Below are 57,671 nucleotides of genomic sequence, written 5' to 3'. Positions count from 1 at the left end.
TCTACTGGCGAGGTGATGGGTGTTGGAGAAACGTTCGCTGAAGCTTTTGCCAAGGCGGAGTTAGGTGCCAACAAGAACCCGCCACGTAAAGCTGGTCGAGCTCTGCTGTCTGTTCGCGATAGTGATAAGAAGCGGGTGGTTGATTTAGCGAAGCGCTTGGTTGAGTTGGGCTACGAATTGGATGCGACCCATGGTACTGCCGTGGTGCTTGGTGAAGCCGGTGTTAATCCTCGTTTAGTTAACAAGGTACACGAAGGCCGTCCTCACATCCTTGATCGTCTGAAGAACGGTGAGTACAGCTATATAGTTAACACCACTGAAGGTCGTCAGACAATTGTAGATTCAGTGCCTCTGCGTCGTGCAGCACTGCGTCAGCAAGTGAACTACACTACGACCCTTAATGGCGCGTTCGCGACCTGTATGGCGCACACCGTAGATGACAGAAGCTCTGTGATCTCAGTGCAAGAGTTACATAAGAAAGCAGCTAAGTAATGATCAAAATACCTATGACAACCGCTGGCGCAGATGCGCTGCGGAGTGAGCTTAACTACCTTAAGTCTGAGCGTCGTCCGAAAATCATTGCCGCTATTGCGGATGCTCGAGAGCATGGTGATTTGAAAGAAAACGCAGAGTACCACGCTGCTCGCGAGCAGCAGGGCTTCTGTGAAGGGCGCATTCAAGAGATTGAAGCGAAACTATCGAATGCCCAAATCATTGACGTGACTAAGGTGCCTAATAACGGCAAAGTAATCTTTGGCGCGACGGTTAAGGTTCTCAATATCGATTCGGATGTTGAATCGACTTACCGTATTGTTGGCGATGATGAGGCTGATATTAAGCAGAATCTGGTGAGTGTTAATTCACCCATTGCCAGAGCATTTATCGGTAAAGAAATCGATGATGTGGCTGAGGTTAAGACGCCAAATGGTGTCGTTGAGTACGAGATTGTTGAAATCGAGTATATCTAATCGAACGCTTGATAAAAAAGGCCGCTAATGCGGCCTTTTTTGATCGTTAGGTGCCTACTTTTTAGGTAGTTCGATTTTCTTATCATCGCTTGGACGATACAAAATCACTGTTTTACCGATTAACTGGACTTTGACTGCGTTTGTCTCGCGCACAATGGCATCGATCACAGCATTACGCATTTCGCGATCATCGCCAGGTAGCTTCACTTTGATTAATTCATGGTGGGCGAGTGCTATTTCTATCTCGGCCAATACACCTTCTGTTAATCCGTTAGCCCCAAGGAGCACGACTGGGCGCAATGAATGGGCCATCGATTTTAAAAATTGTTTTTGCTTGTTTGTTAGTTGCATGACCGCTCTTTTTTGTCGCTTTACTTGAATCCGCTATAGTTTACCTCCATTAACTAGATAACTACTAATTGTGATCACAGAATAGATGAGTAAAAAGAAGCGCTCAGCCAGCAGTAGCCGCTGGATCAAGGAGCATTTTGATGACAAATATGTCCAGGAGGCTCAGAAAAGGGGCCTGCGTAGTCGTGCTGTATTTAAGCTCGAAGAGCTACAGCAGCAAGATAAATTAATCCGTTCAGGGGACACCGTCGTAGATTTAGGTGCAGCACCTGGGGGCTGGTCACAATTGGCCGCCGAATTGGTGGGTGAATCAGGGCGAGTGATCGCCTGCGATATTTTACCCATGGACCCGATTGCTGGCGTGGCCTTTTTACAGGGTGATTTTCGTGAAGAGAACGTATTAACTGCGTTACTCGACTATGTGGGAGATGACAAAGTCGATCTTGTTTTGTCTGATATGGCGCCAAACATGAGTGGTCATGGCACCGTTGATCAGTCTCGGTCAATATATTTGATTGAGCTGGCTTTGGATATGTGTCATCAAGTGTTGGCCGCCAATGGCAGGTTTGTGGTGAAAGTTTTTCAAGGCGATGGCTTTGATAACTTTTTGCAAAATGTGCGGTCTGCATTTACAAGCGTTAAGATTAGAAAACCTGATTCCTCGCGGGCTCGCTCCCGGGAGGTTTACATCGTGGCTAGCGGTTACAAACTGTAGTACCCTAGCGTTTAGTTAAGTTATTGCGGCGAAGAGGCAGCACCCTTGAGCGATATGGCAAAAAATCTCATTCTTTGGCTAGTCATTGCAGTTGTTTTAATGTCTGTAGTGCAAGGTATTTCCACAAAAGATAGTGCTGGAAAGACCATCGATTACACCCAGTTCATTGAGCAGGTTAATAACGGCCAAGTTAGAGAAGTTAGGATCGATGGCAAGACAATTACTGGCCTGACCGGCGGTAACGAGTCGTTTGAGACTGTGCTTCCAATGTACGACGAAGCGCTCATGAATGAGCTGCTGAAAGCAAAGGTGAAAGTGGTTGGTACGCCAGAGGAGCAGCAAAGCTTCTTGGCGCAGATTTTCATCTCTTGGTTCCCCATGCTGCTGTTGATCGGTGTTTGGATCTTCTTCATGCGCCAAATGCAGGGCGGCGGTGGCAAAGGTGCCATGTCGTTTGGTAAGAGCAAAGCGCGGTTGATGAACGAAGACCAAGTCAAAGCGACTTTTTCTGATGTCGCGGGCTGCGACGAAGCGAAAGAAGAGGTCGGTGAATTAGTCGATTATCTTCGCGAACCTTCCAAGTTTCAGAAGCTCGGCGGCAAGATCCCGACAGGTGTGCTGTTGATTGGCCCTCCTGGTACAGGTAAGACGCTGTTAGCTAAAGCGATTGCCGGCGAAGCTAAAGTTCCTTTCTTCACCATTTCTGGCTCAGATTTCGTTGAGATGTTCGTTGGTGTTGGTGCATCCCGTGTTCGAGATATGTTCGAGCAAGCCAAGAAAGCGGCACCATGCATCATCTTTATCGATGAGATCGATGCGGTAGGTCGTCAGCGTGGCGCGGGTTTAGGCGGTGGTCATGATGAGCGTGAGCAGACATTGAACCAGATGTTGGTTGAGATGGATGGCTTTGAAGGGCATGAGGGCATTATTGTTATTGCTGCTACTAACCGTCCTGACGTTTTAGACCCTGCTTTACTGCGTCCTGGCCGTTTTGACCGCCAGGTAACCGTTGGTCTGCCGGACATCCGTGGTCGCGAGCAAATTCTTAAAGTACATATGCGCAAAGTGCCGCTTGCGGACGATGTGAAAGCTTCTGTCATCGCCCGTGGTACGCCAGGCTTCTCCGGTGCTGATCTAGCTAACTTGGTCAATGAAGCGGCTTTGTTCGCTGCTCGAGGTGACAAGCGCTTGGTCGCGATGGAAGAGTTCGAAAAGGCCAAGGATAAGATCCTGATGGGCACCGAACGTAAGTCCATGGTGATGAGTGAAGATGAGAAAACGATGACCGCTTATCATGAAGCGGGTCACGCGATTGTCGGTCGCTTAGTACCTGAGCATGATCCGGTTTACAAGGTCAGTATTATCCCTCGTGGTCGAGCGCTGGGTGTGACCATGTACCTGCCAGAGCAAGATCGTGTTAGTTACAGCAAGCAGCACTTAGAGAGTATGATCTCCAGCCTGTTTGGTGGACGTTTGGCGGAAGAGATAATTTTTGGTGCCGAGAAGGTGACAACCGGCGCATCAAATGACATCGAGCGAGCGACTGATTTAGCGCGCAAGATGGTGACCCAATGGGGCTTGTCTGAAAAGATGGGACCTTTGCTCTACGCCGAAGAAGAGGGCGAAGTGTTCTTGGGACGTAGTGTGGCGAAAGCTAAGCATATGTCTGATGAGACGGCACGTGCCATTGATGAAGAGATTAAGCGTGTTATCGATCGCAACTACACGCGTTCCCTGCAGATCCTTAATGATAATCTCGATATTTTGCACGCGATGAAAGATGCGTTGATGAAGTATGAGACTATCGATGCGAAGCAGATCGATGACCTGATGGCACGCGTTGACGTGCGTGAACCTGCGGATTGGGTTGATAGTGATAGCTCTGATGATTCTGATACAGGCAGTGCGTCAGCCAGTACCGATGAAGCGTCTGTGCCACCGTCTGTAACACCGGATGATGCGCCAGCGAAATAGTTTGTTTTGGTTTTAGAATAAAATCCGCCCTGTTGATACAGGGCGTTTTTACATTTAGCGAATAGAGTTGCAACTGTGTATCGGATTAAATTTTCAGATCGCTGCTTGGTATTAAAAGCGCCTCAGGTCATGGGAATACTTAATGTAACGCCCGACTCTTTTTCTGATGGCGGTAAGTATGGCCAGTTGGATGCGGCACTCAGGCAAGCTGAGGCGATGGTAGCTGCAGGCGCGACATTTATTGATATCGGAGGAGAGTCGACACGTCCGGGTGCCGACGCCGTCTCTGTGGACCAAGAGCTAGTTCGTGTGATCCCAGTGATTGAGGCTGTAAAGGCGAATTTGGATGTTTTGGTCTCGCTTGATACCAGTAAGGCTGAGGTGATAAGTCAAGGCATTTCAGCGGGTGCGGATCTGATCAACGATGTTCGCGCATTACAAGCCCCTGGCGCATTGCAGGCGGTTGCTGCAAGTCGCGTTCCTGTGTGTCTTATGCACATGCAAGGGGAGCCCCGTACAATGCAGGATACCCCGCAGTATGGGGACTTAATCTCTGATATCCGCCATTTTTTCGAAGACCGTATTGATGAATGCGTGAATGCAGGTATCGAGCGTAGTCGAATTCTTATCGATCCCGGGTTTGGTTTCGGAAAAAGTGGCGATCACAATTACCAGTTACTTAATCAGTTGGATCAGTTTCATGAACTTGATCGTCCACTATTGGTCGGATTATCTCGTAAGAGCATGATCGGCCAGGTGCTCAACAATGATATTTCTGAACGTGTGATTGGCAGTGTTGCCGGTGCTGTTATTGCGGCAATGAAAGGCTGTCACATCGTCAGAGTACATGATGTCAAAGAAACCGTTGAGGCTATGAATATAGTGCGAGCAACGCTACAGGAGAGTGTTTAGGTGAGCGAACGTAAATATTTTGGTACCGATGGCGTCCGAGGGCGAGTTGGAGAGTTTCCGATTACCCCTGAATTTTTCTTAAAATTGGGCTGGGCTGCAGGCCGTATTTTGGCGAAAGAGGGTAGCCGAACCGTCTTGATAGGTAAGGATACCCGTATCTCCAACTACATGTTGGAATCGGCTCTTGAGGCCGGATTGGCCGCTGCCGGGCTAAAGGCCGCGTTTACAGGTCCTATGCCAACCCCTGCGATTGCTTACCTAGCAAGAACATTCCGAGCCGAAGCGGGGATCGTGATCAGTGCATCCCATAACCCGTTTTATGATAACGGCATAAAGTTTTTCTCAGCAGATGGCACCAAGCTTGATGACGATCTTGAGTTAGCGATTGAAGCCGAACTGGATAAGCCGCTGACTTGCGTTGATTGTGAAAAATTAGGTAAAGCGATCCGTATTGATGATGCGGCAGGGCGCTATATCGAGTTTTGTAAAAGCAACTTCCCCTCAGGTATGTCTTTGGTTGGGATGAAGATTGTTGTCGATTGCGCGAATGGTGCTACTTACCATATTGCACCTGCTGTATTTTCCGAACTGGGCGCGGAAGTGATCCCAATTGGTATCTCTCCTGACGGTGTGAATATCAATGAGAAGTGTGGCGCCACGGCGATGGATGCGATCAGCAAGGCTGTGGTTGAACATCAGGCCGATCTGGGTATTGCATTTGATGGTGACGGTGACCGAGTGATGATGGTTGACCGGGATGGTGTTGTTGTCGACGGTGACGAGCTGGTTTATATCATTGCCAGAGATGAGCTGCGTAATGGTTCGCTGAAAGGTGGTGTGGTTGGCACCTTGATGAGTAACCTGGGGATGGAAGTTGCCTTACGCGAGCTCGGCATTCCTTTCGTACGCGCTAAAGTGGGTGACCGTTATGTGATGGAGGCGCTGCTTGAGAAGGGGTGGTCCATCGGCGGTGAAGGCTCTGGTCATATTATTAACTTAGCCCATACCAGCACGGGCGACGGTATTGTTGCCGCATTGCGTGTGTTAACGGCAATGCAAAACTCGCATCTTGAGCTGAAAGAGCTGCGCAAAGGGATGAAAAAATACCCGCAGTTACTCATCAATGTTCGCTATCCACAAGGTGCGGATCCGCTTGCTGCTGAAAGCGTTCAAAAGTCTGTGCAAGACGCTGAGAAGGCGTTAGCTGATAAAGGGCGTGTGTTACTTCGCAAGTCCGGCACGGAACCCTTGATCCGAGTGATGGTTGAAGGCGAAGATGCCGCGCTGGTTAAGCAATGTGCGCAGCAGATTGCTACTCAAGTAGAAGAGTCGGTTAAAGCCTGACCAGTTAAATGTAATTTTATTGCTACGGCTCTTGTAACAGAGGGCCGCATTAGTTAATATCTGCCCGCCTTGAAATGAGGTGGTTTGTTAGGAACGCAGCTAGGCTGCACTTCGGGAAGATTAGCATGTACGAGGTTTTATTAGTTCTGTATCTGTTGGTAGCACTTTCGCTTATCGGCTTGGTGTTGCTCCAGCGTGGTAAAGGTGCAGACATGGGTGCTTCATTTGGTGCTGGTGCTTCCGGTACTTTGTTTGGTGCATCTGGTTCAGGTAATTTTCTTACTCGTACCACGGCTGTCCTTGCAACCTCATTTTTTATCCTTAGCTTGTTGCTCGGCAACCTAACTGCAAATGCAGTTAAGCAAGAGGAAGATTGGAATAACCTTGGTGGTGAAGCGCCTGTGGTTGCAGAAGAGCTTGTTGCTCCTGCAGCACCCGCTGCACCTGAAGATGCCAAGGACGATATTCCAAACTAAAGCGTTTGCCGAGGTGGTGGAATTGGTAGACACGCTATCTTGAGGGGGTAGTGTCCTATGGACGTGCGGGTTCAAGTCCCGCTCTCGGCACCAATTTCAATAAAAGGCTGACAATTCGTCGGCCTTTTATTTACTTACTTGCCTATGGATAGGCAGCTGAATATAATTCAGACCTTGTTGGCGCGGGATGGAGCAGTCTGGTAGCTCGTCGGGCTCATAACCCGAAGGTCGTCGGTTCAAATCCGGCTCCCGCAACCACTTTACCTTTAACGAGGTAAGCGCCCACGGCGCACAGAGGGTATCGCTTTAAGCCCCGCAGCTAAGACACGGGGCTTTTTGTTATTTACTGCTCTGTTAGCTACCGCAGGTTGTATCAGCTAGGGGCGTTATGCCCTTTTTTTATTTGTGGAGAACTGATTTGGCGAAGCTCGAATCAAAATTGACCATCATGCTAGAGCCAGCTGTCGAAGCGACAGGGCTGGAGTTGCTGGGTCTGGAGCTTATCCGTGCTGGGCGTAGCTCTGTGCTGCGTCTCTATATCGATCATGAAGACGGCATCACCGTTGAACATTGTGCGGAAGTTAGCCGCCAAGTGAGCGCTGTACTTGATGTCGAAGATCCTATTGCGGGCGAATATAACTTGGAGGTTTCTTCTCCGGGTATGGCTCGTCCTTTGTTCAAGCGCGCCCATTATGAAGCAGTGGTTGGACAAAAAGTGAGTTTACAGACCGTGTTGCCTGTTAATGGGCGGCGAAAATTTACCGGCGATTTGCTGGCGGTAGAGGGTGATACCCTGACGTTGAAAGTAGATGGCGAAGAGGCTCTGATTGCGTTGAATAACGTACGAAAGGGCAACATTGTCCCTATCTTTGATTGATGGGACTTGGCGAAGCGAGGCATTCGAGATGAACAAAGAGATCTTGCTGGTCGTTGACGCAGTATCCAACGAAAAAGCAGTACCGCGGGAAAAGATCTTCGAGGCGCTAGAGATAGCACTGGCCACCGCAACAAAAAAGAAATATGAAGGTGATATAGAAGTACGTGTTGAGATCGACCGTAAGACGGGTCAATACGATACTTATCGCCGTTGGCTTGTAGTCGAACTTGAAGACAGCGGATTAGAAAATCCATACGCCGAGATCACGTTAGCTGCTGCGCAGGTGGATGAGCCGGAGATAACTCCTGGCGAATATGTTGAAGAGCAGATTGAGTCGGTTAAGTTTGACCGTATCACGACGCAAACTGCAAAGCAGGTTATCGTTCAGAAGGTACGTGAAGCAGAGCGTGCGCAGGTTGTTGAGCAATTTCAGGATCAGGAAGGTGAGTTAGTCACTGGAGTGGTCAAGAAAGTGAATCGCGATAGCGTGATTATTGATTTGGGTAGCAACGCAGAAGCTGTGTTGTATCGCGAAGAGATGTTGCCACGTGAGACGTTCCGTCCTGGCGATCGGGTAAGAGCCTTATTGTTCTCTGTTCGTCCTGAAGCCCGTGGTGCTCAGTTATTCTTAAGCCGCAGCCGCCCTGAAATGCTGATTGAACTGTTCCGCATTGAAGTGCCAGAGATCGGCGAGGAGATGATTGAAATCATGGCCGCCGCACGCGATCCTGGGTCACGAGCGAAGATATCGGTGAAAACCAATGACCGCCGCATCGATCCTGTGGGGGCGTGTGTTGGTATGCGTGGTAGTCGTGTCCAAGCGGTTTCTGGTGAGCTTGGCGGTGAGCGTGTTGATATTGTGCTGTGGGATGACAATGCCGCGCAGTACGTTATTAATGCCATGGCGCCTGCGGATGTTGCTTCCATCATAGTTGATGAAGACAAGCACACCATGGATGTCGCTGTGGAAGCTGATAATTTAGCCATGGCTATTGGTCGTAACGGTCAAAACATTCGTCTTGCCAGTCAATTGACTGAGTGGGAACTGAATGTGATGACGCAAGAAGATATGAATGCCAAGCATCAAGCGGAAGCTGCATCTGTTATTAAGGTGTTTGTTGATGGTTTGGGTATCGATGAAGAGTTTGCTGCCCTGTTGGCAGATGAAGGTTTCAGTACGCTGGAAGAGATTGCTTATGTTCCGGCCGCAGAGTTACTTGAAATCGAAGGGCTAGATGACGATCTGGTCGAAGAGCTGCGTACCCGTGCGAAAGATGCACTGACCACGCAAGCTCTGGCGGAAGAGGAAAGCCTCGAAGGGGCTGAGCCGGCAGAAGATCTGCTGAACCTCGAAGGTATGGAACAACACATGGCCTATGTACTCGCGAGCAAAGGCGTTTGTACCCTGGAAGATCTGGCTGAACAAGGCACTGATGATCTCCTCGATATAGATGGGTTAAATGCTAAGAGTGCTGGCGAGTTAATTATGGCCGCTAGAAATATCTGTTGGTTTGGTGAAGATGAAGCCAACTAAGCGGTGCAACGGAGGTAGTGAAGGTAATGGCAGAAGTCACAGTCAATAAACTTGCCAGTGAGATCAACACACCTGTTGACCGCTTGCTTCAGCAATTTGCTGATGCGGGCATGGTTAAATCAGAGAGTGATTCGGTAACTGAAGATGAGAAGCAGGCGCTGCTTTCTCATTTGCATAAGCAGCATGGCGGGGACGCTGGTGAGCCTAAGCGTATGACATTACGTCGTACGACTAAGTCAACCTTGAGCGTACCAAGCGGCGGTGCTGGCGGTAAAGCTAAGGCCGTTCAGGTTGAAGTGCGGAAGAAGCGCACGTATGTGAAGCGTAGTGCAGTTGAAGAACAAGCACGCCAGGAGGCTGAAGAGAAAGCCCGCCTGGAAGCTGAACAAGCGGCAGCGGCTGAAGCACAGCGTAAGGCAGAGGAAGAAGCCAAGCGTAAGGAAGAAGAGGCTGCACGCAAGGCTGAAGATGCCAAGCGCAAGGAAGAAGAAGCCAAGCGTAAGGCTGAAGATGCTAAGCGTCGCGCAGCTGAAGAAGCGAATAAGAGCCCTGAAGAGCGTGCAGCTGAAGAAGCCTCTCGTCAGGAAGAAGCTGCTTTGAAAGCTAAGCAGGACGAAGAGTTACGCCGTAAAGCCGAAGCAGAAGCGGACGCCAAAGCGGAAGAAGCCAAACGCCTTGCTGAAGAAAATTCAGAGCGCTGGAAGAAAGAAGAGGAAGCGCGTAAAGCAAAAGAGAAAGAAGATGTTCATCTTCACTCCAACCGCTATGCGCAGGAAGCCGAAGATAAGCAGGATGAGCAAGCAGAACAGCGCTCACGTCGTCGGAAAAAGAAAAAGGCGCAGCCGGCTGTTTCTCATAGAGGCCGTCGTGGCGGTCGCAATACACCTGCACCGACAGCCCTGCAACACGGCTTCACCAAGCCAGCGGCACCGGTAGAACGTGATGTTCGCATCGGTGAAGCGATTACCGTGGCTGAACTAGCCAATAAGATGGCTGTTAAAGGTGCTGAAGTCGTTAAGACTATGATGAAAATGGGCGCTATGGCGACTATTAATCAGGTTATCGACCAGGAAACTGCAGCCCTTGTCTGTGAAGAGATGGGTCACAAAGTTGTTCTAGTAAAAGAGAACGAACTGGAAGAGCAGGTAATGGCTGCAGCGACTTCTGACGCTGGTGAAGCGATTACGCGTGCGCCTGTTGTGACTATCATGGGTCACGTTGACCATGGTAAGACGTCGCTGTTGGATTACATCCGTAATGCCAAGGTTGCAGATGGTGAGGCTGGCGGTATTACCCAGCACATTGGTGCTTATCACGTCGAAACTGATAACGGTATGGTCACCTTCTTGGATACACCGGGCCACGCAGCGTTTACCTCTATGCGTGCTCGTGGTGCTAAGGCGACGGATATCGTTGTACTTGTTGTGGCTGCTGATGATGGCGTTATGCCGCAAACAAAAGAAGCTGTACAACACGCGCGTGCCGCAGATGTACCAATCGTTGTTGCGGTTAACAAGATTGATAAAGAAGAAGCGGATCCTGATCGTGTTAAGAACGAGCTAGCCCAGCTAGACGTTTTGCCTGAAGACTGGGGCGGCGATACACAGTTCGTTCATGTATCGGCGAAGTCTGGTGAAGGCATTGATGAACTGCTAGAAGCTATATTGCTGGTTTCCGAAGTTCTGGAGTTGAAAGCAAATCCGGAAGGTCTGGCAAGTGGTATCGTGATTGAATCACGCCTTGATAAAGGCCGTGGCCCTATCGCATCAGTATTGGTTCAGCAGGGTACGTTACGTCAAGGTGACATTATTCTGTGTGGTCTTGAGTATGGCCGTATCCGTGCGATGAAGGATGAGTTAGGTCGCAGCATTACCGATGCAGGTCCGTCGATCCCTGTTGAGATCCAGGGCTTGAGTGGTGTGCCATCAGCGGGCGATGAAGCCACGGCTGTTAAAGATGAGAAGAAAGCCCGTGAAGTGGCGCTTTATCGTCAAGGCAAGTTCCGTGATGTGAAACTAGCGCGTCAGCAGAAGGCTAAGCTTGAAAACATGTTCGCTAACATGGAAGAGGGTGAAGTTTCTGAACTTAATCTGGTGCTTAAGGCCGACGTTCAAGGTTCATTGGAAGCGATCAGCGAGTCACTAGCTAAGCTATCTACCGACGAAGTTAAAGTGAAGATTATTGGTAATGGCGTAGGTGGTATTACTGAGACTGACGTGACACTGGCTGCGGCTTCCAACGCTATTGTTGTTGGTTTTAACGTTCGTGCCGACGCTTCAGCCCGTAAAGTGGTTGATGCCGAGAACATTGACTTACGTTACTACAGCGTGATTTACGATGTGATTGATGAAGTACGCCAGGCGATGAGCGGTATGCTTAAGCCTGAGTACAAGCAGGAGATCATTGGTCTGGCTGAAGTTCGTGATGTGTTTAAGTCACCGAAGCTGGGTGCGATTGCTGGCTGTATGGTGACCGAAGGTATCATTAAGCGCAGCGCACCAATTCGAGTACTGCGTGAAAACGTGGTTATCTACGAAGGTGAGCTGGAATCACTGCGCCGCTTTAAAGACGATGTGAATGAAGTTCGTAACGGCGTAGAGTGTGGTATCGGCGTTAAAAACTATAATGACGTTAAAGTCGGTGACCAGATCGAAGTATTTGAAACGGTTGAGATTAAGCGTACGTTGTAATACTGCGCAAGGTCGTCACTGTCACTTTTAAAGTGTAATGAAATGGGTTGAGGGCGAAGGCTCTCAACCCATTTGTATTAAGAGGCAATTATAATATGGCAAATTCCAACCGCGTGTTTCGCGTTGGACAGCAGGTACAGCAAGCCATTGCAATGATCCTTCAACGCGAGATCCGCGATGATCGATTGGGTATGGTCACCGTGTCTGATGTCGAAATGTCCCGAGATCTGGCCTATGCCAAGGTGTTTGTCACCTTCCTGTTTGATGAACAGGAGAAGATTGATGGCGCAATGGCAGCGCTGGAAGATCATAAGAAAATGATACGCATGCTGCTAGGCAGTGCGGTGAAACTGCGTGTCACGCCTGAAGTTAAGTTTCAATTTGATAAGTCATTAGTGGAAGGGATGCGTCTCTCTAGTTTGGCTTCTCAAGCAGTAAAAAACGATGAACTTCGTCGTGGTGAAGATAAGAAAGACGAGAGCGAAGAGTAATGGCACGTCGTACCCGAGGCCGCGCTGTTGACGGCGTATTATTGCTGGATAAACCGTTAGGCCTCTCTTCCAATCATGCCTTACAGCGTGTTAAACGTATCTTTTTTGCTCAGAAAGCGGGGCATACCGGTGCGCTGGATCCGTTAGCTACCGGCATGCTACCTATTTGTCTCGGCGAAGCGACCAAGTTTAGTCAGTTCCTGCTCGATTCCGATAAACGTTACGTTGTGACGGCGAAGCTAGGGATCCGTACGACGACATCCGACGCGGATGGCGAAGTGGTTGCTGAGCGTGCGGTGGACGTATCTGAAGCTGAGCTCGTAAAAGCACTGGAACCCTTTCGTGGTGATATCAATCAGGTCCCTTCGATGTACTCGGCGCTCAAGCACGAAGGCAAACCGCTTTATTGGTATGCTCGCCAAGGTATCGAAATTGAACGTCCTGCCCGACCTATTACCATCTTTGAGCTCAAACTTCTTGCTTTTGAAGGTGATGAAGTATCACTGGAAGTGCATTGCTCAAAAGGGACCTACATCCGCAGTTTAGTGGATGACCTTGGTGAACTGCTGGGCTGTGGTGCTCACGTTGCTTCGTTACGCCGCACGGCCGTCAGAGATTACCCCTATGCCAATATGGTGACGCTGGAACAGCTGGAAGCGCTATTGGAACAGGCGCGTGAGCAGGAGGTTGAGCCTTCGACCCTGCTGGATCCGCTGTTGATGGCTGCGGATAGCCCTGTCGCTGATCTGCCGGAAGTCTCCTTGCTACCCGAAGTTGCAGGCTATTTGCTTAATGGTCAGCCGGTACAAGTACCCAAAGCCCCGGCTCATGGCTTGGTACGGGTCTTTGTTGGCGAAGAGCGGCGTTTTGTTGGCCTTGGTCAGATCGATGAAGACGGCCGAGTGGCACCTAAGCGATTAATTCAAAATCCTAACTGCTGAGCCCTTGCGTTCAGCCATGGGGGTCGTTAGAATACGCGCCCTCAGTTCCCCGCTGAATTAGTGATTGGGGGGAACGTTATTAAATTGGAGAATAGTGATGTCACTAAGTACTGAAGAAAAAGCAAGACTGGTTGCAGAATTTGGCCGTGGCGAAGGCGATACGGGTTCACCTGAAGTTCAGGTTGCTCTGCTGACTTTCGATATCAACCAGCTGCAGGGTCACTTCAAAGAACACATCCACGATCACCACAGCCGTCAAGGTTTGTTGCGTAAAGTAAGCCAGCGTCGTAAGTTACTGGATTACTTGAAGCGTAAGAGCAACGAACGTTACCTGGCGTTGATCGAAAAACTGGGTCTGCGTCGCTAAGACGTGTTACGACCGAGTTAAAAAAAGAGCCGATAAGGCTCTTTTTTTGTTTTTACGGTTAAATTTTTACTTTCCTGCAGTTATTCGGGTCATTTCACTAGGCAGAACAGCCGGATCCAGTATAATTACGCCCGCTATAAAACGGCATAAAGAAAAAATAGATTAAGGAATTACACAAGTGAATCCCATTATAAAAACATTTCAGTATGGTCAACATACTGTCACCCTGGAAACTGGCGTTATTGCACGTCAAGCATCAGCCGCTGTATTGGCTTCTATGGATGACACCACGGTTCTCGTGAGTGTGGTTGGTGTTAAAGATAGCGGCGAAGGTCGTGACTTCTTCCCGCTGACGGTGAACTATCAGGAGCGTACTTATGCTGCTGGTAAGATCCCTGGTGGTTTCTTCAAGCGCGAAGGTCGTCCTTCTGAAGGTGAAACACTGACAGCTCGCCTGATTGACCGTCCAATTCGTCCGCTTTTCCCTAAAGGCTTCATGAATGAAGTGCAGGTGATAGCGACAGTTATCTCGGTTAACCCAGAAGTTAACCCAGATGTTGTAGCTATGATCGGTACGTCTGCAGCCCTGTCTATCTCTGGTATCCCTTTCAATGGTCCTATCGGTTGTGCCCGCGTTGGTTACATCGATGGTGAGTTCGTATTGAATCCATTGGAGTCAGAGCTGGCTAATAGCAAATTGGACCTGGTTGTTGCCGGTACCGAAAGCGCTGTGCTGATGGTTGAATCAGAAGCCGACGTGCTTTCTGAAGAAGTGATGCTGGAAGCGGTTGTTTATGGCCATGACCAGATGCAGAACGTTGTTTCTGCAATCAATGAATTTAAAGCTGAAGTAGCCACCCCTGCTTGGGATTGGACTGCACCAGAAAAAGACGAAACCCTGTTCGGCAAACTGAAAACTTTGTCTGAAGCTGGTTTTGGTGATGCATATAAGATCACTGACAAGCTTGAGCGCCAAGTGGCTGCAAAAGCTGTTAAATCCGCGGCGTTAGCGGCCATTGTTGAAGAAGCGGGTGAAGACGCCATCGTTGATGAGCGCGCTGTTTCTGAACTACTGTACAAAATTGAAAAAGCGGTTGTACGTAACCGTATTATCGCTGGTGAGCCACGTATCGATGGCCGTGACCCAGAGATGGTTCGTGCCCTTAATGTCATGACTGGTGTGTTGCCACGTACTCACGGCTCTGCAGTATTCACCCGTGGTGAGACTCAGGCATTAGTGACGACTACGCTTGGTACCGCTCGTGATGCTCAGAATATCGATTCTTTGCTGGGTGAGCGTACGGACCGTTTCATGCTGCATTACAACTTCCCTCCATACTGTGTGGGCGAAGCTGGCTTTGTTGGCTCTCCTAAGCGCCGTGAAATTGGCCACGGCCGTTTGGCTAAGCGTGGTATCGCTGCGGTTATGCCTAACGAAGAAGAGTTCCCGTACACTGTGCGTGTGGTTTCTGAAATCACCGAGTCTAACGGCTCAAGCTCAATGGCTTCAGTTTGTGGTACTTCGTTGGCGCTGATGGATGCAGGTGTTCCTATCAAAGCCTCTGTTGCGGGTATCGCGATGGGCTTGGTGAAAGAAGGCGACGATTTCGTTGTTCTGTCTGACATCTTGGGTGATGAAGATCACCTTGGCGATATGGACTTCAAAGTGGCTGGTACCAACGGTGGTGTGACAGCACTGCAGATGGATATCAAGATCGAAGGTATCACTAAAGAGATCATGCAGATCGCTTTGAATCAGGCAAAAGGTGCTCGTTTGCACATCCTGTCTGTGATGGACGAAGCCATTGGCGGTCACCGTGATGATGTATCTGATTTTGCACCGCGAATCCACACTATCAAGATCGACCCGGAGAAGATCCGTGACGTAATTGGTAAGGGTGGTGCAGTTATCCGTGCTCTGACCGAAGAAACGGGTACCAGCATCGATATCACTGACGATGGCACTATCAAGATCGCTGCCACTGATGGTTTAGCGGCGAAAGAAGCTATCCGTCGTATCGAAGAGATCACTGCAGAAGTAGAAGTTAACCGCATCTACGAAGGTACTGTGGTACGTATCGTTGATTTTGGTGCTTTTGTGAGCGTTCTTCCGGGCAAAGAAGGTTTGGTCCATATTTCTCAAATCGCTGCTGAGCGTATTGAGAAAGTGGCTGATTATCTGGAAGTTGGTCAGAAAGTACCGGTTAAAGTGATCGAAATTGATCGTCAAGGCCGTGTACGTTTAAGTATCAAAGAAGCAGCGCCTGCTGCGGAACAGAAGCCAGCAGAAGATAAAGCTGACGCCTAAGTCGGTCTAACTGTTGAGAAAAAAGGGAGCGCATTGCGCTCCCTTTTTGTTTGCTTCCTGCTAGGATAGCGCAATGGGCTGCGGCCAAGGTTTGAAGCAAGGACAGATTTTGATGAATTATTCGCGGAAGTTACGCGTTGGCTGGTGTTTACTGATGGCTTTAGGTTTAAGTGCTTGTGCCAGTACACAGGCACCTGAGCCTGAAGGTCCAGCGTTGGTATTGGCTGAGCCAGAACAGCCGAAGGCAAGAGATCAGTTCACGGTAGCGAAGATTTCTCAGCTACTGGCGATGCCTGATCATGAAGATGACCAGCGAGCCTATCTGTTTTACCAACGTGGTGTTCATTACGATCGTTTAGGAATGCGCTGGTTGGCACAATTAGATTTTCAACGAGCACTCGATCTTCGCCCTGATATGGCGGAAGCCTACAACCGCCTTGGGATCTATTTTATCCAGACCCAGCAGTATGAAGATGCGTTCCAAGCATTCGATTCTGCGTTAGAGCTCGATCCAGAGCATGACTATGCCTTCCTTAATCGGGGGATAGCACTCTATTACGCCGGTCGAGATGACCTAGCGGTAGAAGATCTTGAGTCTTTCTTGCAGCGTGATACGTCGGATCCTTATCGTGCTATTTGGCTCTATTTAGCAGAGAGTCGTCTGTCACAGCCAGAAGCGCTGGCACGCCTACAGTTTAATCGTGCCAAGCTCGATGATAATCAGTGGTCGACGCAACTTACTAACTACCTATTGGGTACGATTGACGAAGCTGAGTTGTTGCAGCTTGCGCAACAAGACTGGGATGACAATAGCAGCATGAGCGAGCGGCTGTGCGAAGCATATTTTTATCTGGCGAAGAGTTATTTGGCGCAAGGTAAGGATACCCAAGCTTTGACGTTCTTGAAGCTCACCATTGCCACCAATATATATGAATACGTGGAGCACAGGTTTGCTCTGTTAGAGCTTGATCTACTGCAGCAACGTTGGAGTGAACAGCAGGGCTCTTGATGCGTCAGCTTTTTGTTTGGTTTCAAGCGGCAAGGCCTCGTACCTTGCCGGCTTCACTTGCTCCCTTAATCGTCGGTAATTGGTTGGCGTACCTTGAGGACCAACTGCAGAGCGGTTTATTGCTCGCCAGTTTACTTTGCGCCCTAGCCCTGCAAATTTTTGTCAACTACGCCAACGACTATTTTGATGCGCTTACCGGGGTTGATACCGATGCACGGGTGGGGCCTCAGCGTGCGACCCAGTCTGGTTTAGTCACCCATGGTCAGATGCGAGCGGCTATGGTGTTAAGTGCGTTGGCGGCAAGCCTTGCTGGACTCTATATCGTGGTGTTCGGCTCCCTTTGGTTGTTGCCCGTGGGGATCGCCAGTCTTATCGCTGCCTACCTGTACAGTGGTGGTCCGAGGCCCTTGGCCAGTTTAGGTCTGGGAGAGATCACGGTATTTCTGTTTTTCGGTGTGGTTGCGGTGGTCGGTAGTTACTTTATGCATACTCAGCTGATGTCGAAAGCCGCCTGGTTAGCCGCTGTGTTAGTGGGGCTTCCTGTCTGTGCCATTATGTTGGTGAACAATATCCGCGATATTTCGACAGATACGGCGGCAGGGAAAAAGACCTTGCCGGTGCGTATTGGCCGGCAAAACAGCGTTGTTTTGTATAGTGCAGCCTTGTTACTGCCATTAGCATTGACCATTAATCAGCTAAACGTCGTTGTTTGGTTGAGCTTGTGGATAGCGACGGTTTTTGTCGCCGTATGGCTGATTAGCCAGCTGCTGAAGCGTCAAGCTCAGGCACTTAATCCCTTATTGGGCTGGACCTCTTTCTATTCGCTCTGGCTCGCTGTACTCAGCTGTTTTTACTTTACTATTTAGTTTTTTACCCTGCAGCCTCAACATTTCGTCAATGCTGACGGACACCTTTCCGGCCCTTCTAGCTCAAATTATCTGGCCAGACCAGTTGCTAAATCTCCATTTGTTGTACATGGTTAATAAAACAACAAGCCTCACCAAAGGCCCTACGGAGAGAAGAAAATGCAGAAAATGATCACCCTCGGAGAGTTTATCGTTCAGAAGCAGGCCGATTTTCCAGAGGCGACCGGTGATCTCACCGGTCTGCTGAGTGCCATAAGGTTGGCGGCTAAAGTGGTCAATCGTGAGGTCAATAAAGCGGGATTGGCCGATATCACCGGCGCCGTGGGTGAGCAGAATATTCAGGGTGAAGAGCAGCAGAAACTCGATGTCTATGCCAATGAGAAATTCAAAGCGGCGCTAGAAGCGCGTGGCGAAGTGTGTGGTATGGCCTCAGAAGAGGAAGAGGATTATGTTGTTTTTGACTCTGAGGTAAATAACAACGCTAAGTATGTGGTGCTGACCGATCCGCTGGATGGATCTTCAAATATTGATGTTAACGTCTCTATCGGTACTATCTTCTCGATTTATAAAAGGGTGTCGCCGCGGGGCACGCCGGTGACACTGGAAGATTTTCTCCAGCCAGGTAATCAGCAAGTGGCCGCTGGTTATATCATCTATGGCTCTTCGACAGTTTTAGTGTATAGCACTGGCCATGGTGTCCATGGCTTTACCTATGATCCCTCGCTTGGCGTGTTTGCACTCTCCCATGAAAATATCTGCACACCGGAAGATGGCCTGATCTATTCGATTAACGAAGGCAACTACATCAAATTCCCCGATGGCGTGAAGATGTATATCAAGTATTGCCAAGCAGAAGATGAAGCGACACATCGTCCCTTTACTGCCCGTTATATTGGCTCTCTGGTGGCGGACTTCCACCGCAACCTGATGAAAGGAGGGATCTACCTATACCCCTCAACAATGAAAAATCCAAACGGTAAGCTGCGCTTATTGTATGAATGTAATCCGATTGCCTATCTCGTCGAGCAAGCTGGAGGCCGCGCTAGCGACGGCTATCAACGTATTCTTGATATTAAGCCGACGGAGCTGCATCAGCGTACGCCATTTTTTGTTGGTTCAACGAATATGGTGAAAACTGTCGAAGATCTGATCAAGGAGTTTGGCTAGTCGCAAAGGTCATCGATGAAGGAAAGGCGCCTAGCGCTCTCTTCCTTCGCGTTACTTAGGGCGCGTGTGGCTATAGCTATCACCTAAGCTGGCATATTCATTGGCTCCTAGGCGGGCGAGTGGATCTAGCTCCATCGCGTCTACTTTGAGCCGTCCTTTGTTATCTTCTTTGGCCACGGCGTCGTTGATATAGAGCTGTTCAACTTTGCCAAAAACCAGTTGTTGCGGTACATCGCCAATGGCTTGTATTTGGAACAATGAGCAGGCCATCGCCAGTTTGCATTGACTAATTCTTGGCAGGGGAAAATCAGTGAATGGCTCGGTGGCGAGCTGGCTGAGGTTGAGCTCAGATTCTCCGTGGGGCAGGGACTTTGCTGTTTCTGTGACCGTCGCCGCCATCTCGGCACCTGGAATATGCACAACAAACTGTTTGTTGCGTTGAATGTTGTGTAGCGTATCTTTATCGCTGCCATCGGGTTTTTTACCAACAGAAAACATTATTAGTGGTGGCGTGCTGCAGATGGCATTGAAATATGAAAAAGGGGCCAGGTTGTAGTTCTGTTCGCCGCTGTCAGTTAGCACCCAAGCGATAGGTCTGGGTACGATAGTCTGGGTCATAATGTGGTAGATCTCACTGCCACTGAGCTGAGAAAAGTCGATATTCACTGTCTACAATCCCCGTTAAATTTTTATTATTCCGCGTTCGCTTGAATGGCGATAACTTCGCTCACAACGCTACCGTCATTGAGCTGTGAGTTTATCTGCTGTCCAACCATCACCTGAGTGGTTGTTTTGATCACTTGCTGGCTTTGCTGGTCCCGGGTTATGGAGTAACCACGATTGAGAGTCGCTAGCGGGCTGACCAGCGACAGTTCTTGACACTGGTGCTGCCATTGGTTGCGTTGCATCTGCAAATGGCGCTGCATGTTGCTGGTGAGCTGCTGCGTTAGCTGTTGTTGTCTGGTTTTCAGGTGTTCGAGCCGATAGGCAGGATCCGAGCGTTGTAAGCGCTGGGCGAGTTGAGCATAGCGTTGCGATGCATGCGCTATGCCTTGGTTTCCCGTGTGCAGTAGGCGTCGGCTTAGCTCATCAAGACGCTGTGTCTGTTGTTGCAGACGACGATCGGGATGGTTGAGTTGCAGGTTACGCTGCAGTTGTTGCAGTTTGTTGCTATCCCGCAGTAGCAGACGACTAACAGCTTGTTTTAAGCGCAGCGACAGTTGTGACAACTGCTGCCGTTGGTGTTGTTGATCACCACTGACATATTCAGCTGCCGCTGAGGGGGTCGGGGCGCGCATATCTGCGACATAATCGGCAATGGTGGTATCAATCTCATGGCCGACCGCACTGATAATAGGCAGCTGGCTTTGATAAATGGCTCGAGCAACCACCTCTTCATTAAAGGCCCTGAGATCTTCCAGTGAACCGCCGCCCCGGCCGACAATGAGTAGGTCACACTCGTTACGTCGATTAGCGGTGAGAATCGCTTCAGCGATCTGTGCTGCCGCTGTGTCGCCCTGTACCTGAGTCGGGTAAAGTACCACCCGTATAGCCGGGTTACGCCGCTTCAGGACCGAAAGAATGTCATGGATGGCTGCACCGGTGGCAGAAGTAATCACCCCAACGCTAATAGGGTGCGCCGGGATCGCTTGTTTGTGCTCGGTTGAGAACAGCCCCTCTGCGGCGAGTGCCAGCTTCAGTTGGTCGAACTTTTGTTTTAGGACTCCTTCGCCAGCGTCCTCCATCTGCTCAATGATTAGCTGATAGTCGCCTCTGGGTTCATACAGGCTGACCTGGGCTCTGACTAACACCTGCAGGCCGCTCTTGGGTTTCAAGCTGACTAAGCGGTTCTTACCGCGAAACATGGCGCCTTTGACCTGAGACCGCTCATCTTTCAGGCTGAAGTACCAATGACCGGATGCAGCAGCGACAAAGTTTGATAACTCGCCCTGTAACCAGACCGTACCCAACCCCTCTTCCAGTAATTGGCGGGCACAGCGGTTGAGGGTGGAGACAGAGAATACTTTTTGATTGGACATCGGATTCTTATGATTGCGGAAAAGAACAGGTGGCAACAAAAGCTGACACGTAAGCTAGTTTATCAGCAAAACTGACCTATTATCATCTTGCGTTAGATCACAAAATAGTTTTACTCGATAGTTGCCTTAGGGTAGAATCCGGCCGCAACTTAATCAACCTCCTTCAACTGGTTTCAGGTATAGTTGCGATGCTAAGAATTGCCCAAGAAGCGCTCACATTTGACGATGTTTTACTCGTCCCTGCACATTCTACCGTGCTGCCTAATACGGCCACGCTCAATACCCAGCTGACTAGTACTATTAGTCTCAACGTGCCTATGGTCTCGGCGGCTATGGACACCGTGACTGAAGCCAATTTAGCAATTGCTTTGGCTCAGGAAGGGGGTATCGGTTTTATTCACAAAAACATGAGTATCGAAGCCCAGGCGGCGATGGTACGCAAAGTGAAGAAATTCGAAAGTGGTGTGGTTGCTGATCCTGTTACTGTGCACCCTGACTTGACTATCGGTGAGTTGAAAGAGCTTTCTGCTCAGCACGGCTTTAAAGGGTTCCCGGTCACTGACAGTGAAAACAATCTAGTCGGCATTGTTACCAGCCGAGATGTGCGTTTCGAGCCTGACATGGATAAAAAGGTCTCTGACGTGATGACTTCAAAAGAGCGTCTGGTGACCATCCATAAAGATGCGACAGCTGATGAAGTGCACCACATGATGCATGAGCATCGACTAGAAAAAATTCTCGTGGTTGATGATGCCTTCAAACTGAACGGTATGATCACAGTAAAAGACTTCAAAAAAGCGGAACGTAAGCCAAACGCCTGTAAAGATAGCGATGGAAGCTTGCGTGTTGGTGCCGCAGTAGGTGCCGGTGCGGGTAACGAAGAGCGCATTGAAGCCTTGTTTAACGCCGGTGTTGATGTGCTATTGATTGATTCTTCACATGGTCACTCAGAAGGTGTTTTGCAACGTATTCGCGAAACCCGTGCTAAATACCCTGATCTACAGATTGTAGGCGGTAACGTAGCAACAGCTGCAGGTGCTGTTGCACTGGCTGATGCCGGGGTGAGTGCTGTTAAAGTCGGGATCGGTCCCGGTTCTATCTGTACCACTCGGATCGTTACCGGTGTTGGCGTACCTCAGATCACCGCGGTTTCTGATGCCGTAGAAGCATTGAAAGATCGCAATATTCCAGTGATTGCCGACGGTGGTATCCGTTTCTCCGGAGACATTGCTAAGGCCTTAGCTGCTGGCGCTAGTTGTGTGATGGTTGGCTCTATGTTTGCTGGTACAGATGAAGCTCCTGGCGAAATTGAGCTGTACCAAGGGCGAGCGTTTAAGAGCTACCGTGGTATGGGGTCATTAGGTGCCATGTCGCAAACTCAAGGTTCATCAGATCGCTATTTCCAAACGGATAATGCGGCGGATAAATTGGTACCGGAAGGTATCGAAGGGCGCATACCTTACAAAGGTGCAGTAGCAAACATTATCCATCAGCAGATGGGTGGCCTGCGCAGCTGCATGGGCTTGACTGGCTGTGGCTCAATCGAGCTACTGCGCACGAAAGCTGAATTCGTGAAGATCACCAGTGCTGGTATGGGTGAATCTCATGTACATGATGTGACTATTACTAAAGAAGCACCCAACTACCGTATGGGTTAAACTTTAGCATTACTATTTTGTTGCTTGGGCTGACTCTGTGTCAGCCCATTTTCATTTTCCGAATAGCAGGAAAACCATGACTAAGAACATTCATGACCATCGTATATTGATCCTTGATTTTGGCTCACAGTACACCCAACTGATCGCCCGCCGTATCCGTGAGATTGGCGTATTCTGCGAACTTTGGTCTTGTGATGTCACGGAAGAGCAGATCCGCGAGTTCAATCCGCGGGGTATCATTCTGTCCGGTAGCCCAGAGAGTGTCGGCAATGATGTTGGTCTGAAAGCCCCTGATTATGTGTTTACCGCCGGTGTTCCTGTATTGGGGATCTGTTATGGCATGCAGACAATGACAGCGCAGTTAGGTGGCGAGGTGGTTGGCTCTGATCATCGCGAATTCGGTTACGCACAAGTGGAAGTGATTGCTGATAGCCAGTTACTGCACAATATCGAAGATCATGTCGGCGCGAACGGCAATGCCTTGTTAGATGTATGGATGAGCCACGGTGATAAAGTGGGGCAGCCACCTGCTGGTTTTAGCACCATCGCCCGTACGGATTCATGCCCCCATGCAGCAATCGCCAATGAAGAGAAAAAATTCTATGGCGTGCAGTTCCACCCTGAAGTCACCCACACTCGCCAAGGCCAGCGTATGCTGGAACACTTTGTGATCAACACTTGTGGTTGCGAGAAGTTGTGGACGCCGTCATCCATTATTGAAGACGCAGTGGCGCAGATTAAGCAGCAGGTGGGTAGCGATGAGGTGATCCTCGGTTTATCCGGCGGTGTTGATTCGTCAGTGACAGCAATGCTGTTGCACCGAGCTATCGGTAAGCAATTGACCTGTGTATTTGTCGACAATGGTTTGCTGCGCTTACATGAAGGCGAGCAGGTGATGGAGATGTTCGGTGACCATTTTGGTCTCAATATCATCAAGGTTGACGCCGAAGACCGCTTCCTCAATAACCTGGCTGGTATTGACGAGCCTGAGGCAAAACGTAAATCCATTGGCCATACTTTTATCGAAGTGTTTGATGAAGAAGCCAACAAACTGGCGAATGCTAAATGGCTCGCCCAGGGCACTATCTATCCTGATGTGATTGAATCAGCGGCGTCAAAAACGGGTAAGGCTCATGTGATTAAGTCTCACCATAACGTTGGCGGCTTGCCTGACGATATGGAGATGGGCTTAGTTGAACCTTTGCGTGAACTGTTTAAAGATGAAGTGCGCCGTATTGGCCTGGAATTAGGCCTGCCTTATGACATGCTTTATCGTCACCCATTCCCTGGGCCTGGTCTTGGCGTTCGGGTACTTGGTGAAGTGAAAAAAGAGTATTGTGACTTGCTGCGCCGCGCGGACGCTATCTTTATTGAAGAGCTTCACGCTGCTGATCTGTACCACAAAGTCAGTCAGGCATTTACCGTGTTCCTGCCTGTGCGCTCTGTGGGGGTGATGGGGGATGGTCGTAAATATGATTGGGTGGTATCACTGCGTGCGGTGGAAACCATCGACTTTATGACTGCGCATTGGGCACATTTGCCATACGACTTCCTGGGTAAGGTATCTAACCGCATTATCAATGAGATCGATGGTATCTCTCGTGTGGTATACGACATCTCCGGTAAGCCGCCTGCAACCATCGAGTGGGAATAGCTTTCCTGCGATGAGGTTGAATTAGCCGGCGGAAATGCCGGCTTTTTTATGACGATATGTTTGGCGTCAGTGATAGTTCATGCTTTGGAAATTTTTTTAATTATTGGCTTCGCTATTTATGTCAGAGCAACGAATGTCTGAAATCTCGAATGAGATCCACGAAAAATTCATGCGCCGCGCATTGGCACTTGCTGCCCATGCGGAAGCGTTGGGTGAAGTTCCTGTCGGTGCGGTTGTGGTTTATCGTGGGGAGGTGATCGCTGAGGGATGGAATCAACAGATCCTCAATAATGATCCGACAGCCCATGCTGAGGTTATGGCCTTACAAGCGGCGGGAAGGGCGATCGGTAACTATCGTCTGCTGGATACGCAATTGTACGTCACGCTTGAGCCGTGCGTGATGTGTGCTGGCGCGATGGTGCACGGCAGAGTTGGGCAGTTGATCTTTGGTGCGGCAGATCTGAAAACTGGTGCGGCCGGTTCGATTATGGATATTACTCGGCATGGCAACTTGAACCACCAAATTGAGGTGGTGGCAGGCGTTTTGGCTGGGGAATGCAGTGAACAGCTCAGCGGTTTTTTTCGTAAGCGCCGAGCGGCAAAAAGGGCGGAAAAATTGGCTCGCCAGCAACAATCGGCAGCCGACTAATTAGGTGTGAACGACATCCAGAATCTGGACGACCTGCGTTTGTAGATAGAACTTGCGTGATCTTGCCATCACTTTTTTATGGCTGCGCTTAGTGGCCAAATGGCGTCGGGTGCTCTGAGAGCTGAGGCGTTTTACTTGTTTCATGGTGGCACTCCTTAATAAGTGCTGAACAAGTGTCTAAACTAACAATCTTGTGTGACACTTTTATTAATCTGCTGTTTAGCGTTCAGGCACTGCTTTTAGCTGCTCTTCTGGTGCGCTCTTTTCTGCCACCTTGTTGTCTACAGCGTCACCATCATACTCCTTGATACCTGCGGTGAGTTGCTTAAATTTCTCTTTCTGTTGGGCTAGGCGATCTGCCGCTGCTTTTTTATCCTCGATATAAACCAAAGCGTCGTAGTAGCGGCGAATGTTATCCACATAAGCAACGGGCTCTTCTCCGCGGGCGTAGCCATAGCGGGTCTGCTTGTACCATTTTTTCTTCCGCAGTAGCGGTAGTGTGGTTTTAACGTCAGTCCAGCTATAGGGATCTTTGCCACGGGCACGAGTCAATTTAATCGCGTCGATGACATGCCCCATGCCCACATTGTAAGCAGCTAAGGCAAACCAAATTCGCTCGTGGGGGGCGATCTTTTCGGGCACCCGTTGTAATAGTTGTTCGAGATAGATAGCGCCGCCGCGGATACTGGATTCAGGGTCGAGACGATTTTCTATCTTCAATTGTTTGGCAGTGTTAAGGGTCAACATCATTAACCCACGAACACCGGTATGGGAGCGGGCATTGGGATTCCAATGGGATTCTTGATAGCTTTGCGCTGCCAGCAGACGCCAATCAAGTTCTGCCGCATATTGCTCAAACATCGGCTTAATTGACGGCAACTTGCGCTCTACTGCCCGCATAAATGCTCGGGTATCGACATAATCGAATTGTCCCACATGGCCGAAATATTTCTCTTCGAGCTGGGCGATCATGCCACTTGACTGCATCTCGCCGAAAAACTCAATTAACGCGGCTTGTAATGCATCATTATTGCCTTTTTGCATCAACCAGGCCACGGGCTGCTCTTTGACTACAGTAAAAGCGAGGGAGAGTTCGGTGTGATAGCGACGGAACAGATCCAGTTGGCTTGAGTCGACGATGGTAAAGTCGATATCGCCAGCCAACACTTTCTGCATTAACTCTTCACTGTCATGCTCTGTGGTGACTTCCCAATCAAGATTCGGATAATCGGTTTTAAACCTTTCGAGTGTTTCGGCATGGCTGGAGTTGGCGATGACGCGAATAACACCGTCTAATTGGCCAAGGTTGCGTGGGCGTTTACGCCCCTTTTTATAAACAACCTTTTGGCTGATCCATTGATAGGCGGGGGAGAAGCTATAAAACTCTCGTCGTTGATCTGTGACTGCCAAGCCTGCAGCGAGGATGTCGACACGGCCTGCATTCAATTGGGTGAACAGATCATCAATGGTATAGCTAGGTACCATCTTAAGTTCGACGCCAAGGTAATCGGCAAGTTGTTTTGCTAACTCGTAATCGATGCCTTCAGGGCCGTTCGGGCCAAACAGGTATGTGGTACTCGAATAAATCGTGCCCACACGTAACTCACCCCGATCCAAAATCTGTTGCAGGTGTGTTTTGTCTGGTTGCGTCGGATCGCAGCCTAATAACAGCAGCGATGTCAGAAATAGGCTAACTAGCAGGATCTGTCGTTTCCATCCGCGAAACAGACGACTGCTAACTGACGACTCCGAGCTTTTCTGACGAGTAATTTCCATACTTAACTTATACCAGATGAAAACGAATGCGCCCAGCTTCCTTCTAGCGCTTATCAACGGCCACACTTTTCACTATAATACGCCTCCTTAGTTCAACCCCCCTAACTTCGGCCAGGTGAGTAAGCGTATGCAAATCCTTCGTGGTGCCCCCGCGTTGTCAGACTTTCGTATCAACAAGTTATTGGATGCTTGTCGCAGCCAAAAACTCCCCGTAACAAGCATTTACGCTGAGTATATGCATTTTGCGGAGTTGACGTCGCCACTGTCAGAAGCCGAGCTGGCTAAGCTGGAAAAGCTTCTGACCTACGGCCCAACCATTGCTGAACACGCGCCGGAAGGTAAGCTGTTGTTGGTGACTCCTCGTCCCGGCACCATATCGCCTTGGTCGTCTAAAGCGACAGATATTGCTCAAAACTGTGGTCTGGATCAGATCGTGCGATTGGAACGTGGTATGGCTTACTACGTTGCTACCAGCGCCGAGTTGTCCGCTGCGCAGTGGCTAGAGGTTCAAGGCCTTATCTATGATCGTATGATGGAAGTTGTATTCGAACAACTTGACGATGCGACGGCTCTGTTCCGCCACGATCAGCCGGCACCATTGAATTCGGTGGATGTATTGAGCGGTGGTCGTGATGCGCTTGCTCAAGCCAATATCGCTATGGGCCTGGCATTGGCTGATGATGAAATTGATTATCTGGTTGAGAATTTTCAGGCTTTAGGGCGCAATCCAAACGATATTGAGCTTTATATGTTTGCTCAGGCGAACTCCGAGCACTGTCGTCACAAGATTTTTAATGCGGATTGGACCATTGATGGAGAAGCGCAGCCGAAGTCGCTTTTCAAGATGATCAAAAATACCTATGAGCAGCATAACGATTACGTGTTGTCTGCTTATAAAGATAACGCTGCAGTGTTTGCCGGCTCAAAAGCAGGCCGTTTCTTCCCTGATCCGGAAACTAAAGCTTACGCTTATCATGTCGAAGATATCCATATTCTTTGTAAAGTGGAAACCCATAACCACCCGACTGCTATCTCGCCATGGCCGGGTGCTTCGACCGGATCTGGCGGTGAAATTCGTGATGAAGGTGCGACCGGTATTGGCTCTAAACCGAAAGCTGGTTTAGTTGGCTTCTCCGTGTCAAACCTCCGGATCCCTGGTTATCAACAGCCATGGGAAACGGATTTTGGTAAGCCGGGACGTATTGTTTCTGCACTCGATATCATGTTGGAAGGTCCTCTGGGTGGCGCCGCTTTTAATAACGAGTTTGGTCGCCCGAACCTGCTAGGCTACTTCCGTACCTATGAAGAGCAGGTGGTAAGCCATAACGGAGAAGAGATCCGTGGTTACCATAAGCCGATTATGCTGGCCGGTGGTTTGGGTAATATTCGTGCTGACCATGTTGAGAAGAAAGAGATCCCGGTCGGCGCAAAGCTGATTGTTCTCGGTGGCCCAGCGATGAATATCGGCTTGGGTGGCGGTGCCGCTTCTTCTATGGCATCGGGACAATCTTCAGAAGATCTAGATTTTGCTTCTGTTCAGCGTGAAAACCCTGAGATGGAACGCCGGTGTCAGGAGGTGATCGATCGCTGCTGGCAGCTGGGTGATGAAAACCCTATCGTATTTATCCATGATGTGGGCGCGGGTGGTTTGTCTAACGCCCTGCCTGAACTGGTTAATGACGGTGAGCGTGGCGGTAAGTTCGAATTGCGCAGTGTACCCAACGATGAGCCCGGCATGAGCCCGCTTGAGATCTGGTGTAATGAATCGCAAGAACGTTATGTGATGGCGGTGCCTGCAGAAAAACTGGCGCAGTTTGATGCTATCTGTCAGCGTGAGCGAGCGCCTTATGCGGTGGTTGGTGAAGCCACTGAAAAGTTGCACCTGACCCTCAGCGATAGTCATTTTGGGAATAACCCTATTGATATGCCATTGAGCGTGTTATTGGGTAAAACACCTAAGATGCATCGTGATGTGCAACGTTTGCAAGCCAGTGGTCAGGCCTTGGCTTTGGATGGCGTTGACCCGCTGGATGCAGCAGAGCGTCTGCTGAACTTGCCAACGGTCGCCGAGAAAACCTTCCTTATCACTATTGGTGACCGTTCGGTGACAGGTCTTGTTGCCCGCGATCAGATGGTCGGCCCTTGGCAGATCCCTGTCGCAGATTGTGCGGTTACCGCCGCCAGTTTTGATACCTATGCCGGTGAAGCTATGTCGATCGGTGAGCGTACGCCGGTGGCACTGCTGAATTTCGCGGCATCGGCACGTTTGGCTGTGGCGGAATCACTGACGAATATTGCGGCAACGCAGATTGGCGATCTTAAACATATCAAACTGTCTGCCAACTGGATGTCAGCTGCAGGTCACCCAGGTGAAGATGCGGGCCTGTACGATGCGGTAAAAGCGATTGGTGAAGAGCTGTGTCCGACATTGGGGCTAACGATTCCGGTCGGTAAAGACTCCATGTCGATGAAGACTAAGTGGCAGCAGGACGGTGAAGAGCGTGCCGTGACTTCCCCGTTGAGCCTAGTGATCACCGCGTTTGGTCGGGTGGAAGATATCCGTTCAACAGTGACACCTGAACTGGTTACTGACGCAGGTGAGACCGATCTCTTACTGTTGGATCTGGGACTTGGTAAGAACCGCCTCGGTGGCTCTTGTCTGGCGCAGGTCTATAAACAACTGGGTGACGATACGCCTGATGTTGATGATGCTGAACTGTTGAAGGGCTTCTTCAATGCGATGCAGGCGCTGGTTGCTGACGGTCAGCTGCTGGCTTACCACGATCGCTCTGACGGTGGCCTATTTGTCACAGTGGCTGAGATGGCGTTTGCGGGACATTGTGGTGCTAACGTTGCGTTGGATGCGCTGGGCGGCAATGATCTGGCTGCCTTGTTCAGTGAAGAGCTGGGTGCGGTTATTCAAATTAAGCGTAGCGAACGCGACGCGGTGCTGGCGGTGTTTGCTGAACACGGCTTAGCGGCAGCAACCCACCTCATTGGTGAGGTGTCGGCAGAAGATAGTGTCAGCTTTAGCCGTGCGGGTGTTGAGGTGTTAAACAGTACTCGTACGCACCTGCGTACCGTGTGGGCTGAAACGACTCGTCGCATGCAAAAGCTGCGGGACAACCCAGCCTGTGCTGAGCAGGAGTTCCAAGCGAAGCAGGATGTAAAAGATCCTGGTTTGAACGTGTCATTACCCTATGATCCGAGCTTAGATGTTGCTGCGCCATATATCGCCACTGGCGTGAAGCCGAAAATGGCAATTTTACGTGAGCAAGGCGTTAACTCACAGTTAGAGATGGCGGCCGCGTTTGACCGTGCCGGCTTTGAAAGCATCGATATTCACATGAGCGATGTACTGGCTGGTCGGATTAAGCTTGAAGACTACAAAGGCTTGGTTGCTTGTGGTGGATTCTCGTATGGCGACGTTTTAGGCGCTGGCGAAGGTTGGGCAAAATCTATTCTATTTAACTCGCAGGCGAGAGAGATGTTTAGTCGCTTTTTCGCCCGCGACGATAGCTTTGCGCTAGGTGTGTGTAATGGCTGTCAGATGCTTTCGACCCTGAAAGAGCTGATCCCAGGCACTGACTTGTGGCCACGCTTTGTTCGCAATGAGTCGGAACGTTTTGAAGCCCGCTTTAGTTTGGTTGAAGTGCAGGACAGCCGTTCTGTGTTCTTCCAGGAGATGGGTGGCGCCCGTATGCCTATTGCTGTTTCCCACGGTGAAGGTCGTGCGGAATTTGCCGCTGCTGATGGGGCGCAGAAAGTCTTGGAAAGTGGCTTAGTGGCGGTACGTTATGTCGATAACTATGGTCAGTATACGACTCAGTATCCGGCTAACCCGAACGGCTCTGAAGGCGGTATTACCGGTTTAACCAGTAATGACGGTAAAGTCACTATCATGATGCCGCACCCTGAGCGTGTGTTCCGTACCGTGGCTAACTCCTGGCACCCAGATTCTTGGGGCGAGGACAGCGCCTGGATGCGTATGTTCCGCAACGCTCGTAAGTTTGTTGGTTAGTTTGCTGGCGTTAATGCTAAGTAAGAAGAAAGGGCCTTAGGGCCCTTTTTTATTGCCGGGGCTTTATTGATGTTATTCACTTAGATCGCCTTGGATATAAATACCATGGGGGTTTTGCCATCGAGATCGAGGAATATCTGATAGGTCCCAGGTGCGGGCGGCATGAACTCGAAATTTTCTTTGACTGCATCTGGTGTTGCTTTAACTACTCTGCCCATGGTGATGACCCGATCGGTGGGGTTGAGATAGCCAAAATTGCTACCGGGTGTGTAGTTCACATCAACCAGCTTAAAGTTGATTGGGAAGCTAGCGTTCTTAATCTCAATTTCTGTGCGATAAAGGTTTGCGCTGCCAACTTGCTGCATCTGGTACTCAGGTAGCGCTTGCCACCAGTTACAGTCACACCTGAGGTAGAGCGGTTCATCTGCATGAGTCGTATGGCTTAACAGGAAGAGGAGGAGTATGGCTAAATGTCGGTGCATAACGGCTATGTCATCAGGTTGTCTCCTAACAAGCATAGTCTTAAATGGGCGGATCAAAAAAGGCCAGCAATGGCTGACCTTTAAATAAATTGACTACATCAGTCGCTGGCTAAGTTTTGTAGCGCATGCAATGAGCTTTTTGCTCTTCTGACATACTCGATTGTTTCGAGCTTGTTTCGGTGATCTGCTCAAATACCACCATGTTGGCATCGGCAGCTTCGTTAATCATATTGACGTTGCGTGTCATCTCTTCAGTGGTACAACGTTGCTCCTCGGCAGCCACACTGATTTGATTAGACATATCAGCAATTTGCGTGACGATCGACTTGATGGTGCCCATGGCGCCGTCGGCGTCACTGACCTGAATAACATTCTCTTGCATGCGATCTGTGGCATCACGGACTGAGCCCGCAGCTTCACGGATACTGCTTTGCAGATTTTCGATGCGTTGGTTGATCTCTGAAGTGGACTCCGAGGTACGCTTGGCCAGGTTTCTGACCTCGTCGGCAACCACGGCGAAACCACGACCCTGTTCACCAGCGCGGGCAGCTTCAATGGCTGCGTTAAGTGCCAACAAGTTAGTTTGTTCAGCAATGCCGCGGATCACATCTAAGATCTGCCCAATTTGGTCACTGAAGTGCTCGACTTCTTGGATCTTATCGGCAGAACTTTGCAGTTGTTCAGACAGCTGGTTAGTGCTGGTAATGGTTGTCGTCATGATATCACTACCTTGATTGGCAGCGTCTTCTACTTGATGCACCTGCTCTGCGGTATCAGAGGCGTTCTTCGCTACTTCACTGAACGACGCTTCCATCTGTGTCATGGCTGTGGCTAATGCACCGATATTGTTTCGTTGATGCTCTAGGCTCGCATTGGCATCGTTACATGCGTGGCTATTATCGGCGGCGATCCTTGCTTGCTCGTCGGCTGAAACACTGAAACTGGCAAGGGTTTCCTGCATCTGGCTGGCTACCATATTTACATCATCAGCGATGGCACCAAATTCGTCTTTGTTGTTATAGCTGACGCGAGTAGTCATGTCGCCACTGGCGACGGCACGCAATGAGTGACTGACATCTTTCAGTGCTTTGCGCATCTGGCTACTCAGCCAAAGACCAAACAATATGGCAACAGTTACCGATGCGACCAAGATTATGATGACCAAACTCATACTGCTGCGGTAGGTCAACTTTGCGCTACTGGATGATTTCTCAACGGCAGCATCAGATGCTTGTATTAGTTGCTCGACCTGTTGCCGTGATTGTTGCTGGATATCTGCCAGTGCCGTTTTGAACTGTAGGTTTGCTTGTTGCAGTTTGAGTAGGTTGAGGTAGTTAGTAACCTTGCCGCCGCCAGCGAGAGTAAAGTCGAGCTTGATAGCCTCCCAGCGTCCAGTGAATTCATCGCGATAGCTGGTACGGCTATCTTCATACATCTCGAATTCATCGATGGTGTCTGACATTTTCCCATCAAGGTTGGGCAGCATGCCATCGACCAAGGCACCTGCTTCTTCTAACTGAGCCACGGATCCACTATTTAAACCGTCAAACAGTGTCGCTTCCAGTTTTTCAAATGGATTAAGAAACTCACTTAGGGTCCAGTTAACGTAATCATCACCAGTTGAGTTGGCGACTTTGGTCAGGTGTTGTTTGAGACGGGAAAACTCCAGTTGTAATTCTCGCACCTGGACGGATGCAGCCTCTTCGTCGTTTAGTTGTTGGCTATAGCCGTTAATCACATTTTCTGCTTGTTGTCCCATGTTGGGAAGCAAACCTGACAGCACCTCAACACTGGGCTTAGCATCTGCTGAAACCACTTCGTTGAGTTGCTCCAGTGATGCGTTCGCTTGCACCAAGGCATCGCGGTAGCTGGTGGCTAGTAGTTCTACCTGTGCAGGATCTCTTTCACTCAGGATACTGGTAATGCTCTGTGCCACCTCTTGTAATGAGATAAACAGGTTTTGGCTGGCTTTAAGTTGCGGCAATGCACGCTCTGAAACCTCTTCTGCTCCATTATTTAAGGAGTTAATAGAGATGAGCCCAAATATACCAGTGAGCAGGAGCATTAGGGTGAGTATGCCAATAAGTAGATATAAGCGTTGAAGGAACGAGAGACCTCCAAGCTTGAAGTTTATCTTACCTATTCCAGGGAACTTACTTCTTATCATTCGTTTATCGCCCGCGGAGTTAGCCGTCAAAATATATTCATAGTAAACGCTAGCATAAAAAACCTGTCCGTGGCGTCGCACACGGTCACACAACTAGGTTGGTGATGTGCTGCTGCATCTCCTATAGGAGTCTAGCTAAGTATCGACGTTTGCAAGAGAAACTTAAATCAGCTTGTACGATTAGGTTGCCAAAAATCGACATAGGTCATGCTATCTGGATCCCTGTGTCGCATCGCGTAAACTAGGCAGGGGTTTCTGTCACACTTCTTTGATATGTCGTTAGCCGTTGTTATACCAGATAGAGATGTCTCGCCACTGTTGGCAGCAATGAGATGCCAAGGCCCAGAGATTGATATTCAGTGTTGGCCAGCCATTACTGCACCCGAGGTCGTAAAGCTGGCCTTGGTATGGTCGGTGACCGAACAGATGGTTGCAGATTTTGAGAATCTGTCGGGGGTGATCGCCTTTGGCGCCGGAGTGGATCGTCTATTAGAGCTAAATGCTTTGCGCGATATACCCTTGGCGCGCATCGTTGACCCCAACCTGGCGAACGCTATGGCACGGTATGTGGTCGCTCATGTTTTGCGCCATCACTTGCGACTGGCAGATTTAATGGCACAACAGCAACGGCGGGAGTGGGCTCCTATCCGTGCAACGCCTAAATACAACGTCGTTGTGCTTGGGGCTGGGCAAATAGGCAGTGCGGTCGCTAGGGCGCTGGAGCAGCAAGGGTTTCATGTTGTGCGCTGGGTGCGAGAACCACGCGCTGACGATGACACGGCGATATGCGGTAAAAAACTTTTACATGCCGCTTTGGCAAGCGCGGACTATGTGATCAATACCTTGCCTTTAACCAGCGCGACTCGGGGTATTCTCAACGGGGAGCTGTTCGCTGAATGTCAGCGAAGTTGCTACTTGATTAATGTGGGGCGAGGGGAGCACTTGGTGGAGACTGATCTGTTGGCTGCACTCAGCGATGGTCAGCTCTCGGGGGCGACGTTGGATGTTTTTATGCAGGAGCCTTTACCTGCGCAACATCCCTTCTGGCAGCATAGAGACATTGTCGTGACACCCCATTGTGCGGCCTTGACCGATCAGCATGCTGTGGTTGCGCAAGTGATTGATAATTATCGCCGTGTTAGCCGCGGACTACCTATGCACCATTTGATCGATCGAAACCGGGGTTATTGAGTCGGCCGGGCGACCATTCGCCACTGTTTATATCTGTTATTGCGTTGGAGCTATTTTTGAAAAAACAAGTGACCACTTACTATCTGGAAATGACGACACCTGATGACCTTGTTGCCGCTGAGCCTGTAGCAGGTTTTTCTGTTCAGCGCTGTCAGCATATCGTGCCTGAGTTCAACCAATTCATGTTTCGTGCCGTGGGCGGTCCCTGGCGCTGGTATAGCCGTTTGGGGTGGGACTACGCTGCGTGGCTAAGCCACCTTACTGATGAACGTGTCACCACTTTCATGGCTACCTACGATGGTAGCTTGGCAGGTTACTTCGAACTGTTTACCCATCCAGATAACAGTGTCGAACTGCACTTCTTTGGTTTATTGCCCACGTTTTACGGCAAGGGGTTGGGTAGCCGTCTGCTTGTTGAGGCGATACAGAGTGCCTGGTCGTTAGCGCCAGAACGTGTTTGGGTTCATACCTGCAGTGAGGATCATAAGTATGCCCTTGCCAATTATGAACGCCGTGGCTTTCACTGCTTTAACCAGCAAACTGAATGGGAAGAGTTGCCTGAGGACGATAGTCCACAGTGGTTAACGGCTCCCTTTGTTTTTAGTCAACTAAACCGCCACAGAGGTTGAAGTTAGCCGCGGCGATGTTGAATGCGTTCTTTGGTCTCGAGCTTTTTTGTCGCGCCCTTTTTTAGCATCACGTAGACGGCGCCTAGTCCGCCGTGGTGGCGTTGACAAGTGTGAAATGCTTGTACTTCAGCTAATGCTTGCAGCCATTGATTAACGGCACTTTTAAGTAAGGCGGGGGGCTTGGAGTGACGACCAATACCATGGACTATGATGGCGCTTCGCACCTCCATTCGGCGGCAGTCATCAAGAAACCCTTTGACCGCTAGTCGCGCTTGCTCGACGGAGTGTTGGTGCAGGTCCAGTCTTGCTTCGATCTGATACCGTCCTTGGCGTAGCTTTTTAAAAACACCATGTTGTACACCTGGGCGCACAAAGCTCAGCTCATCGTCAGGCCCGATCAAATCGCGGATCTCTGTTGATAGCGGATCATCTGGCTGAGATAGGCTGGCCTGTGCGGCTTCCCGTTTGGCCTGTTTCTCTTGGTCTAATCCTGCACGTTTTGAGTGATGGGCAACCGTTTCTGTTCCGGCCAATTTTTTAACGTCCGCCATCTCGGCATCAAATAGTAGATACTCATCATCGCTCATTGGCGCACCTCTAACTCATTGCCACTGTTACCAGCGCTTGCTTGCCATTGTGGCTTAATAGCTGACAGCTTTTACTTGGTAACCAGCTTGGCGAAAGCTGTCCAAAATATTCTCCGGGCCAACTAAATGCGCAGCACCGACGACCACGAATAGCGTTTCTTTCTTCATCATTGGCTTCAGTTGTTGCAGCCAATTTTTATTCCGTTTTAATAGCAGATGTTCAACAAACAGTTTATCCGCCTGTGTGTCGTCTAGTTCTTCACTAAATATGGCGCTAAGTTCACTGCTGTTACCTTTTTCCCAAGCGGTCATCATGCGTTGGGTGTAGTCACTGCTGCTGTCTGCTTCGTCCAGTACTTGCTGCAACATACTGCTGCCTTCGCCGTCAGCTGCCAACATCGCATTAATCTGTTCGGCAAGGGTTTCTAAGCCGTAAATGGCTTTACCTGTTTTTATTGCCTGTTGACTAAAGTACTGGTCGACACCCCAATTTGGATCTAAACCCATGGTTAAATAATAGTGTTGGCCAATGAGCAGAGCGACGGCCCATGGACGTAACTGCTGAATGCTGTTTGCAGGCACGCCTAAGCGCTCGGCTGTTTTCATCGTTTGCCGGTATAGCGATGAGGGGATGTGGGTTTTTAGATCGCTGCCATCGAGGTACATCCCGTGCTGCATCATGAGTTGCATCATTTCCATTTGGATGGCGGATTCATCGGCCATGTCGATTTCCATCACCAGCCTTTGGCTCTGCTTGAAGCGTTGCTCGATGGCGCTAGGAAGTGGGTAGTAGCGGGCTTCGCCCATATGCACAGAACCAAAGAAATAGCTGGTATGCCCTTGTTTACTGACTTCAAAAAGTGCGGGGGAAATAGCGGCCATGACAGAGCAGGGCAGAAAGATGAATAATGCTAAAGCCGTGGCATAGAGTGCACGCATATTGAAGTCCATAGTCGGGTGGTAGAGGAGATAACTTTGCCCTGATGATGGGGGATATTGCAAATAGACTCGGTAAAAATGGCGCTCCCGACAGGATTCGAACCTGTGACCTGCCCCTTAGGAGGGGGCCGCGCTATCCAGCTGTGCCACGGGAGCGAATATTTTTACCGCCGACGAGGTCGGCGGTCAGCATTATACTGGTCTAACGCTGAAATTAAAGCGTACCGGTAAGTTCGACCAGATCATGGATCTGAACGCCGCTTAGTAGTGCCGGATCGGTCACTCGGGCAACGGCGCGGTTTTGATAGGATTCAGTGATCCGTAACTGGACGGTAGTGGGCAGGAGTCGTACGTGTTGTTGGTTGTCTTGCCCATCATGAGCAGCACGGTGCAGCAGGGTTAGTCGGTCACCAACACGGATGCCATTGCTGACTCCGATATCGACTTCAACTGCGTCGTTCCTTACATGGGTGATGCGCCCGCGTCCTGGAGTGCAGCTTAACGTCGTATCTATATCTGTGAGTAGCTGCGACATGACATCGGAGACGGCATTACCATAGGCTGATTCCCAAAACTGGCGAGAGCCTAAAGCCACCGCTTCTTCTGCTTTAAACTCCCACGGGGCTTTACTGCGATAACTTCTCTCCAGCGTCAGTTCGCCACTGATACCATCGATAAGATAAACCATCAGTTCGAAATTCCGCTCTGGCGGTGAGTAGAGCCACTGCTGCCATTTGCGAACCGGCAGGTCACCATTGAAGGAGAGATCTCTGATCTCTGCAAACAGTACTAACTGGGTATTGGTTTTCTCGGTCACGACCAGCGGTAGGAGTGGTGAAACCACGCTGCGGTTGTTGTAAAGGGAAGGGTTAAAGGTTGATATTTCATTTAACCAGCGCTTTGGATAACTGTGCAGACTCTCCGCTCTAAGATGGTCGTACAGCCATTGGCTGGTATGCAAACCGATCTCGTCAATGCTGCCAGTGCGCGCATTGATCCGATCGTTGACCTTAAATCGTGTCAACAGCAGTGACTTTCTTGATCTGCCATTCTGGCATTGTAACTGCTGTGGAAAGAGATCAGCATGGATCGTAATAAACAGCGTGTCTCCGCTACGACGCTCCGAAAGCACGCGCACATCTCGCACGGTTCCGGCTGTGCGGATCTCAAATTGGTCGTTAACGATTTTGCCGGCGGCAACTTCTTGCAGGCTTGTGACCGTTCCTCCGGCAAGAACTAGTGCATTTTGGATCGCTTGCTGTGTTGCTCGCTCTCTGGCACTGGCGACATCGCCTGAATAGATAGCTGCGCGGCCTTCTGCTTCATACCAAATCCCCAGGCTCGGGGCGCTAAAAAGCAACAGGAGGCAGGCTAGCAGTTTGTTTCTCATCATTTGCTCCAGTCTGTTGAGGCGGCAGGCGTTAGTGACTAACGCGGTGTCAAATCAATGACTATCTTTTAATGGTGTAAGGTGCTCGCAAAAATTAGGCCAGTTAGTCGTGCGGGACTAAATTTATGAGCCTATGGCACAGCATTTGCTTTGTTTTAGGTGAGAACAATCCTTTGACGTGGGGTAGAGAAGCCGATGGGCCTTTTAAGAATTTTCCAAAGCATCCTCTTGGTGATGGCCATAAGCCTGGGATTGGCCGCGTGCTCGACCAGCGAAGAGGAGGCTGTTTATATTCCTGAGTCAGCTCCACCGATACAGACCGCAGACCTTGCTACGCATGTGAAACAGATGGCGCTGCAGCTGATTGGTTCAAGCCGTTATGTGTCAGCAAAGACCCCGATTGCTGTGACCAGTTTTGTCGATATCGGTACGCTGGAAAGTACAGATATATATGGCAATCAGATATCTGAATTGGTGATGGTTGAACTGCAGCAAATGGGTTGGACCTTAATCGATTTCAAGTTTACTGGAGACATTGATGTGACACCCCAAGGGGATTTCACATTAAGTCGAGATTACCTGCGGTTACAGCATCGCCATCCTATTGAATATATTTTGACTGGCACTTTAGTGCGCGGTAGCAATGGTATGCAGGTCACAGCAAGGATCGTCGGCGTTGAGTCACGGGCAATAGTGGCAACTGCGGCGACATTTTTGCCGCTGTCACTGTTTGTGGAGCAAGCTGGTATGCCTGCCGCGGGAGGCTACGTTGCTCGTGAACCGCAATCAGGAATGATTATTCGTAAAGGTGGCTAGTGGAGACAGGCTAGAGCTAGCTCGACCAGACACTCAAGCCTTTAGTTCGGTTGCCGATACTAAGGGTAATCGCATTTTATAAGAGGTCAGTATGCGTTTTGCATCCTATGGTTATCTACCGCTTCTCGTCGCTATGCTCTCTGCATGCGCGACGGAGACACCACAAATGTCTGCTGAGGAGCCTCGGATGCCAATTGAGCCGGTGGCGACCCATGCGCTGTCTGATGAGGCTTGGGCAAGCAAAAGTCGTTCAGTCATGATCAGTAGTCATGTTGAGGCGATGGCTGAAGAGCTTGTTGGCACGATGTCGCAACGTTGCTTCAAAATGATGGCTGTCGCTTCTTTTGTCGATATCGAAACGTTAAATGTCAGCTCTCCGTTGGGCACAGCATTAGCGGAAAGTTTTATTACTCAAATGCAACAGCAGGGCTGTAAAGTCGTCGACTTTAAGCTGCGAAATGACATCCTGGTGACCTCGACAGGAGATTTTGTTTTTAGTCGTAACTTCAACCAACTGAAAGGTGACCTGCCCATAGTGCAAGTGCTTAGCGGAACGCTGCAGCCGATGTCTAAGGGGGTGCAGGTTAATGTGCGACTGGTGGATATTGCCAGCAAAATTGTGGTCGGGTCTGCTCAGGGATTTATCCCCAATGAGCTGCTCGCCGAGATCACGCCGAGTAGTATGCGGGACGGTGTGCAATTGATGAAACAAGGGTGATGACAGAGGCAGTTATGATGAATATTCAGATATCAGTGATGTTGTTTTTGTCCTTGGTGCTTTCTGGCTGCAGTCAGATGTTTGACAAGCATGTGGAGTGGGAATCTGTGCCCCCAGATCACTATCCAGTTTTGCATGCCGTTGGCTATGCCCCGATCAGCTCGCAGCCTGGCTTGGATGAAAATACACGAATGTTGCAAGCGATAAGGGCGTCTAAATTGGATGCTTACCGTGAACTTGCTGAACAGATTTATGGCCAACAAGTGACTGCTGGCAGCAGCATGGGAGGCAGTGAGCTGTCGGAAGATCGTCTGCAAGTAGCTGTTAGTGGTGTTGTGCGCGGAGCTAGGGTTATCAGAACGTACCCATTAGGCGATCTCTATGCTACGGAGCTGGAATTGGACATGGCTGATGTACAGCGTGTCTATCAATCACTTAATCCGCCCCGTCGAATTCACGACGTTCAGTACTATTAGTCTTATCCGTGAAATCGTATCAAGTTTATTTTTTCTTGAGCGGGTATGAAAAATTACCCGCTTCAAAAATCCTGCACTAACCTTTAGATAACTGTTAACTGAACTGGCAGGCTGCTGTAACGCTATCCAGTTTCATCGTCGCGAGGATGACAGCAATGATGAAGCGCCCTGTATATGAATTACTTCCCTATCTTTATTTGTCAGCTGGGTTTATCGGTATCGCCAGTTTTGAGCTTGGTTGGGGGCAAGTGTTTGCCATTTTGTTATTTCTTGGTGGTGCTGATATTTGGATCTTGCGGTCTAATTATCGGCGGAAAGATAATGGCAAGAATCAACGCAGAGTCCATGATCGGATTCGACCGTTTTGGCTCTATGAGGCGTTACCCTTTTTAATTGTGTGTATTAGTGGTGTGGTACTTGCCGCGACCCGCGATTCAGCATTAAGTTGGTTGTTAGTGGCGCCAGTGGGTTACGCATTTTGGCGTGTTGAACAGCGAGTTGAATACCGACAACACGGCTGGATGCAGCTAACGGACAGTCATTCGACTAAATAATCTTGCTAGGCGGCAGGGCGATAAAGTTAAACTTTAAAGCCATGCCCCAGTTTGCCACCGGATTTTGCCTGACCTGTTTGGTCGTAGGTTACCCCTGCTTTTTCATTTCTAACACCTGCCAGCATGCTCTGTAATCGCGCTAATCCTGCCATACTCATTTTTAACGCTTGACCGTTAATCTCATTGAGTTGCTTGCAGGTTTCTAACATCAGTTCGATCTGTTGCCGAGCCTCATTGTGGTTGGCGTTCTCTTTGCTGGCGAGTAAAGGGGCTAGTTGCGCATCGGCTTGTTGCAATGCGGTCAAGTGATGGGTTTTCTGTTGCGAGATGTCGTTGATTTTCTCTATATCGCGGTGCTTTAGAGCCTCAAGCTCCTCTTTTAGCAGCCGTTGCAACGCCTCAAGCTGCTGAACCTGATGATCCAGCAGTTGTTTGATAGGGTCCTGGTTTTCCAAGCGCTTTACTCCTGATTGGTATCTAATTTATACCAAACAGCTCAGACTCCAGTTTTGTCATCGCTTTCGCCAGCTTGTCAGGATCTACTTTGTAGTTCCCCTCACTGATCGCCTTACGCAGTTCCGCGACTTTCTCCTGACTAACAGAAGGTGCTTTAGCCATCGCCTTTTGCGTTTGCGCCAGTTGCTGCGCCTGCGGTGTTATTGAAACCGAATCCTGTGCCTGTTTGGCACTTTGTTCAGGTGCTTTTGCCTGTGTTGTGGCCTGCTGCTGGACGTTTTGCTGTCTCGCTTGCTTATTGGCCACCACATCCTGTGGTCTCCCAGGCACAATCTTATTCAGATCAACCGCCATTTGTGCTTCCTCGTGGGATAAAATCTCGCTATCCCTTTATCGGCAACCACCTGACAAACTTTAATACTAATTTGGTATTTTTTTGTTAGATAGCGACAGTCACTACTCCGACTGCAGACACCTGTGCCTCAAGGGTGTTTCCTGACCGACTGTTTTTAATTCTCACTCGTTCGCCGAGACTGGCATCGCTTAACGCTATACCGTCAGCTCGAATATGAAAAACATCGGACTTCACCACGATTGTAACTGTTTCTCCTTTGCATACAACACAGAGCTGTTGCTCCAAGATGGGAGAGTTGACACGTACCTGACGTTTAAGCTTGGCACCGATCACAGATTCCATCTCAGAAACGACGCTGCCTCTCGTTAACATGTTTTCTTGATAAACTATTTTCAAATGCTGCCGATTAAGCACTGTGCCTTTCGCTAGGCCTATTTTGGCGACGACGACTTGGCGCATCTCTTTAATTTTTACTGGCAGATAGATCCGCCAGGGAGATGAGCCTTTGCAATGCAATTGTACGGTGACATTCCGACTGAGGCGCTGTTTTCCGGGGATCGCCGCTTCGATATCTGAATCGCATAGTGTGTATCGTGAGCGTGCATCTATTTTATTCGCGGTGATATCCCGCTTGATGTTGTCGTCGGGAAACTGAGCTGCAATAAAGGTTTCAGCTAAGTTTTGTAGGCGCTGGTGAGACTCCCATTGTTCATTGGCATGCACAAACTGTGAACTTGTGACAATAAAAAATATTAGAGTTTTAGTTAATCTGTTCATAGGTTTACTATGCTATGTATTGTGTCAGATGAATGAAGGCGTTCCGTCCGTCAAACATCAGTCACGCAAATTTATAAAAGGAGCGCTGCAATAAGCGTGCCTTTAAATGATGGAGTAAGCTATGGCGGGTATTCTAGACACGGTCAATCAGAGGACTCAGTTGGTTGGCCAAAACAGGCTGGAATTGCTGCTTTTTAAACTGACAGGGCGTCAGCGTTTTGGCATTAATGTGTTCAAGGTCAAGGAGGTGCTGCAGTGCCCGCCATTGACTAGCATTCCCCGTTTACACCCCTTTGTTCGAGGCCTTGCTCACATTCGCGGTAAAACCATCTCCGTGATCGATTTAGGCCAAGCGATTGGCGGACGCCCAATTCAGGATCTGTCGAAGTGCTTTATTATCATTGCTGAGTATAATCGCTCGATTCAGGGCTTCTTGGTCGAGTCAGTAGAACGGATCGTCAATATCAACTGGGAAGCGATCTTACCTCCGCCGAAAGGGGCCGGACGTTATAGTTATCTCACAGCTGTGACGGAAATAGAGAACGAACTGGTTGAGATACTTGACGTTGAGAAAATTCTCGATGAAATAGCGCCGACAGATACCGAGGTCAGCGGTGATCTGATTGATCGCACGTTAGCCGATACAATTGCTGGCCGTGCCGTTTTGATTGCTGATGACTCCAGTGTTGCGAGAAATCAGATCAATAGAGCCCTCAGCTCGTTGGGGTTGACCACCAAGCTGGTAAAAGACGGCAAAGAAGCCTTAGATCTTTTGAAAGAAGAGGCTGAATCCGTTGACGATATTAGAGAAAAATATGCTTTGTTGATTTCAGATGTTGAGATGCCCGAAATGGATGGGTATACCTTAACCGCTGAAATTAGAAATAATCCCAAGTTGCAGGGGTTATATGTCATCCTTCATACCTCTTTGAGTGGGGTATTTAATGAAGCCATGGTGAAGAAGGTCGGTGCAGATGACTTTATTCCAAAGTTCAATCCGGATGAACTGGCTGGTGCGGTTACTCAAGCGATAGAGAAGAGTAATAAATAATCATGATAGCTTTCGAGTAGACGGTGTAGACGTGCCACATAAAACAATAGCTGAATCCGAATATAATGAATTTCGGAACTTTTTAGAGCAACAGTGCGGTATCGTACTGGGCGAAAACAAGCAGTATTTGGTAAAAAGCCGCTTGTCACCTTTGATGAATAAGTTCGGTTTGGCATCGATGTCTGAGTTGATCCGTCGCTCGATGCAGCCTAGAGAGCGAGAGCTGCGCGCATCAGTGATTGACGCGATGACAACCAACGAAACCTTGTGGTTTAGAGATACCTATCCTTTTGAACTGTTGAAGAATCGTATTCTGCCTGAATATGCTCGTCATCGTGGCCCCGTCAAAATTTGGTCGGCGGCAAGTTCTTCGGGTCAGGAGCCATACTCTATTGCTATGAGTTTGTTGGAATACCAGCAAAATAAGCCGGGGGCATTACCGGGTGGTGGAAAGATACTTGGGACAGACATATCCAATAGCATGTTGGAGCAGTGTAAGCTCGCCGAATATGACTCTTTGGCGTTGGCTCGCGGTTTGTCTCCAGAAAGAAAGCGTATGTTCTTTGAAGCATCAGGCGACAAAATGCGCTTGAATGCGAAAGTGCGAGGCTTGGTCAGTTTCCGTCACTGTAATTTATTGGATAGTTACGCCTTGTTAGGGCGTTTTGATCTGATTTTTTGTCGTAACGTACTGATTTACTTCTCTCCTGAAGTGAAATCTAAGATATTGAAGCAGTTTGCTGGCGCATTGAACCCGGGAGGACACCTGTTTCTTGGCGCGTCAGAGTCGATCACTGGGCTCAGTGATGATTTTGAGATGATCCGTTGTAATCCGGGGATCGTGTATAAAGTGAAGAAGTAGCCTGGTTACTCCCTCAATCTGCTTATCTTAAAAATGCGCCATGGTTGGCGCATTTTTTGTCTGTCCTATTTGTATTGCTTCTTTTGCCTTTCGTGTAAGCGCCAAAAATTCTTTGGCATGACTATTGCTTTTACAATTTCAGTGGAGGAATCGTTATGGCTATTAGTTTTGATCGCGCATTGGGAATTCATCAGCACACTGTCGGTATCCGTACCCAGCGGGCTGAAGTCTTGGCTAGTAATATCGCCAATGCTGATACCCCTCAATACAAAGCGCAGGATATCGATTTTAAGCAGGCATTAGCTAATGCGCAGACGCGGCAGGGCTTTGCCATGGCAAGTACTAATGAGCGGCATTTTAATGTCAATTTGCCGCCGACCGGCGAGCTTAAGTATCGCGTGCCCAATCAACCTGATACGGGCGACGGAAATACGGTTGATATGCAGGTAGAGCGGAATAACTACCTGCAAAATGCCTTGGAGCATCAAGCCTCGCTGACCTTCTTAGGCAGTAAGTTCCGCGGTCTTACTTCAGCAATTAAAGGAGAATAGGCATGAGTCTGTTTAACGTTCTAGATGTCGCAGGTTCAGGAATGAGTGCTCAGTCTATCCGTCTGAACACCACCGCGAGTAACCTCGCTAACGCTGACAGTGTGTCGAGCAGTATTGATACCACTTACCGTGCGCGACATCCGGTATTTGCAGCGCAGTTTGACAGCGCCATGCGCGACCAGAGTGCTGTTCCGGTTGAGGTGAAAGGGATCGTCGAAAGTGATAAGCCACTGATTCGACAATATGATCCTGAGCACCCGATGGCGGATGAACAGGGGTATATCTTTAAGCCTAACGTTAATACCGTTGAAGAGATGGCGGACATGATGTCGGCTTCTCGAAGTTATCAAACCAATGTTCAGATCGCTGATGCGGCAAAGCAGATGCTTAATCGTACGCTTCAGCTCGGCAAGTAAGTCGGGTAAGGAGAGCTAATTGTGAGTGAGATAAGCGGAAGCAGCAATTATATCGATCAGTTGAGTTGGCAAGAGCCGCAAACGGAAATCAGTGATCAACCGAAAGACACCATGTTGTCGCAGGAAGATTTCTTTCAGCTTTTGACCCAGCAGCTGGCGTATCAAGATCCGTTTAAACCGGTTGAGAACGCTGAGATGGTGGCGCAGATGAGCTCGTTTACAACGGCGGAAGGCATCGGTCAACTAAATGAACAGATGACAGGTTTGAACTCCATTATGAGTTCGAGCCAAGCACTACAAGCTTCATCTTTGGTGGGCCAAAAGGTATTGGTACCGACAGGCTATAGCCATAAGACGGATACCACAGGCATTGATGGTGTCGTGAGTTTATCTGCGCCAACAAATAACGTCACCGTTCGCATCGAAGACACCACAGGGCAGGTGGTGCATTCCATTACGATGGGGGCAAAGGAGGCTGGAAATGCCCGCTTTGAATGGGACGGTACAGATGCAAGCGGCAATCAGTTGCCGCAGGGTAATTATGTAGTGAAGGCATACGCTCTTCAGGGAGATAGCAGCGTCGAACTGCCAATCTCTACTTACGCCAAGGTTGATAGCGTCAGTATTAGTGGCGCCAACGGTGTGGCATTAAATCTGCAAGGTATACAGGGTGGATTCCGCTTAAGTGACGTTCTTGAAGTTGCTAAAGGCTAAAACAGGCCAAGCGAACACCAGATAAATGGGAGTATGAAGTTATGTCTTTTAATATTGCGTTGAGTGGGATTAACGCCGCTCAGAAAGATATTGATGTTACCGCCAACAATATCTCAAACGTAAACACCTTCGGCTTTAAAGAGTCGCGAGCTGAATTCGCCGACGTTTATAGTTCTAGTGTGTTTAGTAACTCGAAAACAACGGTTGGCCAGGGTGTCACTACTGCAGATGTGGCGCAGCAGTTTAGCCAGGGCTCATTCCTGTTCTCGAATAACTCCCTGGATTTGGCGATCGATGGCAGTGGTTTCTTTGCTACCTCAGCCAACGCGGAAGATCTTGACGTTAACTTGACTCGTGCTGGCGCATTTAAGCTGGATGAGAATAGCTTTATGGTTAACTCTGCAGGGCAATTTTTACGCGTGTTTCCGGTAAACCCGGACGGTACCGTTTCTTCGGTGGCGTTAGCTTCGACTATTCCGCTGCAGATCCCATCCTCAGCAGGGCAGCCGCAACCAACAGCTAATGTCGATATTGGCTTGAACTTGCCCGCGGGTGAAACGGCTTTAGATCCGGCAAACTTTGACCCGACGGACAACACCACATATAACGCTGCCACATCACTGACTATCTACGATTCCCTTGGGCAGAGCTACGTAGCAACCACCTATTACGTAAAGGATACTAACGTAGCGAATCAGTGGGCGATGTTTACCACGATGACAGATCCCAACGGCTCGCAGCCTGTCGATATTGTTGCACCGCCACCGCCGCAAACTCAGCCTACCGGTGCTAATGGTCAAACCGGTATGTATATGAACTTTAATGCCGATGGCACCGTGGCTTCGGTTAACGGTGGTAACCCTGTGGTTACTGAACCCTTGGGGGTTGCTCCTCCGGGTGGTGCGGGCTTGGATATGGGCGGTGCCGATGTGAACCAGACGGTTACCTTCAATTTCAACAACCCGACTCAGTTTGCTTCCGCTTTCGAAGTTCAACAACTGGCGCAAGACGGCGTGACAGTGGGGCGTTTGACCTCTGTTGATATTGGTAGCAGCGGGTTAGTCAACGCTACTTACAGTAACGGTACAACACAGCCATTAGGTAAAGTGGCGTTGGTGAAAGTGGCGAATGAACAAGGTTTGGCGCCTGTCGGAAACACGGCGTGGACGGCTAATCAATCGTCTGGTGATCCGATTGCAGGTGAAGCCGATCAGGGGTCATACGGGCGAATACTGTCGGGTACATTGGAACAATCAAATGTAAACCTGACCACTGAGCTTGTTGATCTGATCACAGGTCAACGTAACTTCCAGGCTAACTCTCGTTCTCTGGAAGTGAACAACACGATCACCCAGACTATCCTGCAGATCCGATAACGCAACGATAGTTCGTCAATGCCGCCCGCTCCGAGGCGGCATTTTTTTGCCACTTTTTCATTCCCTTCCTTTTGTTATCAGTTGGTTACCCATTTGGCATAGTCATTGCAATATCGTTGTTAGACATGTTTTTTTGACACCGAGGTCCCCATGGATCGTTTTATGTATCTGGCTATGAGTGGCGCCAAGCAGAACTTTCACAGTATTGGCGTGCATGCCAACAATTTGGCGAATGCAAATACCACAGGTTTTAAGGCCGACCTAGAACAGTCCCGTGCCATGCAGGCGTTTGGTGAAGGTTTACCTACGCGTGTGTTTGCGATGACGGAAAATCCTGCGTCAAGTTTGCGTGGCGGTGCTTTGGTGACCACAGGCCGTTCTTTAGATGTGGCGGTAAAAGGTGACGGCTGGTTAGCCGTGGCTGATGGTCAGGGTCAAGAAGCCTATACCCGTGCTGGCGATCTTGTTGTTTCGCCGGAGGGGTTGTTAACCAACGGTTCTGGCAGGGCGATCCTAGGGGATGATGGCGCACCGATAGTGGTGCCTCAGCCGTACGCCAAAATAGAGATCGGCGGTGACGGTACTATTTCTGTTTTACCCACTGGTGCGCCGCCTACTGCGGTTGCAGCGGTCGGGCGCATTAAGTTAGTCCAGCCTGATAAGCAGGCGTTGGACAAAGGGCTTGATGGCCTCTTTCGCCTGAAAGGGGATGCTGCTGCGCTTGGCGATACATTAGCGCCGGCCAATGCTGACATCACATTGATGAGTGGCGTATTAGAAGGCAGTAATGTGAGCGCAGTAAGTGAAATGACCAGCATGCTTAGCTTGCAGCGTCAGTTCGAAATGCAAATCAAAATGATGCGGACAGCAGAAGATATCGATAAATCTTCTGATCAACTGTTGCGCCTCGGCTAATCACTGAACAGTAAGGAGTTAGCATCATGAATCCAGCACTTTGGATCAGTAAAACCGGTCTTGATGCCCAGCAGACCGATATTTCAGTGATATCGAACAACCTGGCAAATGCCAGTACGGTGGGGTTCAAGAAGAGTCGCGCCGTGTTCGAAGATCTCTTGTACCAGACGATTAATCAACCGGGTGGTTTGTCATCCGCGAATACTGAGTTGCCTACCGGCTTGATGCTAGGTGCCGGCGCCAAAGTGACGGCGACACAAAAGACCTTTACGCAAGGTAACTTGCTCAGCACTGATAATTCGATGGACTGGACGATTCAAGGGCGAGGCTTCTTTCAGATCCTATTGCCTGACGGCAATATTGCTTATACCCGTAATGGTCAGTTTACCCTCAACGAAGATGGGCAGATGGTGACTAACGGCGCAGGTTACGAGCTACAACCAGCGATCAACCTGCCACCCGATGCGCAGTCGATGACAGTTTCTGTTGATGGTGAAGTGTCTGTCAGACAACCTGGCAACACCGATAACGTCGTTGTAGGCAACGTTACCATCGTTGATTTTGTCAATCCCAGTGGCTTAGAGCCTATCGGTGAAAATCTCTATTTGGAAACCGGCTCCAGTGGCGCAGCCACCGAAGGTACACCGAGCTTGGACGGCCTAGGTTCTATTCGCCAAGGGGTACTGGAAACTTCCAACGTGAATGTCACCGAAGAGCTAGTTAATTTGATCGAAAGTCAGCGGGTCTACGAGATGAATGCAAAAGTGATCTCGGCCGTTGATCAGATGATGTCATACATCAATCAACAACTTTAGTAACCTGGTGTAGAGCGATGAAAAAACTAATTCCATTATCGGCGCTGTTACTGTCTGCTTGTTCCAGCGTATATCAGGTGCAACCTGATGACCCCTATTACGCGCCGCTGATCCCCGAGATGCCGGAAGAGGGCAACATGGTGCTCACCGGGTCAATGTTTCAGGATGTGACGGCACAGAACCTTTATTCCGATATTAAGGCACGCCGTGTTGGCGATGTGATCACGGTGAATTTAGTTGAGAACACCACGGCGAATAAAGGTGCCAAGAACGAGTTGGATAAGTCCTCGTCGGTGGGCTTGCAAACGCCGGTATTGATGGGAAGCCCGTTCACCATCAATGGTAACGAGCTTAACGCCAGCATTGAAGGTGATAACGAGTTTGAAGGGGAGTCAAAGGTTCGCCAAAACAACTCACTGTTTGGTGCTATTTCGGTCAGTGTTGTACAAGTGTTGTCTAACGGCCATCTGGTGGTACGTGGTGAAAAATGGATCACCATTAACCAAGGTGATGAATATATCCGTTTAACCGGGATTATCCGGCCTGAAGACGTGACCGGCGATAATAACGTTGACTCTACCCGTGTGGCTAATGCACGCATTCAATACAGCGGTACCGGCTCTACCCATGACACGCAAACTCCTGGTTGGTTGACTGGCTTCTTCAATAGTCCAATTTGGCCTTTCTAAGGCAGCAGGTAATAGCTATGTGGACGCGACTGATTTTATTGACTGTTTCATTTCTTGTTTGTGGTGTGACGAGCGCCGAACGGATTAAAGATGTCACGACGATCCAAGGGGTTAGGAACAACCAACTGGTTGGTTACGGCCTAGTGGTTGGTTTGACAGGCACCGGCGAACAAGCGCGATACACTGAACAGAGCTTTTCGACTTTGTTATCCAATTTTGGCATTAACCTGCCTCCCGGCACGCGCCCAAAGATTAAAAATGTCGCCGCTGTCGCTATCCATGCAGACCTTCCTGCTTTTACCAAGCCGGGGCAAACCATTGATATTACAGTGAGTTCAATCGGTAGTGCTGAAAGCCTCCGTGGTGGCACCTTGCTACAAACTTTCCTAAAAGGGGTTGATGGTAAAATTTATGCTGTTGCCCAAGGCAACCTCGTGGTCGGTGGTTTTGGTTTTTCCGGTGAGGATGGTTCAAAAGTAATCAGTAATACACCGACCGTCGGACGCATCGCCAACGGAGCGATTGTCGAGCGTGAAGTTCCCAGTATGTTTAGCCAGGGCGATTACCTGACATTTAATTTGAACAATCCCGACTTCTCTACAGCCAAGCGCCTGTCTGATGTGATCAATGATTTAGTTGGCCCTGATACGGCGCGCGCTATCGATGCAACCAGTGTACGGGTTACCGCGCCACGGGATGTTTCTCAGCGTGTCGCGTACTTGGCAACGCTGGAAAACCTTGATTTCGAGCCTGCCGATGAGTCTGCCAAAGTGATCGTCAACTCCCGTACCGGCACTATTGTTATTGGCAAGGATGTGCGCTTACTGCCTGCGGCAATTACTCACGGCGGCATGACCGTTACTATCGCCGAAGGGCAAGATGTCAGCCAACCGGGCGCCTTTTCGGGCGGTGATACCGTGGTAACGCAGGAAAGCTTAATTGATGTTGCTATCGATGATGCGCGTATGTTTGTGTTCAATCCTGGTACCACCCTTGACGATTTAGTGCGGGCTATTAACGCGGTCGGTGCTGCTCCTGCCGACGTCATGGCGATCTTAGAAGCGCTGAAGCAAGCGGGTGCGCTTCGTGGCCAGTTGATCATTATCTAAAGGTGCTGAGATGATCGATGCCGACAGATTTGCCCAAAGCCGCCAGGTTCATGACATCCAAGGTCTTGATAGGCTGCGTCAAAGTGCTCAGCAGAATGAAGAGGAAGCACTGCATGAAGTGGCAAAGCAATTTGAAGGCATGTTCGTACAGATGCTTATCAAGGGGATGCGTCAGGCGACCGAAGCGTTTGAGTTAGACAGCCCATTTAGTAGTAATTACACCAAATTTTATGAACAGATGGGCGATCAACAGATGGCCCAGGATCTGACACAGAGCGGCAGCTTCGGTTTGGCCGAATTGATGGTTCAACAGTTACGACCCGACGGCGATACCGTGCGCCCGGCATCAACGTTGCGAACCGACGGCAGCGATCAACTGTTTCCCCAAACACAAGATGTATCTCCAAGTCTGGATCCAATTACAGAGAGTCAGTCTGGCGTGGCCTCCGGCAATAGTTTGCCGCTGGCGCCCTATTTACGTTCCGATACACATCAGAAATTGATGGCGGAACAGCAAGCGGCTAGTCAACAAAACCCGCTTGATGCAATTAAGGCAAAACTGGCGGCCAGTTCGGTGGCTATTACTGGGGCTGAGCCGATAACCCAGAGTGACAAATCAGATCCAAACGCTCTCGACAATTCAAATGATGTGGCTGATCCCAAAGGCTTTTTACAAAGTGTCGACTTTTCGTCGCCGCAAGCTTTTGTTGATTCAGTGATGCCATACGCCAAAAAAGCGGCGGATGCGTTGGGTACATCACCTGCCGTGTTAATCGCGCAAGCGGCACTGGAGACCGGCTGGGGGCAAAAGGCTATCCGCCGTGGTGACGGTAGTAGCAGTAATAATCTATTCAATATTAAGGCCGATCAGCGTTGGCAAGGAGACATTGTCAGCGTTAATACCCTTGAATATGAACAAGATCTGCCAGTACAACGTCGCGCGGCCTTTCGTGCCTATGACTCTGTTGCTGAAAGTTTCAATGATTTTGTTGATTTTCTTAAAAAATCCTCACGTTATCAACCTGCTATTGCTGAAGCGAAAGATTCGGCAAACTTCTTGCATAATCTTCAACAAGCTGGATATGCGACGGATCCCCGTTATGCGGATAAGGTCCTGAACGTACTAAAGCAAGTTAATTCTCTGCTTTAACCAAACGGTTTTTTGAAGGAGCGCCATTATGGCTGTCGATCTCTATCAGTTGGGCGTCAGCGGTTTGCTTTCGTCACAGAAGCAACTGTCGACAACCGGTCACAACATTGCCAACGTCAATACGGAAGGGTACTCGCGCCAGCGTGTTATCCAGGATGCGGCTCCTGCGTTGTGGGAGGGGGGCAGCTATTTCGGTACCGGTACTCAGGTTATTGATGTGCAGCGCTCGTTTAACAAGTTTGCCTATCAAGAGTTGGTATTTAACCAGGCACGCCTTTCTGGCGATGAAACCCGTGGTCAAAAGATGAGCGAGTTGGATGAGTTGCTCTCTCGGGTCGGTGCTGGTGTAGGTACTTCCTTAAATGAGCTCTTCTCTGCGGTTAACAGTGTGGTTGATACACCGAATGATATTGGTGTACGTAATGTGATGCTCTCTAATGCTGATACTGTGGCTTTTAACTTCAACTCCATTCGCGCCACGCTGGAAAACCAGTTGCAGGGGATAAACGAAGACATTGAAGTGGTTGCAGACCGTATCAGTGAAATTGGCGCCCAGATCGCTGTACTTAACCAAGATATTATCTCTGCTGAAGCTAACGGTATTAACAACTCTCCCAATGATCTGCTCGACAAGCGCGATGGCCTGGTCAAAGAGCTGGCGGAATACACGACAACCTCAACGGTCGACAATGGTGATGGCTCAATCACCGTTTTTATCGGCAATGGCCAGACATTGGTGACTCAGGTTAACTCGTTTGAAATCAGTGTCAGAACGGGTAATCCTGATCCGCAACAGACGCAGTTGGTGCTGACGAACAATGGCAGCGGAACGGTTCCATTAGACGGCGCACGTATGGGTGGACAGATCGGCGCTATGTTCACCTACCGCGATAACGACCTGCGTAATGCAATAAATGAATTGGGTCTGACCGCCATGGCGGTTGCTGACAGCTTCAATCAGCAGCAGGCACAAGGTTTGGATCTGGATGGCAATATAGGTAACGACCTTTACCGCGATATTAACGATATTGAAGTGGCGCGTTTGCGCATGAAGTACGACAGCAGCAACGCGGGTAACATGGTCGGTAACGTCACCATCAATGATATGAATATGGTGACAGGTGATGACTATGAGGTGGCATATGATCTTGGCACCAATAGTTACACCATCACCAATACCAATACGGGCAGTAACCAAACAGTGGTTAGAGGGGCTGCACCGTTTTCCTTTAGTTTTGAAGGCATCGATTTTAATGAAGAATCTGGTGCGCCAGCTGACGGCGACACCTTTCTTCTGCAGCCTACCGCCAGCGGCGCTGCGGATATCCGGCTGGAGATTGATCAACCAGAACGGATTGCAGCCTCCTCTATAGCTGAAGTCACGGCAAATGAGAAAAATGTCGGTACTGGCTCTGTCAGTATCACCAATACCACGGGGATCGATAATTTTAACGTTGGCGGGTTAGCATTTCCTTATGAGGTGCGTTTTGTAAACGCAGTTCCCGTCCCTGGTGGTACGCAGTACGACGTCGAGATTTATGATAACTCGGGTGCATTGTTTAGCGCATTGCCTGGTGCTTATGATACGACGGCGCAGCCGACAACGATTAATGTTCCCCTCGCGCCGGGTCAAAGCTTTGATATCGAAATTGAAGGTGATCCGGTTGGCCAGCCACCTAACGCCCCCGATACCTTCGCTGTTGAGTATGTCTTTGGCTCAGGTAACAACAAAAACGCTTTGGCGATGGCTGATCTGCAAACAGCAAAAGTGGCGAAAAATGGTCGTTCGACCATGTTCGATAACTTCCAGAGTTTAGTGACCGAAGTGGGCGCTGCCACCCAAACCGCAGAGATTAACTACAACACATCGCTTGCCTTATATACCCAGGCAGAAGAGCGGATGCAGTCTATCTCTGGCGTGAATCTCGATGAAGAAGCGTCAAACCTACTGCGATTTCAACAGAGCTATAACGCAGCAGCCCGGATCATTACGGTAGCAGGTGAGTTGTTTGACACCCTGTTAGCCTCGGCGCGTTAAGGAGCTAATCATGCGTGTCTCAACGTTTCTCTTTTACCAGACCAATACCGTTAACATCACCACTAAGCAGTGGGATGTAAACGAATCTATCCTGCACCTCTCTTCGGGTAAGCGGGTGATTAACGCCTCTGATGATGCGGTGGCAGCAAACTCTATTTTGAATTTTAAACAGTCAATTACCACGACCGAGCAGTATCAGCGCAATGTGGATTTTGCCAATAACCGGATCAGTGCGGAAGAGACTTCGCTTAAAGCGACAGAAGATATCTTACTGCGGATCAAAGATTTGACGCTGCAGGGTAACAACGGTGCATATACCCAGGAAAACCGCATAGCGATCGCTGAAGAACTTGAAGCGCGATTCGACGAACTACTGGCTTTGGCTAATACCAGAGATGAGGGCGGTAATTACGTTTTTGCCGGCTACCAAACAGAGAATCAGCCGTTTAATAAGCAACCTGACGGCACCGTGATCTATCAGGGTGATGACGGTCAGCGACTCACCAGTGTCGGTGATGGGGTAAAGGTGGCGACCAGTGATTCGGGTCAGCAGATTTTCCAACAGGCACCTAACAGTACCGGCGATTTCCGCCCTGATTATCGTGATGCGACAGGCTTGGTCACCAACACCGGTGGCGTGACAGTCAAAAATGCGTCGGTTGTTGATCGTGGGGTGTATGACACAACGGCATTTCCGCCACCCTATACAGTGAACTTTGTTGACTCAGATGGTGATGGTGAGCCAGAAATCGAAGTATTGGATTCCACACTACCGGTGCCTAATCCTGTACCTGTGTTTGATTCAACGGGGACGCAGGTTTATCCGCCACCACCGGCACCAGCTCCTGCCCCCGCATTTGTGCCCGGAGAAAAATATACCTTTAACGGTGTTGAAATGCAGATCGATGGCGAACCCAATGTGGGTGACTCGCTGACGCTGAACGCCGATGAAGAGGTCGGCATGTTTGAAACGCTCAGAGATGTTATTGAGTGGCTTAAGGTACCGAATGAAGACGGTATTAATCCTGATGACATCAGTAAACAGCAGCGCCAGATTGATATTGGTCACTTGATCGACGACATCGATAGTATCGCAATCCATGTTTCTAGCCGTCGCGGCACCATCGGTGCGCGCTTAAATACGGTCGCAACCCAGGAGAACGTGAATGCGGAATATATCTTGACCTTAGAGACGGCTAAGTCGCCTTTGGAAGATTTGGACTACACCACGGCAATCACTGAATTTGAGCGGCAAAAAGTTGCCCTGCAGGCGGCACAAACCGCCTTTACTCAGGTGCAGAATTTGTCACTGTTTAATTTAATCTAATAAAACATGCCTAAGGTTATGAATTTTAAGGTTTATTAAACTTGGCACACTAAATGCTTTAATAACCTTGACTGAAAAACAGGCAAATTTTTGACAGGCAGACGGATTACTTTAATTGCACCGGATGCTTGAACTAGTTGGAGGCTAAAGATGGCACTTTCAGTACAAACAAATGTTTCATCACTGAACGCGCAGCGTAACTTATCCAAGTCTTCCGACGCACTGGGGACTAACTTCCAGCGGCTCTCCTCTGGTTTGAGAATCAACAGTGCGAAGGATGATGCGGCAGGCTTACAGATTTCAAACCGGTTGACCTCACAGATCAGCGGATTGAATGTAGCGGTTCGTAATGCAAACGATGGCATATCCATGTCACAAACCGCTGAGGGCGCATTGCAGGAAAGTACAAATATCTTGCAACGTATGCGTGACTTGGCAATTCAATCAGCGAACGGTACTTTTTCCGATTCTGATCGGGCAGCACTGCAAGATGAGGTGTCTCAATTACAGGCTGAATTAGATCGTATCGCGGAAACGACGACCTTCGGCGACCGCCCCTTGCTTGATGGCAGCTTTGGTACAGAAAGCTTCCAGGTGGGTGCGCAAGCATTTGAGACCGTAAGTGTTTCGATTAACTCGTTCTTTACTGATGATATGGGGACTCAAAACTATGCGCTGCAAAAGGCAGAAGTTGGTGGGTCCTTTACCTCGATAGGGGCTTCAGTCGGCACAGCGAGTATTGTTAGTGGCTCAGGAACAACCATCGGCTTGGGTGGTATTGGTATTAATACTGCGGCGACGCTGAACCATTCCCTTGGGGATACCGGTTTAACTAACAGTAATAACACGTTGAGCATCGCTGGTCCGTTAGGTGATGGTGTTATTAATGTTAATAAAAATGACAGTGCTTATGATCTGCAACGCAGCATTCAGCAAAATACCTCTAAAACAGGTGTAGATGCAGATGCTAGAACGGTCGTAGCGTTGGATCTGTTTACCGCATCATCAGCGACGTTGACAAACTCAAGCGGTACGATTGATACCGTCGGTGGAGCGCTGTCTGCTACGACTACGGTGACATTTAGTCTGCGTGGTATGAATGATGATCCGACAGCTCAACCACCTACGATTAAAGTGGACTTAGAAAATACAGAAGATCTGTCTTCACTGGCCAATGCTATTAATGCGGTAGCCAATGAAACTGGTATTGGTGCGTCTGTAGCGCCTGATGGTCGTCTGTTATTGGTATCTGAACGAGGTGATACCGTTCAAATTGACGATCTTCAACTTTCCGGAGCTGGATCCACTGTCGGTATCAATGCGGCAACTTATGAGTATGAAGGGGATCTAACTGACAATAGTAATATCCTCTCGTACGGTGAGATTGTGGCAAGAACGGATACGACGATTGGTGGTGCTACGACTGCAACTGACAGTGCTGTTGACTTCGTTGGTACGGTGCGCCTGACTTCTAATGGCGACTACGCCATTGCTGCAAATACTGAAGTTGGCGCTAGTAGCCTTACGTCGGGTATTTTACAGGACGGAGCATTAGGTGGGGCGGATGAGCTAAGTGCGTTAGAAGGCGTTGACACGATCAATGTTTCCACTGCCATTGGTGCACAGGTTGCTATTGATGTGATTGATGGCGCACTTGCTTACATAGATAGTCAGCGTGCGAGTTTGGGTGCGGTACAAAACCGTTTATCAAGTACCATCTCTAACCTAACCAACATTTCTGAAAATGCTTCAGCATCGCGATCTGGTATTCGCGATACCGACTTTGCATTAGAGACATCAGAATTGTCTAAGAACCAGGTACTTCAGCAGGCCGGTACGTCAGTATTGGCTCAGGCTAACCAGGTGCCACAGGCGGCGCTATCGCTCTTGGGTGGTTAATTCGCGACCTTACTGAGGTTAAAAAGGGACGGCATGCCGTCCCTTTTTTTGTGCGTGGTCAATTTATAAACAGCTCGAAAGCGTCTATACTCCAGTCATAAATGTGACGGAGATCTCTCTATGCAAATCGATTCAGGCGCGGTGGCGTCATTTTCCAGTTTTGAGCCTAACCGGGTGCAACAACCTTCTGTTCCTGATCGCCAGCAGATAGCAAGCCAAGAGCCTGGAGTGGCTGAAAACGTGCAAGAGAGTAGGGATACTGCAAGGCAAGTTGCGGTTGGTGTGGCCGAAGTTAATACGCAGCAGCAAACCATAGATACTTATGTCAATGCCTCAACAAGTAGCAGTGATGATGGTGGCTCATCGGTTACGGCGGCAGATGTGCGTGATGCACAGCAAGCGGCAACTGAACGCAGGGCGACAATTGAAGTACTT

55 protein-coding genes and 3 tRNA genes (2 of these 58 cut by a window edge) are annotated in these 57,671 nt (G+C 49.4%); 44 read left to right on the top strand and 14 right to left on the bottom strand.

The annotated features are described in order from the left end of the window. Both carB and greA read left to right on the top strand, forming a co-directional pair. A protein-coding gene (carB, locus tag DU002_RS17935; RefSeq protein ID WP_114339825.1) for a carbamoyl-phosphate synthase large subunit crosses the window boundary here: on the top strand, positions 1–492 show its final stretch. 2,733 nt of this gene lie to the left of the window's left edge; only the last 492 of its 3,225 coding nucleotides appear in the window; the start codon falls outside the window, past its left edge; the stop codon is at positions 490–492. Further along, positions 492–968: a transcription elongation factor GreA gene (gene greA / locus DU002_RS17930; protein ID WP_114339824.1), complete on the top strand. Its 477-nt coding sequence runs from the start codon at positions 492–494 to the stop codon at positions 966–968. The genes carB and greA overlap by 1 nt, the downstream gene beginning before the upstream one ends. A 54-nt stretch (positions 969–1,022) precedes the next feature. Here greA and yhbY read toward each other — a convergent pair whose 3' ends face one another. Continuing rightward, positions 1,023–1,319 carry a ribosome assembly RNA-binding protein YhbY gene (yhbY, locus tag DU002_RS17925; protein ID WP_114339823.1) on the bottom strand — a complete coding sequence of 99 codons (297 nt, stop codon included), beginning with the start codon at positions 1,317–1,319 and terminating at the stop codon, positions 1,023–1,025. Between the two features lie 85 nt (positions 1,320–1,404). On the opposite strand from yhbY, the gene rlmE reads away from it, so the two are divergent. From rlmE to fbp, 17 genes are all read left to right on the top strand, one after another. Next, on the top strand, positions 1,405–2,034 hold the full coding sequence (rlmE, locus tag DU002_RS17920) for a 23S rRNA (uridine(2552)-2'-O)-methyltransferase RlmE (RefSeq protein WP_114339822.1): 630 nt from the start codon (positions 1,405–1,407) through the stop codon (positions 2,032–2,034). 45 nt (positions 2,035–2,079) lie between these two features. Then, entirely contained in the window at positions 2,080–4,008 is a 1,929-nt protein-coding gene (gene ftsH / locus DU002_RS17915; protein WP_114339821.1) for an ATP-dependent zinc metalloprotease FtsH, read from the top strand. A 75-nt stretch (positions 4,009–4,083) separates the two neighbouring features. Continuing rightward, positions 4,084–4,920, top strand: a complete 837-nt coding sequence (gene folP, locus DU002_RS17910) for a dihydropteroate synthase (protein WP_407642961.1) — start codon at positions 4,084–4,086, stop codon at positions 4,918–4,920. Then, entirely contained in the window at positions 4,921–6,264 is a 1,344-nt protein-coding gene (glmM, locus tag DU002_RS17905; RefSeq protein ID WP_114339820.1) for a phosphoglucosamine mutase, read from the top strand. Positions 6,265–6,389: 125 nt separating this feature from the next. After that, positions 6,390–6,740, top strand: a complete 351-nt coding sequence (gene secG, locus DU002_RS17900; RefSeq protein WP_114339819.1) for a preprotein translocase subunit SecG — start codon at positions 6,390–6,392, stop codon at positions 6,738–6,740. A gap of 7 nt (positions 6,741–6,747) precedes the next feature. Further along, positions 6,748–6,833 (top strand) — tRNA-Leu (locus tag DU002_RS17895). Positions 6,834–6,921: 88 nt separating this feature from the next. Continuing rightward, positions 6,922–6,998: transfer RNA gene (locus DU002_RS17890), tRNA-Met, on the top strand. Positions 6,999–7,158: 160 nt separating this feature from the next. Further along, positions 7,159–7,617 carry a ribosome maturation factor RimP gene (gene rimP, locus DU002_RS17885; protein WP_114339842.1) on the top strand — a complete coding sequence of 153 codons (459 nt, stop codon included), beginning with the start codon at positions 7,159–7,161 and terminating at the stop codon, positions 7,615–7,617. Between the two features lie 28 nt (positions 7,618–7,645). Continuing rightward, entirely contained in the window at positions 7,646–9,151 is a 1,506-nt protein-coding gene (gene nusA, locus DU002_RS17880; protein WP_114339818.1) for a transcription termination factor NusA, read from the top strand. Between the two features lie 26 nt (positions 9,152–9,177). Beyond that, entirely contained in the window at positions 9,178–11,841 is a 2,664-nt protein-coding gene (gene infB / locus DU002_RS17875) for a translation initiation factor IF-2 (protein WP_114339817.1), read from the top strand. 95 nt (positions 11,842–11,936) lie between these two features. Further along, positions 11,937–12,332: a 30S ribosome-binding factor RbfA gene (gene rbfA, locus DU002_RS17870; protein ID WP_114339816.1), complete on the top strand. Its 396-nt coding sequence runs from the start codon at positions 11,937–11,939 to the stop codon at positions 12,330–12,332. After that, a complete protein-coding gene (gene truB, locus DU002_RS17865; protein WP_114339815.1) occupies positions 12,332–13,273 on the top strand; it encodes a tRNA pseudouridine(55) synthase TruB in 942 nt (313 codons plus the stop codon). Before rbfA ends, truB begins: the two co-directional genes overlap by 1 nt. 97 nt (positions 13,274–13,370) lie before the next feature. Continuing rightward, positions 13,371–13,640 (top strand): 30S ribosomal protein S15, encoded by a 270-nt coding sequence (gene rpsO, locus DU002_RS17860; RefSeq protein ID WP_114339814.1) that lies wholly within the window; start codon positions 13,371–13,373, stop codon positions 13,638–13,640. A 178-nt stretch (positions 13,641–13,818) separates the two neighbouring features. Then, positions 13,819–15,948: a polyribonucleotide nucleotidyltransferase gene (gene pnp, locus DU002_RS17855; RefSeq protein ID WP_114339813.1), complete on the top strand. Its 2,130-nt coding sequence runs from the start codon at positions 13,819–13,821 to the stop codon at positions 15,946–15,948. A gap of 112 nt (positions 15,949–16,060) precedes the next feature. Continuing rightward, a complete protein-coding gene (nlpI, locus tag DU002_RS17850; RefSeq protein ID WP_158538135.1) occupies positions 16,061–16,957 on the top strand; it encodes a lipoprotein NlpI in 897 nt (298 codons plus the stop codon). Next, positions 16,957–17,823 (top strand): 1,4-dihydroxy-2-naphthoate polyprenyltransferase, encoded by an 867-nt coding sequence (locus DU002_RS17845; RefSeq protein WP_114339811.1) that lies wholly within the window; start codon positions 16,957–16,959, stop codon positions 17,821–17,823. The genes nlpI and DU002_RS17845 overlap by 1 nt, the downstream gene beginning before the upstream one ends. 168 nt (positions 17,824–17,991) lie before the next feature. Beyond that, entirely contained in the window at positions 17,992–18,990 is a 999-nt protein-coding gene (fbp, locus tag DU002_RS17840) for a class 1 fructose-bisphosphatase (RefSeq protein WP_199405276.1), read from the top strand. 51 nt (positions 18,991–19,041) lie between these two features. Here the strand turns inward: fbp and DU002_RS17835 are convergent, their stop codons facing one another. Together DU002_RS17835 and xseA are read right to left on the bottom strand one after the other, a co-directional pair. Continuing rightward, positions 19,042–19,656, bottom strand: coding sequence for a flavin reductase family protein (locus DU002_RS17835; RefSeq protein WP_114339809.1), 615 nt, complete (start codon positions 19,654–19,656; stop codon positions 19,042–19,044). A 26-nt stretch (positions 19,657–19,682) separates the two neighbouring features. Then, on the bottom strand, positions 19,683–21,029 hold the full coding sequence (gene xseA / locus DU002_RS17830; RefSeq protein WP_114339808.1) for an exodeoxyribonuclease VII large subunit: 1,347 nt from the start codon (positions 21,027–21,029) through the stop codon (positions 19,683–19,685). A 188-nt stretch (positions 21,030–21,217) separates the two neighbouring features. Here xseA and guaB point away from each other — a divergent pair, with 188 nt between their 5' ends. From guaB to tadA, 3 genes are all read left to right on the top strand, one after another. Then, entirely contained in the window at positions 21,218–22,687 is a 1,470-nt protein-coding gene (gene guaB / locus DU002_RS17825; protein ID WP_114339807.1) for an IMP dehydrogenase, read from the top strand. 76 nt (positions 22,688–22,763) lie between these two features. Beyond that, positions 22,764–24,341, top strand: coding sequence for a glutamine-hydrolyzing GMP synthase (guaA, locus tag DU002_RS17820; protein WP_114339806.1), 1,578 nt, complete (start codon positions 22,764–22,766; stop codon positions 24,339–24,341). A gap of 133 nt (positions 24,342–24,474) precedes the next feature. Beyond that, positions 24,475–24,990 (top strand): tRNA adenosine(34) deaminase TadA, encoded by a 516-nt coding sequence (gene tadA / locus DU002_RS17815; RefSeq protein ID WP_114339805.1) that lies wholly within the window; start codon positions 24,475–24,477, stop codon positions 24,988–24,990. Here the strand turns inward: tadA and DU002_RS19400 are convergent, their stop codons facing one another. Both DU002_RS19400 and mltF read right to left on the bottom strand, forming a co-directional pair. Beyond that, on the bottom strand, positions 24,991–25,134 hold the full coding sequence (locus tag DU002_RS19400; protein ID WP_158538133.1) for a hypothetical protein: 144 nt from the start codon (positions 25,132–25,134) through the stop codon (positions 24,991–24,993). Between the two features lie 75 nt (positions 25,135–25,209). Then, complete coding sequence (gene mltF, locus DU002_RS17810) at positions 25,210–26,766, bottom strand: membrane-bound lytic murein transglycosylase MltF (RefSeq protein ID WP_114339804.1); 1,557 nt, start codon at positions 26,764–26,766, stop codon at positions 25,210–25,212. Between the two features lie 127 nt (positions 26,767–26,893). Between mltF and purL the strand changes: the two genes are divergently transcribed. Continuing rightward, entirely contained in the window at positions 26,894–30,787 is a 3,894-nt protein-coding gene (gene purL / locus DU002_RS17805) for a phosphoribosylformylglycinamidine synthase (RefSeq protein WP_114339803.1), read from the top strand. Between the two features lie 80 nt (positions 30,788–30,867). Here the strand turns inward: purL and DU002_RS17800 are convergent, their stop codons facing one another. Both DU002_RS17800 and DU002_RS17795 read right to left on the bottom strand, forming a co-directional pair. Continuing rightward, a complete protein-coding gene (locus DU002_RS17800) occupies positions 30,868–31,269 on the bottom strand; it encodes a hypothetical protein (RefSeq protein ID WP_114339802.1) in 402 nt (133 codons plus the stop codon). Positions 31,270–31,378: 109 nt separating this feature from the next. After that, positions 31,379–33,436 (bottom strand): methyl-accepting chemotaxis protein, encoded by a 2,058-nt coding sequence (locus DU002_RS17795; RefSeq protein WP_114339801.1) that lies wholly within the window; start codon positions 33,434–33,436, stop codon positions 31,379–31,381. Positions 33,437–33,709: 273 nt separating this feature from the next. Here DU002_RS17795 and DU002_RS17790 point away from each other — a divergent pair, with 273 nt between their 5' ends. Both DU002_RS17790 and DU002_RS17785 read left to right on the top strand, forming a co-directional pair. Further along, on the top strand, positions 33,710–34,627 hold the full coding sequence (locus DU002_RS17790) for a 2-hydroxyacid dehydrogenase (RefSeq protein WP_114339800.1): 918 nt from the start codon (positions 33,710–33,712) through the stop codon (positions 34,625–34,627). A gap of 56 nt (positions 34,628–34,683) precedes the next feature. Further along, on the top strand, positions 34,684–35,256 hold the full coding sequence (locus DU002_RS17785) for a GNAT family N-acetyltransferase (protein WP_130567904.1): 573 nt from the start codon (positions 34,684–34,686) through the stop codon (positions 35,254–35,256). 2 nt (positions 35,257–35,258) lie between these two features. Here the strand turns inward: DU002_RS17785 and smrA are convergent, their stop codons facing one another. The 4 genes from smrA to DU002_RS17765 all read right to left on the bottom strand — a co-directional run bounded on the left by smrA (position 35,259) and on the right by DU002_RS17765 (position 38,175). Beyond that, complete coding sequence (smrA, locus tag DU002_RS17780; protein WP_114339798.1) at positions 35,259–35,843, bottom strand: DNA endonuclease SmrA; 585 nt, start codon at positions 35,841–35,843, stop codon at positions 35,259–35,261. A gap of 54 nt (positions 35,844–35,897) precedes the next feature. Then, on the bottom strand, positions 35,898–36,782 hold the full coding sequence (locus DU002_RS17775; protein WP_158538131.1) for a TraB/GumN family protein: 885 nt from the start codon (positions 36,780–36,782) through the stop codon (positions 35,898–35,900). A 79-nt stretch (positions 36,783–36,861) separates the two neighbouring features. Continuing rightward, positions 36,862–36,938 (bottom strand) — tRNA-Arg (locus tag DU002_RS17770). A gap of 58 nt (positions 36,939–36,996) precedes the next feature. Next, positions 36,997–38,175 carry a flagellar assembly protein T N-terminal domain-containing protein gene (locus DU002_RS17765; RefSeq protein ID WP_114339796.1) on the bottom strand — a complete coding sequence of 393 codons (1,179 nt, stop codon included), beginning with the start codon at positions 38,173–38,175 and terminating at the stop codon, positions 36,997–36,999. Positions 38,176–38,406: 231 nt separating this feature from the next. Between DU002_RS17765 and DU002_RS17760 the strand changes: the two genes are divergently transcribed. From DU002_RS17760 to DU002_RS17745, 4 genes are all read left to right on the top strand, one after another. Then, on the top strand, positions 38,407–38,988 hold the full coding sequence (locus DU002_RS17760; RefSeq protein WP_114339795.1) for a FlgO family outer membrane protein: 582 nt from the start codon (positions 38,407–38,409) through the stop codon (positions 38,986–38,988). Between the two features lie 166 nt (positions 38,989–39,154). Beyond that, entirely contained in the window at positions 39,155–39,706 is a 552-nt protein-coding gene (locus DU002_RS17755) for a FlgO family outer membrane protein (RefSeq protein WP_114339794.1), read from the top strand. A 17-nt stretch (positions 39,707–39,723) separates the two neighbouring features. Then, a complete protein-coding gene (locus DU002_RS17750) occupies positions 39,724–40,182 on the top strand; it encodes an LPP20 family lipoprotein (RefSeq protein ID WP_114339841.1) in 459 nt (152 codons plus the stop codon). Positions 40,183–40,337: 155 nt separating this feature from the next. Further along, complete coding sequence (locus DU002_RS17745) at positions 40,338–40,736, top strand: hypothetical protein (RefSeq protein ID WP_114339793.1); 399 nt, start codon at positions 40,338–40,340, stop codon at positions 40,734–40,736. Between the two features lie 26 nt (positions 40,737–40,762). Here the strand turns inward: DU002_RS17745 and flgN are convergent, their stop codons facing one another. From flgN to flgA, 3 genes are all read right to left on the bottom strand, one after another. Further along, on the bottom strand, positions 40,763–41,191 hold the full coding sequence (gene flgN / locus DU002_RS17740) for a flagellar protein FlgN (protein WP_158538129.1): 429 nt from the start codon (positions 41,189–41,191) through the stop codon (positions 40,763–40,765). 22 nt (positions 41,192–41,213) lie between these two features. Next, positions 41,214–41,546 carry a flagellar biosynthesis anti-sigma factor FlgM gene (flgM, locus tag DU002_RS17735; RefSeq protein WP_114339791.1) on the bottom strand — a complete coding sequence of 111 codons (333 nt, stop codon included), beginning with the start codon at positions 41,544–41,546 and terminating at the stop codon, positions 41,214–41,216. A gap of 85 nt (positions 41,547–41,631) precedes the next feature. Next, on the bottom strand, positions 41,632–42,324 hold the full coding sequence (flgA, locus tag DU002_RS17730; protein ID WP_114339790.1) for a flagellar basal body P-ring formation chaperone FlgA: 693 nt from the start codon (positions 42,322–42,324) through the stop codon (positions 41,632–41,634). Positions 42,325–42,445: 121 nt separating this feature from the next. On the opposite strand from flgA, the gene DU002_RS17725 reads away from it, so the two are divergent. The 15 genes from DU002_RS17725 to DU002_RS17655 all read left to right on the top strand — a co-directional run. Next, positions 42,446–43,375, top strand: a complete 930-nt coding sequence (locus DU002_RS17725; protein WP_114339789.1) for a chemotaxis protein CheV — start codon at positions 42,446–42,448, stop codon at positions 43,373–43,375. A 31-nt stretch (positions 43,376–43,406) separates the two neighbouring features. Further along, positions 43,407–44,237: a CheR family methyltransferase gene (locus tag DU002_RS17720; protein WP_114339788.1), complete on the top strand. Its 831-nt coding sequence runs from the start codon at positions 43,407–43,409 to the stop codon at positions 44,235–44,237. 155 nt (positions 44,238–44,392) lie between these two features. After that, a complete protein-coding gene (gene flgB / locus DU002_RS17715) occupies positions 44,393–44,788 on the top strand; it encodes a flagellar basal body rod protein FlgB (RefSeq protein WP_114339787.1) in 396 nt (131 codons plus the stop codon). Between the two features lie 2 nt (positions 44,789–44,790). Further along, positions 44,791–45,204, top strand: a complete 414-nt coding sequence (gene flgC / locus DU002_RS17710) for a flagellar basal body rod protein FlgC (protein WP_114339786.1) — start codon at positions 44,791–44,793, stop codon at positions 45,202–45,204. A 21-nt stretch (positions 45,205–45,225) separates the two neighbouring features. Next, positions 45,226–45,918 (top strand): flagellar hook assembly protein FlgD, encoded by a 693-nt coding sequence (locus DU002_RS17705; protein WP_114339785.1) that lies wholly within the window; start codon positions 45,226–45,228, stop codon positions 45,916–45,918. Between the two features lie 41 nt (positions 45,919–45,959). Then, the gene (gene flgE, locus DU002_RS17700) at positions 45,960–47,294 is read left to right on the top strand and encodes a flagellar hook protein FlgE (RefSeq protein ID WP_114339784.1); all 1,335 of its coding nucleotides are present in this window, start codon (positions 45,960–45,962) and stop codon (positions 47,292–47,294) included. Between the two features lie 150 nt (positions 47,295–47,444). After that, a complete protein-coding gene (locus tag DU002_RS17695; protein ID WP_114339783.1) occupies positions 47,445–48,209 on the top strand; it encodes a flagellar basal body rod protein FlgF in 765 nt (254 codons plus the stop codon). A gap of 26 nt (positions 48,210–48,235) precedes the next feature. Beyond that, a complete protein-coding gene (flgG, locus tag DU002_RS17690; protein ID WP_114339782.1) occupies positions 48,236–49,024 on the top strand; it encodes a flagellar basal-body rod protein FlgG in 789 nt (262 codons plus the stop codon). Positions 49,025–49,041: 17 nt separating this feature from the next. Beyond that, entirely contained in the window at positions 49,042–49,713 is a 672-nt protein-coding gene (gene flgH / locus DU002_RS17685) for a flagellar basal body L-ring protein FlgH (RefSeq protein ID WP_114339781.1), read from the top strand. A 17-nt stretch (positions 49,714–49,730) separates the two neighbouring features. Then, positions 49,731–50,822: a flagellar basal body P-ring protein FlgI gene (locus DU002_RS17680; protein WP_114339780.1), complete on the top strand. Its 1,092-nt coding sequence runs from the start codon at positions 49,731–49,733 to the stop codon at positions 50,820–50,822. A gap of 10 nt (positions 50,823–50,832) precedes the next feature. After that, a complete protein-coding gene (gene flgJ / locus DU002_RS17675) occupies positions 50,833–51,972 on the top strand; it encodes a flagellar assembly peptidoglycan hydrolase FlgJ (RefSeq protein WP_114339779.1) in 1,140 nt (379 codons plus the stop codon). A 28-nt stretch (positions 51,973–52,000) separates the two neighbouring features. Continuing rightward, positions 52,001–54,010: a flagellar hook-associated protein FlgK gene (gene flgK, locus DU002_RS17670; RefSeq protein WP_114339778.1), complete on the top strand. Its 2,010-nt coding sequence runs from the start codon at positions 52,001–52,003 to the stop codon at positions 54,008–54,010. Between the two features lie 10 nt (positions 54,011–54,020). Then, positions 54,021–55,337 carry a flagellar hook-associated protein FlgL gene (flgL, locus tag DU002_RS17665; protein ID WP_114339777.1) on the top strand — a complete coding sequence of 439 codons (1,317 nt, stop codon included), beginning with the start codon at positions 54,021–54,023 and terminating at the stop codon, positions 55,335–55,337. A 150-nt stretch (positions 55,338–55,487) separates the two neighbouring features. Beyond that, positions 55,488–57,236: a flagellin gene (locus tag DU002_RS17660; protein WP_114339776.1), complete on the top strand. Its 1,749-nt coding sequence runs from the start codon at positions 55,488–55,490 to the stop codon at positions 57,234–57,236. Positions 57,237–57,356: 120 nt separating this feature from the next. Next, positions 57,357–57,671, top strand: the 5' portion of a protein-coding gene (locus DU002_RS17655; protein WP_114339775.1) for a hypothetical protein. The gene runs 75 nt beyond the window's last position; the window shows 315 of its 390 coding nt (coding positions 1–315); the start codon lies at positions 57,357–57,359; its stop codon lies off the right edge, out of view.

This window comes from Corallincola holothuriorum, assembly GCF_003336225.1.
In the GTDB taxonomy this organism is placed as follows: domain Bacteria; phylum Pseudomonadota; class Gammaproteobacteria; order Enterobacterales; family Neiellaceae; genus Corallincola; species Corallincola holothuriorum.
Note: the sequence above shows the minus strand (reverse complement) of the source record. Positions and strands in the feature narration are given on the sequence as shown.

Coding starts and splice junctions, on each gene's coding strand:
- mltF (WP_114339804.1), bottom strand. CDS start 26,766: ATGGAAATTACTCGTCAGAAAAGCTCGGAGTCGTCAGTTAGCAGTCGT.
- DU002_RS17775 (WP_158538131.1), bottom strand. CDS start 36,782: ATGCGTGCACTCTATGCCACGGCTTTAGCATTATTCATCTTTCTGCCC.
- DU002_RS17795 (WP_114339801.1), bottom strand. CDS start 33,436: ATGATAAGAAGTAAGTTCCCTGGAATAGGTAAGATAAACTTCAAGCTT.
- DU002_RS17750 (WP_114339841.1), top strand. CDS start 39,724: ATGAATATTCAGATATCAGTGATGTTGTTTTTGTCCTTGGTGCTTTCT.
- infB (WP_114339817.1), top strand. CDS start 9,178: ATGGCAGAAGTCACAGTCAATAAACTTGCCAGTGAGATCAACACACCT.
- truB (WP_114339815.1), top strand. CDS start 12,332: ATGGCACGTCGTACCCGAGGCCGCGCTGTTGACGGCGTATTATTGCTG.
- DU002_RS19400 (WP_158538133.1), bottom strand. CDS start 25,134: ATGAAACAAGTAAAACGCCTCAGCTCTCAGAGCACCCGACGCCATTTG.
- flgA (WP_114339790.1), bottom strand. CDS start 42,324: ATGAACAGATTAACTAAAACTCTAATATTTTTTATTGTCACAAGTTCA.
- yhbY (WP_114339823.1), bottom strand. CDS start 1,319: ATGCAACTAACAAACAAGCAAAAACAATTTTTAAAATCGATGGCCCAT.
- flgL (WP_114339777.1), top strand. CDS start 54,021: ATGCGTGTCTCAACGTTTCTCTTTTACCAGACCAATACCGTTAACATC.
- DU002_RS17755 (WP_114339794.1), top strand. CDS start 39,155: ATGTCTGCTGAGGAGCCTCGGATGCCAATTGAGCCGGTGGCGACCCAT.
- secG (WP_114339819.1), top strand. CDS start 6,390: ATGTACGAGGTTTTATTAGTTCTGTATCTGTTGGTAGCACTTTCGCTT.
- DU002_RS17790 (WP_114339800.1), top strand. CDS start 33,710: ATGTCGTTAGCCGTTGTTATACCAGATAGAGATGTCTCGCCACTGTTG.
- DU002_RS17680 (WP_114339780.1), top strand. CDS start 49,731: ATGTGGACGCGACTGATTTTATTGACTGTTTCATTTCTTGTTTGTGGT.
- flgE (WP_114339784.1), top strand. CDS start 45,960: ATGTCTTTTAATATTGCGTTGAGTGGGATTAACGCCGCTCAGAAAGAT.
- flgJ (WP_114339779.1), top strand. CDS start 50,833: ATGATCGATGCCGACAGATTTGCCCAAAGCCGCCAGGTTCATGACATC.
- nusA (WP_114339818.1), top strand. CDS start 7,646: ATGAACAAAGAGATCTTGCTGGTCGTTGACGCAGTATCCAACGAAAAA.
- guaB (WP_114339807.1), top strand. CDS start 21,218: ATGCTAAGAATTGCCCAAGAAGCGCTCACATTTGACGATGTTTTACTC.
- flgM (WP_114339791.1), bottom strand. CDS start 41,546: ATGGCGGTTGATCTGAATAAGATTGTGCCTGGGAGACCACAGGATGTG.
- rlmE (WP_114339822.1), top strand. CDS start 1,405: ATGAGTAAAAAGAAGCGCTCAGCCAGCAGTAGCCGCTGGATCAAGGAG.
- rbfA (WP_114339816.1), top strand. CDS start 11,937: ATGGCAAATTCCAACCGCGTGTTTCGCGTTGGACAGCAGGTACAGCAA.
- fbp (WP_199405276.1), top strand. CDS start 17,992: ATGATCACCCTCGGAGAGTTTATCGTTCAGAAGCAGGCCGATTTTCCA.
- flgG (WP_114339782.1), top strand. CDS start 48,236: ATGAATCCAGCACTTTGGATCAGTAAAACCGGTCTTGATGCCCAGCAG.
- purL (WP_114339803.1), top strand. CDS start 26,894: ATGCAAATCCTTCGTGGTGCCCCCGCGTTGTCAGACTTTCGTATCAAC.
- nlpI (WP_158538135.1), top strand. CDS start 16,061: ATGAATTATTCGCGGAAGTTACGCGTTGGCTGGTGTTTACTGATGGCT.
- DU002_RS17725 (WP_114339789.1), top strand. CDS start 42,446: ATGGCGGGTATTCTAGACACGGTCAATCAGAGGACTCAGTTGGTTGGC.
- guaA (WP_114339806.1), top strand. CDS start 22,764: ATGACTAAGAACATTCATGACCATCGTATATTGATCCTTGATTTTGGC.
- DU002_RS17760 (WP_114339795.1), top strand. CDS start 38,407: ATGGCCATAAGCCTGGGATTGGCCGCGTGCTCGACCAGCGAAGAGGAG.
- greA (WP_114339824.1), top strand. CDS start 492: ATGATCAAAATACCTATGACAACCGCTGGCGCAGATGCGCTGCGGAGT.
- DU002_RS17745 (WP_114339793.1), top strand. CDS start 40,338: ATGATGAAGCGCCCTGTATATGAATTACTTCCCTATCTTTATTTGTCA.
- rpsO (WP_114339814.1), top strand. CDS start 13,371: ATGTCACTAAGTACTGAAGAAAAAGCAAGACTGGTTGCAGAATTTGGC.
- DU002_RS17845 (WP_114339811.1), top strand. CDS start 16,957: ATGCGTCAGCTTTTTGTTTGGTTTCAAGCGGCAAGGCCTCGTACCTTG.
- DU002_RS17695 (WP_114339783.1), top strand. CDS start 47,445: ATGGATCGTTTTATGTATCTGGCTATGAGTGGCGCCAAGCAGAACTTT.
- flgC (WP_114339786.1), top strand. CDS start 44,791: ATGAGTCTGTTTAACGTTCTAGATGTCGCAGGTTCAGGAATGAGTGCT.
- flgB (WP_114339787.1), top strand. CDS start 44,393: ATGGCTATTAGTTTTGATCGCGCATTGGGAATTCATCAGCACACTGTC.
- tadA (WP_114339805.1), top strand. CDS start 24,475: ATGTCTGAAATCTCGAATGAGATCCACGAAAAATTCATGCGCCGCGCA.
- flgH (WP_114339781.1), top strand. CDS start 49,042: ATGAAAAAACTAATTCCATTATCGGCGCTGTTACTGTCTGCTTGTTCC.
- DU002_RS17660 (WP_114339776.1), top strand. CDS start 55,488: ATGGCACTTTCAGTACAAACAAATGTTTCATCACTGAACGCGCAGCGT.
- xseA (WP_114339808.1), bottom strand. CDS start 21,029: ATGTCCAATCAAAAAGTATTCTCTGTCTCCACCCTCAACCGCTGTGCC.
- flgK (WP_114339778.1), top strand. CDS start 52,001: ATGGCTGTCGATCTCTATCAGTTGGGCGTCAGCGGTTTGCTTTCGTCA.
- DU002_RS17800 (WP_114339802.1), bottom strand. CDS start 31,269: ATGCACCGACATTTAGCCATACTCCTCCTCTTCCTGTTAAGCCATACG.
- smrA (WP_114339798.1), bottom strand. CDS start 35,843: ATGAGCGATGATGAGTATCTACTATTTGATGCCGAGATGGCGGACGTT.
- DU002_RS17765 (WP_114339796.1), bottom strand. CDS start 38,175: ATGATGAGAAACAAACTGCTAGCCTGCCTCCTGTTGCTTTTTAGCGCC.